The sequence below is a fragment of the uncultured Polaribacter sp. genome (assembly GCF_947503875.1).
Lineage (GTDB): Bacteria > Bacteroidota > Bacteroidia > Flavobacteriales > Flavobacteriaceae > Polaribacter.
In genome coordinates this window covers 115,343-173,013 of sequence record NZ_CANNFH010000004.1, presented here as the reverse complement: position 1 = coordinate 173,013, position 57,671 = coordinate 115,343, and the positions used below count along the sequence as shown (strand labels likewise).

54 protein-coding genes (2 of these 54 running past the window's edge) are annotated in these 57,671 nt (G+C 30.0%); 22 read left to right on the top strand and 32 right to left on the bottom strand.

Annotated elements, in window-relative coordinates; translation table 11 throughout:
- From Q0684_RS07810 to Q0684_RS07765, 10 genes are all read left to right on the top strand, one after another.
- Positions 1-561: the end of a choice-of-anchor B family protein gene (locus Q0684_RS07810; RefSeq protein ID WP_299014780.1), read on the top strand. 696 nt of this gene lie to the left of the window's left edge; the window shows 561 of its 1,257 coding nt (coding positions 697-1,257); its start codon lies off the left edge, out of view; the stop codon is at positions 559-561.
- A gap of 7 nt (positions 562-568) precedes the next feature.
- The gene (locus Q0684_RS07805; RefSeq protein WP_366140197.1) at positions 569-1,900 is read left to right on the top strand and encodes a hypothetical protein; all 1,332 of its coding nucleotides are present in this window, start codon (positions 569-571) and stop codon (positions 1,898-1,900) included.
- Between the two features lie 2 nt (positions 1,901-1,902).
- Positions 1,903-2,649, top strand: coding sequence for an MbnP family protein (locus Q0684_RS07800; protein WP_299014777.1), 747 nt, complete (start codon positions 1,903-1,905; stop codon positions 2,647-2,649).
- 163 nt (positions 2,650-2,812) lie between these two features.
- Positions 2,813-3,829: a cytochrome c peroxidase gene (locus Q0684_RS07795; RefSeq protein WP_299014774.1), complete on the top strand. Its 1,017-nt coding sequence runs from the start codon at positions 2,813-2,815 to the stop codon at positions 3,827-3,829.
- A 108-nt stretch (positions 3,830-3,937) separates the two neighbouring features.
- Positions 3,938-4,267, top strand: coding sequence for an iron-sulfur cluster assembly accessory protein (locus Q0684_RS07790; RefSeq protein ID WP_298762556.1), 330 nt, complete (start codon positions 3,938-3,940; stop codon positions 4,265-4,267).
- 54 nt (positions 4,268-4,321) lie between these two features.
- Positions 4,322-4,693 carry a four helix bundle protein gene (locus Q0684_RS07785; protein ID WP_299014771.1) on the top strand — a complete coding sequence of 124 codons (372 nt, stop codon included), beginning with the start codon at positions 4,322-4,324 and terminating at the stop codon, positions 4,691-4,693.
- A gap of 34 nt (positions 4,694-4,727) precedes the next feature.
- Positions 4,728-6,176 carry a Fe-S cluster assembly protein SufB gene (sufB, locus tag Q0684_RS07780; protein ID WP_299014768.1) on the top strand — a complete coding sequence of 483 codons (1,449 nt, stop codon included), beginning with the start codon at positions 4,728-4,730 and terminating at the stop codon, positions 6,174-6,176.
- A 157-nt stretch (positions 6,177-6,333) separates the two neighbouring features.
- Positions 6,334-7,083, top strand: coding sequence for a Fe-S cluster assembly ATPase SufC (gene sufC, locus Q0684_RS07775; RefSeq protein WP_299014765.1), 750 nt, complete (start codon positions 6,334-6,336; stop codon positions 7,081-7,083).
- 108 nt (positions 7,084-7,191) lie between these two features.
- Complete coding sequence (gene sufD, locus Q0684_RS07770) at positions 7,192-8,505, top strand: Fe-S cluster assembly protein SufD (protein WP_299014762.1); 1,314 nt, start codon at positions 7,192-7,194, stop codon at positions 8,503-8,505.
- A 509-nt stretch (positions 8,506-9,014) separates the two neighbouring features.
- Positions 9,015-9,665, top strand: a complete 651-nt coding sequence (locus Q0684_RS07765; RefSeq protein ID WP_299014759.1) for a peptidoglycan-binding domain-containing protein — start codon at positions 9,015-9,017, stop codon at positions 9,663-9,665.
- Between the two features lie 24 nt (positions 9,666-9,689).
- Here the strand turns inward: Q0684_RS07765 and Q0684_RS07760 are convergent, their stop codons facing one another.
- On the bottom strand, positions 9,690-11,009 hold the full coding sequence (locus Q0684_RS07760; protein WP_299014758.1) for a serine hydrolase: 1,320 nt from the start codon (positions 11,007-11,009) through the stop codon (positions 9,690-9,692).
- Between the two features lie 101 nt (positions 11,010-11,110).
- Here Q0684_RS07760 and Q0684_RS07755 point away from each other — a divergent pair, with 101 nt between their 5' ends.
- The gene (locus Q0684_RS07755; protein ID WP_299014756.1) at positions 11,111-12,325 is read left to right on the top strand and encodes a cysteine desulfurase; all 1,215 of its coding nucleotides are present in this window, start codon (positions 11,111-11,113) and stop codon (positions 12,323-12,325) included.
- A 73-nt stretch (positions 12,326-12,398) separates the two neighbouring features.
- On the opposite strand, the gene Q0684_RS07750 is transcribed toward Q0684_RS07755, so the two are convergent.
- Positions 12,399-13,880: a G-D-S-L family lipolytic protein gene (locus Q0684_RS07750; protein WP_299014753.1), complete on the bottom strand. Its 1,482-nt coding sequence runs from the start codon at positions 13,878-13,880 to the stop codon at positions 12,399-12,401.
- Between the two features lie 14 nt (positions 13,881-13,894).
- Positions 13,895-16,564, bottom strand: a complete 2,670-nt coding sequence (locus Q0684_RS07745) for a TonB-dependent receptor (protein ID WP_299014751.1) — start codon at positions 16,562-16,564, stop codon at positions 13,895-13,897.
- A 188-nt stretch (positions 16,565-16,752) separates the two neighbouring features.
- Between Q0684_RS07745 and Q0684_RS07740 the strand changes: the two genes are divergently transcribed.
- Positions 16,753-17,688 (top strand): bifunctional riboflavin kinase/FAD synthetase, encoded by a 936-nt coding sequence (locus tag Q0684_RS07740; protein ID WP_299014748.1) that lies wholly within the window; start codon positions 16,753-16,755, stop codon positions 17,686-17,688.
- A gap of 94 nt (positions 17,689-17,782) precedes the next feature.
- Here Q0684_RS07740 and Q0684_RS07735 read toward each other — a convergent pair whose 3' ends face one another.
- Positions 17,783-18,973, bottom strand: a complete 1,191-nt coding sequence (locus tag Q0684_RS07735) for a DUF1501 domain-containing protein (RefSeq protein ID WP_299014745.1) — start codon at positions 18,971-18,973, stop codon at positions 17,783-17,785.
- Between the two features lie 13 nt (positions 18,974-18,986).
- The gene (locus Q0684_RS07730; protein WP_299014742.1) at positions 18,987-20,360 is read right to left on the bottom strand and encodes a DUF1800 domain-containing protein; all 1,374 of its coding nucleotides are present in this window, start codon (positions 20,358-20,360) and stop codon (positions 18,987-18,989) included.
- A gap of 148 nt (positions 20,361-20,508) precedes the next feature.
- Here Q0684_RS07730 and Q0684_RS07725 point away from each other — a divergent pair, with 148 nt between their 5' ends.
- Positions 20,509-20,967: a (2Fe-2S)-binding protein gene (locus Q0684_RS07725; protein ID WP_299014739.1), complete on the top strand. Its 459-nt coding sequence runs from the start codon at positions 20,509-20,511 to the stop codon at positions 20,965-20,967.
- Between the two features lies 1 nt (position 20,968).
- A complete protein-coding gene (locus Q0684_RS07720; RefSeq protein ID WP_299014736.1) occupies positions 20,969-23,185 on the top strand; it encodes a molybdopterin cofactor-binding domain-containing protein in 2,217 nt (738 codons plus the stop codon).
- 208 nt (positions 23,186-23,393) lie between these two features.
- Here the strand turns inward: Q0684_RS07720 and Q0684_RS07715 are convergent, their stop codons facing one another.
- From Q0684_RS07715 to metG, 5 genes are all read right to left on the bottom strand, one after another.
- Complete coding sequence (locus Q0684_RS07715; RefSeq protein ID WP_299014733.1) at positions 23,394-24,083, bottom strand: OmpA family protein; 690 nt, start codon at positions 24,081-24,083, stop codon at positions 23,394-23,396.
- Positions 24,084-24,088: 5 nt separating this feature from the next.
- Complete coding sequence (locus tag Q0684_RS07710) at positions 24,089-24,547, bottom strand: lipocalin family protein (RefSeq protein ID WP_299014730.1); 459 nt, start codon at positions 24,545-24,547, stop codon at positions 24,089-24,091.
- Between the two features lie 326 nt (positions 24,548-24,873).
- Positions 24,874-25,776 (bottom strand): histone deacetylase, encoded by a 903-nt coding sequence (locus tag Q0684_RS07705; protein ID WP_299014728.1) that lies wholly within the window; start codon positions 25,774-25,776, stop codon positions 24,874-24,876.
- Between the two features lie 26 nt (positions 25,777-25,802).
- Positions 25,803-28,271, bottom strand: coding sequence for a hypothetical protein (locus Q0684_RS07700; protein ID WP_299014725.1), 2,469 nt, complete (start codon positions 28,269-28,271; stop codon positions 25,803-25,805).
- A 55-nt stretch (positions 28,272-28,326) separates the two neighbouring features.
- Positions 28,327-30,411 carry a methionine--tRNA ligase gene (gene metG / locus Q0684_RS07695; protein ID WP_299014722.1) on the bottom strand — a complete coding sequence of 695 codons (2,085 nt, stop codon included), beginning with the start codon at positions 30,409-30,411 and terminating at the stop codon, positions 28,327-28,329.
- Between the two features lie 135 nt (positions 30,412-30,546).
- Between metG and Q0684_RS07690 the strand changes: the two genes are divergently transcribed.
- Positions 30,547-31,170 carry a hypothetical protein gene (locus tag Q0684_RS07690; RefSeq protein ID WP_299014720.1) on the top strand — a complete coding sequence of 208 codons (624 nt, stop codon included), beginning with the start codon at positions 30,547-30,549 and terminating at the stop codon, positions 31,168-31,170.
- Positions 31,160-32,146, top strand: a complete 987-nt coding sequence (locus Q0684_RS07685) for an LD-carboxypeptidase (protein WP_299014718.1) — start codon at positions 31,160-31,162, stop codon at positions 32,144-32,146. The genes Q0684_RS07690 and Q0684_RS07685 overlap by 11 nt, the downstream gene beginning before the upstream one ends.
- Here the strand turns inward: Q0684_RS07685 and Q0684_RS07680 are convergent.
- From Q0684_RS07680 to Q0684_RS07670, 3 genes are all read right to left on the bottom strand, one after another.
- Positions 32,143-34,263 (bottom strand): serine hydrolase domain-containing protein, encoded by a 2,121-nt coding sequence (locus Q0684_RS07680; RefSeq protein ID WP_299014716.1) that lies wholly within the window; start codon positions 34,261-34,263, stop codon positions 32,143-32,145. The genes Q0684_RS07685 and Q0684_RS07680 overlap by 4 nt on opposite strands.
- Before the next feature lie 71 nt (positions 34,264-34,334).
- Positions 34,335-35,513, bottom strand: coding sequence for an AraC family transcriptional regulator (locus Q0684_RS07675; protein WP_299014713.1), 1,179 nt, complete (start codon positions 35,511-35,513; stop codon positions 34,335-34,337).
- 47 nt (positions 35,514-35,560) lie between these two features.
- Positions 35,561-36,244: a hypothetical protein gene (locus tag Q0684_RS07670; protein ID WP_299014710.1), complete on the bottom strand. Its 684-nt coding sequence runs from the start codon at positions 36,242-36,244 to the stop codon at positions 35,561-35,563.
- Positions 36,245-36,434: 190 nt separating this feature from the next.
- Here Q0684_RS07670 and Q0684_RS07665 point away from each other — a divergent pair, with 190 nt between their 5' ends.
- Positions 36,435-36,794, top strand: a complete 360-nt coding sequence (locus Q0684_RS07665) for a YraN family protein (RefSeq protein ID WP_299014707.1) — start codon at positions 36,435-36,437, stop codon at positions 36,792-36,794.
- A 35-nt stretch (positions 36,795-36,829) separates the two neighbouring features.
- Here the strand turns inward: Q0684_RS07665 and Q0684_RS07660 are convergent, their stop codons facing one another.
- Together Q0684_RS07660 and Q0684_RS07655 are read right to left on the bottom strand one after the other, a co-directional pair.
- Positions 36,830-38,197: a TlpA disulfide reductase family protein gene (locus tag Q0684_RS07660; protein ID WP_299014704.1), complete on the bottom strand. Its 1,368-nt coding sequence runs from the start codon at positions 38,195-38,197 to the stop codon at positions 36,830-36,832.
- A 170-nt stretch (positions 38,198-38,367) separates the two neighbouring features.
- A complete protein-coding gene (locus tag Q0684_RS07655) occupies positions 38,368-38,721 on the bottom strand; it encodes a hypothetical protein (protein ID WP_299014701.1) in 354 nt (117 codons plus the stop codon).
- 81 nt (positions 38,722-38,802) lie between these two features.
- On the opposite strand from Q0684_RS07655, the gene Q0684_RS07650 reads away from it, so the two are divergent.
- Entirely contained in the window at positions 38,803-39,327 is a 525-nt protein-coding gene (locus Q0684_RS07650) for a CvpA family protein (protein ID WP_299014698.1), read from the top strand.
- Positions 39,328-39,818: 491 nt separating this feature from the next.
- On the opposite strand, the gene Q0684_RS07645 is transcribed toward Q0684_RS07650, so the two are convergent.
- The 16 genes from Q0684_RS07645 to ssb all read right to left on the bottom strand — a co-directional run bounded on the left by Q0684_RS07645 (position 39,819) and on the right by ssb (position 55,614).
- Entirely contained in the window at positions 39,819-40,577 is a 759-nt protein-coding gene (locus tag Q0684_RS07645) for a tetratricopeptide repeat protein (RefSeq protein ID WP_299014695.1), read from the bottom strand.
- Between the two features lies 1 nt (position 40,578).
- A complete protein-coding gene (locus tag Q0684_RS07640) occupies positions 40,579-42,378 on the bottom strand; it encodes a BatD family protein (RefSeq protein WP_299014691.1) in 1,800 nt (599 codons plus the stop codon).
- A 106-nt stretch (positions 42,379-42,484) separates the two neighbouring features.
- Positions 42,485-43,309 (bottom strand): tetratricopeptide repeat protein, encoded by an 825-nt coding sequence (locus Q0684_RS07635; RefSeq protein ID WP_299014688.1) that lies wholly within the window; start codon positions 43,307-43,309, stop codon positions 42,485-42,487.
- A 12-nt stretch (positions 43,310-43,321) separates the two neighbouring features.
- Complete coding sequence (locus Q0684_RS07630) at positions 43,322-44,368, bottom strand: VWA domain-containing protein (RefSeq protein ID WP_299015543.1); 1,047 nt, start codon at positions 44,366-44,368, stop codon at positions 43,322-43,324.
- 126 nt (positions 44,369-44,494) lie between these two features.
- Positions 44,495-45,499 (bottom strand): VWA domain-containing protein, encoded by a 1,005-nt coding sequence (locus Q0684_RS07625; protein WP_299014685.1) that lies wholly within the window; start codon positions 45,497-45,499, stop codon positions 44,495-44,497.
- Positions 45,486-46,346, bottom strand: coding sequence for a BatD family protein (locus Q0684_RS07620; RefSeq protein WP_299014682.1), 861 nt, complete (start codon positions 46,344-46,346; stop codon positions 45,486-45,488). The genes Q0684_RS07625 and Q0684_RS07620 overlap by 14 nt, the downstream gene beginning before the upstream one ends.
- Before the next feature lie 234 nt (positions 46,347-46,580).
- Positions 46,581-47,450, bottom strand: a complete 870-nt coding sequence (locus Q0684_RS07615; RefSeq protein WP_299014679.1) for a DUF58 domain-containing protein — start codon at positions 47,448-47,450, stop codon at positions 46,581-46,583.
- 83 nt (positions 47,451-47,533) lie between these two features.
- Positions 47,534-48,523 carry a MoxR family ATPase gene (locus tag Q0684_RS07610; RefSeq protein WP_299014677.1) on the bottom strand — a complete coding sequence of 330 codons (990 nt, stop codon included), beginning with the start codon at positions 48,521-48,523 and terminating at the stop codon, positions 47,534-47,536.
- A 105-nt stretch (positions 48,524-48,628) separates the two neighbouring features.
- Positions 48,629-49,405 carry a UDP-2,3-diacylglucosamine diphosphatase gene (locus Q0684_RS07605; RefSeq protein ID WP_299014674.1) on the bottom strand — a complete coding sequence of 259 codons (777 nt, stop codon included), beginning with the start codon at positions 49,403-49,405 and terminating at the stop codon, positions 48,629-48,631.
- 152 nt (positions 49,406-49,557) lie between these two features.
- Positions 49,558-51,126: a S41 family peptidase gene (locus Q0684_RS07600; protein ID WP_299014671.1), complete on the bottom strand. Its 1,569-nt coding sequence runs from the start codon at positions 51,124-51,126 to the stop codon at positions 49,558-49,560.
- Positions 51,119-51,544, bottom strand: a complete 426-nt coding sequence (locus tag Q0684_RS07595; protein ID WP_299014668.1) for a dCMP deaminase family protein — start codon at positions 51,542-51,544, stop codon at positions 51,119-51,121. Before Q0684_RS07595 ends, Q0684_RS07600 begins: the two co-directional genes overlap by 8 nt.
- Before the next feature lie 93 nt (positions 51,545-51,637).
- Positions 51,638-52,219: a HupE/UreJ family protein gene (locus Q0684_RS07590; RefSeq protein WP_299014665.1), complete on the bottom strand. Its 582-nt coding sequence runs from the start codon at positions 52,217-52,219 to the stop codon at positions 51,638-51,640.
- Between the two features lie 412 nt (positions 52,220-52,631).
- Positions 52,632-53,384: an SDR family NAD(P)-dependent oxidoreductase gene (locus Q0684_RS07585; RefSeq protein ID WP_299014662.1), complete on the bottom strand. Its 753-nt coding sequence runs from the start codon at positions 53,382-53,384 to the stop codon at positions 52,632-52,634.
- Positions 53,385-53,594: 210 nt separating this feature from the next.
- On the bottom strand, positions 53,595-54,518 hold the full coding sequence (locus Q0684_RS07580; RefSeq protein ID WP_299014659.1) for a hypothetical protein: 924 nt from the start codon (positions 54,516-54,518) through the stop codon (positions 53,595-53,597).
- A gap of 169 nt (positions 54,519-54,687) precedes the next feature.
- A complete protein-coding gene (locus tag Q0684_RS07575) occupies positions 54,688-55,176 on the bottom strand; it encodes a hypothetical protein (RefSeq protein ID WP_299014654.1) in 489 nt (162 codons plus the stop codon).
- Positions 55,177-55,278: 102 nt separating this feature from the next.
- Positions 55,279-55,614, bottom strand: a complete 336-nt coding sequence (gene ssb / locus Q0684_RS07570) for a single-stranded DNA-binding protein (RefSeq protein ID WP_299014652.1) — start codon at positions 55,612-55,614, stop codon at positions 55,279-55,281.
- 166 nt (positions 55,615-55,780) lie between these two features.
- On the opposite strand from ssb, the gene Q0684_RS07565 reads away from it, so the two are divergent.
- The 4 genes from Q0684_RS07565 to Q0684_RS07550 are packed head-to-tail and all read left to right on the top strand — an operon-like array spanning position 55,781 to position 57,405.
- Positions 55,781-56,332, top strand: a complete 552-nt coding sequence (locus Q0684_RS07565; RefSeq protein ID WP_299014649.1) for an HNH endonuclease — start codon at positions 55,781-55,783, stop codon at positions 56,330-56,332.
- A 21-nt stretch (positions 56,333-56,353) separates the two neighbouring features.
- Positions 56,354-56,707 carry a hypothetical protein gene (locus Q0684_RS07560; protein WP_299014646.1) on the top strand — a complete coding sequence of 118 codons (354 nt, stop codon included), beginning with the start codon at positions 56,354-56,356 and terminating at the stop codon, positions 56,705-56,707.
- Positions 56,708-56,718: 11 nt separating this feature from the next.
- On the top strand, positions 56,719-57,225 hold the full coding sequence (locus tag Q0684_RS07555; RefSeq protein WP_299014643.1) for a hypothetical protein: 507 nt from the start codon (positions 56,719-56,721) through the stop codon (positions 57,223-57,225).
- 36 nt (positions 57,226-57,261) lie between these two features.
- Complete coding sequence (locus Q0684_RS07550; RefSeq protein WP_299014640.1) at positions 57,262-57,405, top strand: hypothetical protein; 144 nt, start codon at positions 57,262-57,264, stop codon at positions 57,403-57,405.
- 64 nt (positions 57,406-57,469) lie between these two features.
- Here the strand turns inward: Q0684_RS07550 and Q0684_RS07545 are convergent, their stop codons facing one another.
- Positions 57,470-57,671: the 3' end of a CBS domain-containing protein gene (locus tag Q0684_RS07545; RefSeq protein WP_299014637.1), read on the bottom strand. The gene runs 263 nt beyond the window's last position; the window shows 202 of its 465 coding nt (coding positions 264-465); its start codon lies beyond the right edge, outside the window — the gene reads right to left on this strand; it ends in the stop codon at positions 57,470-57,472.

The following is a 57,671-nucleotide window of genomic DNA, read 5'->3' as shown; positions in this document are numbered from 1 at the left end:
CAAGTTGTAACTTATAATGGCCCAGATACAGATTATGTGGGCAAAGAAATTTTAATAAGTAGTAATGAGACAGAAGTTATTCTTGTAGATGTTACAGATAAGGCAAATCCTGTACAAATCTCTACAATTACCTATCCAAATATTGGTTATACGCACCAAGGTTGGTTTACAGAAGATTTTAATTATTTTTTACTAGGAGATGAATTAGATGAACGCAATTTTGGTGGCAATACAAGAACTATTATTTTCGATTTTAAAGATTTAGATAACCCTAAGTTTCATTTCGATTATTTAGGGCCAACAGTGGCAATAGATCATAATGGTTATGTAAAAGAAAACCTTTTTTATCAGGCCAGTTATACAGCTGGCGTGCGTGTTATAGATATTACCAATATCGAAAACAAAGAAATTACAGAAGTTGGTTTTTTTGATACGCATCCAGAAAATAATAGCACTTTATTTAATGGTGCTTGGAATGTATATCCTTTTTTACCAAGTGGTAATATAATTGTAAGCGATATAGATCGTGGTTTATTTGTAATTAGAAAAAGTAAATCTTAAGGTAATTTTGAGAAATTTCTGCTATATATTATGCTTCCTTTTTTTATTCAGCTGCGCTAAAGACACTGAAGTATTTATTGATGAAAATCCAGTTGAAAACGAGGAAAAAATTTCAATCACCACTTTTGGTGGTAGTAAAAACGATGTTTTAAACACAGTTTACGCTACTAAAGATGGTGGCTATATTACAGCAGGTTATACACAGAGTAATAATGCAGATATTACCAATAAAGCAGATGAATCTTTTAATTTTTTAGTCTTAAAATTTTCTTCGGAAAATAATTTAGAATGGCAACAGAATTATGGAGGATCTAAAGATGATAGTGCTGCAAGTATTATACAAACCAAAGATGGCAATTATGTTGTTTTAGGGTCTACAAGCAGTTCAGATTTAGACGTAACTATAAATAATGGTGCCAACGATTTTTGGTTGATAAAAATTGATGCGCTTGGCAATTTATTATGGCAAAAGTCTTACGGCTTTTTAGGAGCAGATACAGGTACAAAAGTAATAGAAACAAATAGTGGAGGTTTATTAATAACTGGCGTTTTAGATGTATCTGCATCTAATGGACAAGGCAATGCAAAAACCAATGCAACCAAACATGCTGGTGGAGATTATTGGGCTATAAAAACAGATGCTTTTGGTAATGTAGAATGGAGTCGATTTTTTGGAGGCTCTTTTACAGATACACCATTAGGAATTGTAGAAACACCAGAAAATCAATATATAATTGCAGGCTCTTCAGATAGTAAAGATTTTAATATAAAAAATAACAAAGGCGCTTACGATTTTTGGATTATTAAAATATCGAATACAGGAGCATTAATTTGGGAAAAAAATTTTGGAGGTTCAGAAATAGATGAGGCCAGAGCAATTACAACAACTAATGATGGCAATTTTATAGTAGTTGGCGATACTAGAAGTACAGATAAAGACGTGCAAAATAATAATGGTGCTGCAGATATTTGGGTTGTAAAGTTTGCTACAAATGGCACAATAATTTGGCAAAAAACATTAGGAGGTACTAATTTTGATGTGGCAAGAGCCATTTTTAAAACCCAAGATAATGGCTTTTTAATAGCTGGTAGTTCTAGAAGTTTAGACAATAATTTTACAAATAATGGTCAAAATGATGCCCTACTTTTAAAAATAAATAATTCTGGAGAATTATTGTGGCAAAAAACAGTTGGCGGTTCTCAAATAGATTTTTTATACGGAATTACAGAATTAAATAACAACACAATTATTGCTGTTGGAGAGAGTAGTAGTTCAGATTTTGAAATACAAGAAAACAAAGGTTTTGCAGACGCATTACTAATAAAATTTAAAGAATAATAATGAAAAAAATAGTTTCACTTTTTTTAATAGTAATTCTCTTTTCGTCTTGCAAAGATGATGTAGAATGTTGCGTGAATCCAGGAGGTAGTGTAACGTTAAAATTCACTCATAATTGGAATGGTACACCAATTACAGAGGCAGATTTTAACCAATTAAAGTTTACAAACGCAAATGGAGATCAATTAAGTATAGAGAAGTTACGTTATGTAATTACGAACATAAATTTATTGGATACAAAAAATAGAAACTTAGTAGATCTTGGCCAAAACACAGGTTTATCGTTAACCATACCAAATCAAAAAGCCGATTTAATAAATCTAAAATTTAGATTTGGTTTTAAAGATGAAGACAATACAGATGGTATTTATCAAGATTTAAATACGGTAAATTTTAATGTACCTAATATGTTAGGTGGCGGTTACCATTATATGCAATTTGATGGTAAATTTGTAGCTGCAAATAACCAAGAAGCTGGTTTTAATTACCATGCAATTAGAGCTGTAAACAGAACAGACCCAAATAATTTAGTGTTTAAAGACACTTCTTTTGAAGTGGATTTAGGAGAAATTGAAATTATAAATGATACAACCATAGAAATTAAAATGAATGTTGCAGAGTGGTTTAAAAATCCAAATACTTGGAATTTAAACGAACTGAATACTGTTTTAATGCCAAATTTTGACGCACAAATTTTAATGAATGAAAATGGGCAATCTGTTTTTTCTTTAGGAGAAATTACACAATAACTATCAATTTGTCATTCCTGCGAAAGCAGAAATTTATAATGTATTCTATAAATTCAGAAAAATTTAAAAAGAAAAATATTTATAAAAAACATTGTTTATTATGCCATTAGATGGTAAAAAAATAAGAAACTACATATTTCTATTTATGTTTTTTCTTTTTCTGATGAATTGCGCATCAAAAGAAGAAGAAATATACACACCTATTGCCTATAATCTAAAAGTACCAGCATTATTTTCAGAAAAACTTATAGGGCCTTTAATTCCTGTAAATAACCCCTTAACAGAAGAAGGTGTTACTTTAGGTAAAAAGCTGTTTTTCGAAAAATTATTATCTAGAGATAATACACAATCTTGTGCAACTTGCCATAGTCCCAAAAAAGCATTTACAGATCAATTACAGTTTAGTTTGGGTATAAATAATAATTTAGGCACTAGAAATGCAATGCCATTATTTAATTTAGCATGGAATTTTAGTGAGCGTTTTTCTTGGGATGGTCAAGATTTTAGTTTAGAAAATCAGGCGTTTACACCAATTACCAATCCTATAGAAATGGATGCTAATTGGCAAGAAGTTACTGCAAAACTACAAAACCATCCAACCTATCCAGATTTGTTTTTACGTGCTTTTGGTACTGCAAAAATAGATTCCACTTTAGTGGTAAAAGCCATTGCACAATTTGAGAGAACCTTAATTTCTGCTAATTCTAAATTTGATAAATATTTGCGCGACGAAGCAACCTTAACATCCGCAGAAAAAAACGGTTTTACAATTTTTATGGAAGAAGAAAAAGGCGATTGTTTTCATTGTCATGGAAGCGAAAACAATCCACTTTGGACAGATAACGAGTTTCATAATAATGGTTTAGATCGTAATTTTACAGATTTAGGTTTGGGTGCTATTACAGGAGATCCTAGAGATAATGGTAAATTTAAAACACCATCTATTAGAAACTTAGCTTTTACAGCACCTTATATGCATGATGGTAGATTTGCTACTTTAGAAGAGGTTATCGAATTTTATTCAACAGGTTTGCAGCCCTCTTCAACCATAGACCCTTTAATGAAGCAAATAAACAGAGGAGGTGTAAATTTATCTACACAAGAAAAAGCGGACTTAAAAGCGTTTTTGCTAACCCTTTCTGATTTCGACTTTGTTAATAGTCCTGCTTTTCAAGAATAATCAATAAAACTAATAGTTGAATTGCAGTTGTTAATGAAAGTTTAACAGTTTTGTTTAACATATGTTATATCTTTGCATACAATTTAGATTCAATCTACCTAAAAAATTATGATAAAAGTTTCAGACACAGCTAAAAAGAAAGTCATTGAGTTAATGACAGACGATGGCTTTGACGCCACAACAGACTATGTAAGAGTTGGCGTAAAAAGTGGAGGGTGTTCAGGTTTATCTTACGATTTAACTTTTGATAATAAGAAATCTGAAGACGATAAAATATTTGAAGAAAATAATGTTAGGCTTATTGTAGATAAAAAGAGTTTTTTATACTTAGTAGGCACAACACTAGAATATTCTGGTGGTTTAAACGGTAAAGGTTTTGTATTTAATAACCCAAATGCAAATAGAACTTGTGGTTGTGGGGAGTCTTTTTCTTTGTAATGTTTGTAAAGTTTATAAAGTTATAAAGTAGAAGGTTAAAAAGTAAAAACGTTTATGGCAAAGTTTAATTCTTTTGAAGAAATTATTTCTTGGCAAAAGGCAAGAGAATTAAATGTTGAAATTTACAAAGTAACCAATTCAAATGATTTATTTGCTAAAGATTTTGGATTAAGAGATCAAATAAGAAGAGCGTCTGTATCAATTTCTTCTAATATAGCAGAAGGTTTTGAAAGGCAGACAACAAAAGAGTTTATAAGGTTTTTATACATTGCTAAAGCATCTGCAGGAGAAGTACGTTCTCAGTTATATTTAGCTTTTGATATAAATTATATAAGTGAAAATGAGTTTAATAATTTAAGGTTAAAAATAAACGAAGTTTCTAAGTTAATAAGTGGTTTGTTAAAACATCTCCACTCAACTTTATAAACTTTATAACTTTTTAACATTATAAACTAGTTTTATGAGTAAATATACAGAAGAACAGTTAGAAGAAGAATTAAAAACGCAAGAATATAAATACGGTTTTTATACAGATATAGAAAGTGATACGTTTCCTGTTGGTTTAAACGAAGACGTTGTTCGTGCAATTTCTAAAAAGAAAAACGAGCCAGAATGGATGACTGAATGGCGTTTAGAAGCTTTTAGAGTTTGGGAACAAATGGAAGAACCAGAATGGGCAAATGTGCATTATGAGAAACCAAAGTTTCAAGATATTGCATACTATTCTGCACCAAAGCAAAAGCCGAAATTAAATTCTTTAGATGAGGTAGATCCAGATTTATTAGAAACTTTTAAAAAGTTAGGAATTTCTATAGACGAGCAAAAGAAATTGGCAAACGTTGCTGTAGATATTGTAATGGATTCAGTTTCTGTAGCTACAACTTTTAAGAAAACGTTAGGAGAAAAAGGGATAATTTTTATGCCAATTTCAGAAGCAATTCAAGAACATCCAGAATTGGTAAAAAAATATTTAGGAACTGTTGTACCTACAAAAGACAACTTCTATGCAGCATTAAATTCGGCTGTTTTTTCTGATGGATCTTTCTGTTACATTCCAAAAGGCGTTAAATGTCCTATGGAATTATCTACCTACTTTAGAATTAACGAAGGAGGAACAGGTCAATTTGAAAGAACTTTAGTAGTTGCAGACAAAGGTAGTTATGTTTCTTATTTAGAAGGTTGTACAGCGCCAATGCGTGATGAGAATCAATTACACGCAGCAGTTGTAGAATTAATTGCTTTAGATGATGCAGAAATTAAATATTCTACTGTACAAAACTGGTATCCTGGTAATAAAGAAGGTAAAGGTGGAGTTTACAATTTTGTAACCAAAAGAGGTTTGTGTGAAAACAATGCTAAAATTTCTTGGACACAAGTAGAAACAGGTTCTGCAGTAACTTGGAAATATCCTTCTTGTATCTTAAAAGGAAACAATTCTGTTGGTGAGTTTTACTCAATTGCAGTAACCAACAATTTTCAGCAAGCAGATACAGGTACAAAAATGATTCACTTGGGTAAAAACACTAAGTCTACCATTATATCTAAAGGTATTTCTGCAGGAAAATCTCAAAATTCTTATAGAGGGTTGGTGCAGATAAATTCTAGAGCAGAAAATGCACGTAATTTCTCTCAATGTGATTCTTTATTAATGGGGAATGAATGTGGTGCACACACCTTTCCTTATATAGAAACCAAAAATAAATCGGCACAAATAGAACACGAAGCAACAACCAGTAAAATTGGTGAAGACCAATTGTTTTACTGTAATCAGCGTGGTATAGATACCGAAAAAGCAATTGCTTTAATTGTTAACGGTTTTAGTAAAGAAGTACTAAATAAGTTACCAATGGAATTTGCTGTAGAAGCACAAAAATTATTAGAAATTAGTTTAGAAGGTTCTGTAGGTTAGCAAGTTTTAAAAGTAAAAAAGTAGAAAGTTTTTAAAGTTTCTCTTTCTCCTTTTTAAATGCTGTAAGAATAAAAAAAAACAAATCAAATAATAATTTAGAAATATCAGAGTTGAACTTTTTAACTTTAAAAACTTTCAACTTTATAACTAACAGATCATGTTAAAAATAGAGAATTTAGAAGCAGAAATTGACGGAAAAGCAATTTTAAAAGGATTAAATATTGAAGTAAACGCTGGTGAAGTACACGCAATTATGGGGCCAAATGGTGCTGGTAAAAGTACGTTAGCCAATGTAATTGCTGGTAAAGAAGAGTATGAAGTTACTGGTGGTAATATAGAGTTAAATGGTGAAGATTTAAATGAATTGGCACCAGAAGAAAGAGCACATAATGGTGTTTTCTTATCGTTTCAATATCCTGTAGAAATTCCAGGAGTTTCTGTAACCAACTTTATAAAAACAGCTATTAACGAAACAAGAAAAGCAAAAGGTTTAGAAGACATGCCTGCAAAAGACATGTTAAAAATGATTCGTGAGAAATCTGAATTATTAGAAATCGATAGAAAATTTTTAGGACGTTCTTTAAATGAAGGTTTTTCTGGTGGAGAGAAAAAACGTAACGAAATTTTTCAAATGGCAATGTTAGAACCAAAATTAGCCATCTTAGATGAAACTGATTCTGGTTTAGATATAGATGCTTTGCGTATTGTTGCAAACGGTGTTAACAAATTAAAATCTAAAGACAATGCAGTAATTGTAATTACACACTACCAACGTTTGTTAGATTATATCGTTCCAGATTTTGTACACGTTTTACACGATGGTAAAATTGTAAAAACTGGCGATGCTTCTTTAGCTTTAGAACTAGAAGCAAAAGGATACGACTGGATTAAGCAAGAACTTGTTTAGTTAGAAAGTTTAAAAGTAAAAAAGTTTAAAAGTTGGATAAGTACTAAAGATTTTTGAGAAAAGAACTTTAGAAACTTTAAAAGCTTTGAACTTTAAAACTAAAGAAAAATGGAATTACAAGACAAATTATTATCATCATATATTGCATTTGAAGACAACGTAGATACAGATTCTAGTGTGCACGAAGTTAGATCCCAGGCTTTGCAAAATTTTGAGAAAGTAGGCTTCCCTACTAAAAAATTAGAAGCTTGGAAATACACCTCGTTAAACTCGGTTTTAAAGCAAGATTACAGTTTATTTCCTGCGAAGGTAGAAGCTATAGAGTTAGCAGATGTTAAGCAGTATTTTATTCATGAAATAGATTCTTATAAAGTAGTTTTTATTAATGGAAAATACAGTTCTTTCTTATCGCAAACCACACACGAGCATTATGACGTATGTTTAATGTCATCTGCATTAAGTAGTCCAAAGTATAAAGAGACTATAGATAAGTATTTTAATAAAGTGGCAAAGCAAGACAACTTAACGTCTTTAAACACGGCTTTTGCTACAGAAGGCGCTTATATTCATATACCTAAGAACACAGTAGTTAAAAAACCAATACAAATCATTAATTTTATTACAGGTGCAGAGGCTGCAACAATGGTGCAACCTAGAAACTTAATAATTGTTGGCGAAAATGCTCAAGTACAAATTATAGAGCGTCATCAAAGTTTAACTTCTAACGCGGTTTTATCTAACGTAGTTACAGAAGTTTTTGCAGACAAAGCGGCAAATGTAGACTATTATAAAATTCAGGATGATGAAATTTCTGCTTCTTTGGTAGACAATTCTTACATAGAACAAAAATCGAATTCTGTGGTTTCTGTGCATACCTTTTCTTTTGGAGGTAATATTACTAGAAACAATTTAAATTTTTATCAGAAAGGAGAACATATAGATTCTATTTTAAAAGGAATTACTATTACAGAAGGTAAACAGCATGTAGATCATCATACTTTAGTGCATCACATAGAACCAAATTGTGAGTCGCACCAAGATTATAAAGGTATTTATGATGAACGTTCTACAGCAGTTTTTAACGGAAAAGTAATTGTAGAAAAAGAAGCACAAAAAACAAATGCTTATCAGCAAAACAATAACGTTTTATTAAGTGATAAAGCAACAATTAACGCAAAACCACAACTAGAAATTTTTGCAGATGATGTAAAATGTTCTCATGGTTGTACTATTGGTCAGTTAGATGATGATGCATTATTTTACATGCAACAACGTGGTATACCAGAAAAGCAAGGTAAAGGTTTACTAATGTTTGCTTTTGCAAATACGGTTTTAGAAAGCGTAAAAATACCAGAAGTAAAACAACGTATTACCAAATTAATCGCTAATAAATTAGGTGTTAATATTGGGTTTGATTTATAGACATCTAAGATGTTTTTAGTATTTAAAAACCACGCTTTTTAGCGTGGTTTTTTGTTCTAATTAATGTGATTTATTGTATATTTAGTCTTGCAAGGTTTTTAATTTTGAATTATCAAATAACCATTAAAAATGAAACCAAACAAATAAAACAGTGTTACTAATTGCTTACGATATTTATACTATGTTAAAGCCAGAAACACAGGTTTCTATTGGTAACTTAGATTTTTTAGAACCTAAAATAAGACAGGCTACTAAATCACAATTGCAATTGGCGTAATTGCCTTAGCATTAGGTTTAATTAAAGGTAAAAAGTTAAGTTATATAATTAATTTATGGGTAAACCACTCAATTTAGACTGGTCTTTTCTTATATAGTTTCTTTATCAGTATTAAAAATGTAAAAGAGAATTTTGTTGTTTTTCCTTTGCAACAATTTAATAACAATATAGCTTTAAAAACTTTTAGTTATTTTTGTGCAAAATCAAAACTTTTCCATTAGATAGTTCTATTATGAAACAGCTAATTATTTTATTATTATTAATTATTGCTTTTATCATTGGTTTTTCCAAATACAACCAGTACAAAAGATATAATGCACCAAAAGTAAATTATAAAACGGATAAGAAATTAGATCTAGAATACCATAATCAAGAATTAGTTCTTAATTATAATAAGGCTGTAGAGGATCTTAATAGTTTTGTAATTATGCAATATACTGCTAATAGTATAGACGTTAGAACTCCAAAAAATGATGATGAGCAAACAAAATTAGCGATTGCTAAATATTCTGACAAATTAGCTACTATTAGGTATTATGAAAGTAAATTAGAAAAATCTGCTTTTTTAAAAAAGAATGGTTTGTCTAACCAAGAAATTAAATTTTTAGAAGAACAAGGTTTAGAATTAAAACACTACAAGAAAAACCAAGAAGTAAATAAAATTAAACAGATGTTTAATGCAGATAGAAAAATAGTTTATGGAGATAAAAGCCCACTAATTTATGAAGTACAAAAGAAATTAGTAGCTAATGGAATAGATGTTACAGTAGACGGTCTTTATAAAATACAAACTTTAAAAGGTATACAACTGTTTGAAAAGAACAATAACCTTTATCCTGATGGTTTTTTAGATATTTTAACTTTAGACGCTTTATTTAAATAAAATATTTTTACAAGTAATTTATTTTTAACTTTTCACTGCGTCTAAGATTCCCAATAAAAACACATTTTCATCAAACCAAGAAAGCCCAAAGCGCACAATTACCAACTCTTGTTCTGGTAAAATATACACGCGTTGCCCTTGGTAACCGTCTGCAAAGTACATGCTTTTAGGTACATCTTTAAATTGTTTTTCAGCATTCAACCAAAATTGTGCACCATAAGTTCCGTTAGAAGTTGGTGTTGGTTTGGTTACGTAATTTACCCAATTTTCGTTAAAAATTTGTTCGCCATTCCAATTGCCTTTATTCAAATAGAGCAAACCAAACTTTGCCCAATCTCTTGCAGTTGCCCAAGCATAAGAAGAGGCCACATAATTCCCGGCTAAATCTGCTTCAACAACCATAGAATTCATACCAATTTTATCGATAAAATTGGTGTACCAAAAATCTAAATAGGTTTGATGTGTAGTAAACTGCTTTCTTAAAATACCAGATAATAAATTACTTGTTCCTGAGGAATAGTTCCAACTTTTATTTGGTTTACCAACTAAAGGTTTGTTTTCTTGTATTTTAGTCATGTCTTTTTCTAAAAAAAGCATTTTTGTAGCATCAGAAATTTCGTTGTAATTTTCATCCCACTCTAAACCAGAGTTCATTTGTAGTAAATTGTGAATGGTAATTTCTTTTCTTTCATCATTTTGCCATGAAGCAATAGGTGCTTTATCAAAAACATTTAATTTGTTTTGATGTTGTAAAATCCCAAAAACAGTACTTGTAATACTTTTAGTCATAGACCAACCTAAAATTTTTGAATCTTTATCAAAACCATCTGCATATTTTTCGGCTATAATTTGGTCTTTATGCAAAACCAAAACAGCTCTTGTTTGTCGTTTTCCGAAAATAGAAGCTACCGTTTTATTTAATTTTTTATAATCTATGTTTTTTAAGATACTATCTTTTTGTGGTGCATTACCATAAGGAAATGGAGTTGTATTGTCTGGTTTTAGTCTTTTTGGTGAGAGATACTGAGCAGTTTCATCATTTTTATCTAGTATTAGCACAGTGCCCAATCCTTTTCTATATATTGCTTTTCGGGTTAATAAATTAAAAGCCGAAGAAATTGCTATTTTTTTTTCTTTATCTATTTGGTCTGAAGCTAAATTTACAGGCGAAAAATTATTATCTGTACTATCTGTAAAAGCGAGTGTTCTTCCTGCTAAAAAAACAGAAGAGGCCGTATTTTTTGCAGAGTAACCCGCCAAAATATTTAATTTTGGGTAATTGTAAACAATGGCAATAATAATTGTGGCTAAAAGTAAGAGTAGAATTCGTTTAAAGATTTTCATTACTTAGTGAGGTTTATAAGGTAAAAATAAGAAAATCATACTGAGTTTTAGTATCAGTTTAAGAAATCAACCTTTATCTTTGTTATCTAAATTGATTTTGTATGATTAATGTTGATAAAATTAGAGCCGATTTTCCAATCTTAAAAAGAGAAGTTCATGGTAAACCTTTGGTTTATTTTGATAATGCAGCTACTTCACAAACACCACAAGTAGTTATAGATGCTATAGTAGATTATTATAGCAATTATAACTCTAACATTCATAGAGGTGTGCATACTTTAAGTCAAGAAGCAACAGATAAATATGAGGAAGCGCGTTTAAAGGTTCAAAAACATTTTAATGCCAAAGAGGCTTATGAAATTATTTTAACCTCTGGTACAACTCATAGTATAAATATGGTTGCATCTGGTTTTGCATCTCTTTTACAAAAAGACGATGAAATAATTGTTTCTGCTTTAGAACATCATTCTAATATTGTGCCTTGGCAAATGCTTTGCGAGAAAACTGGTGCCATTTTAAAGGTAATACCAATGTTAGAAAATGGTTCTTTAGATATGAATGTTTATCACGATTTGGTAAACGAGAAGACAAAATTAGTTTTTTGTAATCATGTTTCTAATGCTTTGGGTACTGTAAATCCTATTGAAGAAATTATAGAAAAAGCGCACCAATTTAATGCGGCTGTTTTAATTGATGGGGCACAAGCAACACCACATATTAAACCAGATGTACAAGCATTAAATGTTGATTTTTATGTGGCATCTGCTCACAAATTATGTGGTCCAACAGGAGTTGGGTTATTATATGGCAAGCAAGAATGGTTAGAGAAATTGCCACCTTACCAAGGTGGAGGAGAAATGATTGCCACCGTTTCTTTTGAAAAAACAACCTATGCAGGTTTGCCTCATAAGTTTGAAGCAGGAACACCAAATATTTGTGGTGGTATTGCTTTTGGTGCTGCCTTAGATTATATGAATGCTGTAGGTTTTAATGAAATAGCTGCTTATGAAGCAGAGTTATTAGCCTACGGAACACAAGAACTATTAAAAATAGAAGGTTTAAAAATCTTTGGGAATACAGCTGAAAAAACTGCGGTAATTTCTTTTAATGTAGGTGATATTCACCCTTATGATATTGGTGCAATTTTAGATAAATTGGGTATTGCAGTTAGAACAGGTCATCATTGTGCACAGCCTATTATGGATTTTTACCAAATCCCTGGTACTGTAAGAGCATCTTTCTCATTTTACAACACCAAAGAAGAAATTGATGTATTAGTGGCAGGAGTTAAAAGAGCAGTTATGATGCTGTCTTAATATACAAATACGATTAAAATAAAAAGATTGCGCAAATGCGCAACCTTTTTATTTATAAAAAACTCTTTAAACTTTATCTTAAAGTAGGCGAGTAATTTGTTGGATAGTCATCCGCTTTAGCTAAACCATCTGTTGCTTGTCCAAAATTAGATCCATAAGTTGCATCTATAGCTTCTAAAAAGGCATTGGCCATTTTAGCATAACCTCTACTTGTTAAGTGTACACCATCTAAACTAATTAAACCACCAGTAACCAAGTCTGTGGTTAAAAAAGACTCATCAAAAGTTACACCACCTTGTGACGCTTCTACTAATATAGCATTTAAATCTACTAAGGCAATTCCTTTAGATGCTGCAATATTGGCAATAGAGGCATTGTAAGCATCTGTTGCTGTAGCAATTTCTTGTTGCTCTTGTGGTGTTAATACAAAAGTATCGCTTAAAGGAGTTGCAGTACCACCTCCATTTGGTAATAAGGAGGAAGCTGTGAGCAAAATTAAATCTTCTGCAGTTGCTTGTCTAAATTGGGGTATAGCTGCAAAAGCAGGATTTAAGGCTGCTAAATCTGTTAAATTTTCATCTACAATAACTACAGCATTTTGTCCAGCTGTAAAATTTATAGTACGCCTATTTACTTCTTCCTCTGTAAAAAGACCAGGTGCAAGTTGACTTAAAGCAGCAAAGGCTTGTTGCAAACCACCATTATATGCAGCATAGCCTGCATTTAATTGCGCAGCAGTTGCTTCATCTAAAGGCACTGCATTGTGCGCAACTGTTGTAAAGAAAGATAAGCTTGTAATGTTTGGTAAATTACCTATAGCACCTTTTGCACCATTTGCTGTTAAGCCATTTACAAGCATTGTTAGTGCAAAATCAAAAGTTGCTGTTGGCGTTATTGGGTTAGAACCATCTCCACCAGAAGTGGCAAATCCTAATATATCATTACCACCAACCTCAGATAATGTGAAAAAAGTTGGGTTTTGTTCTACTGCTAATTCTAACATAGATTTGTTAGGTGATGTTCCTGTTAAACGAATAGCATAAGGGTTTGCTGCCGCAGGAAAATTAGCCAAACTTCCATAACCTGGTGCAATCATATGAAAACTTTTTGCACCTGGTACTCCTAAGTTATTAAACGGTCCTGTTGGGTTGTTTAAAACAATATCTGTACTTACAGTTACCCCACCAATTACACTTTCTAAAGGTACTGGTCCAGATCCACCAAACACAAATCTAGGCTCTAATATTCTGTTTCCTCCTACTGCTAAACCACCAAAATTATCATTCATTAAAGGTTGGTTAAACGTAGTATTAAACTTTGTAGCTAATATATTGGGAAAAGAGTTTTCTTGACCAGCAATAAATAAGCCATTATCTGTAAAACCTGCTGTAAAAGAGGCTCCTACAGATACAAACCTAGAGAAATCTATCCCATTAGTATTTAAGGCTACAAATGGTGCTTCTGCCTCCGCTGGTAATGGATCAAAATCCGTGTTTTCACAAGATATTGAGCCCATAGCTAAGAGAAACAATGCTATATATTTATAATTTTTCATAAAGTGTTATATTTTTAATTGTTAATTGTCCAAGAAATGTAGTATTGAGAACCTATTGCACCAACACCAGGAGCACTTAAATACTCTTGACCTGTTAAATTTGCTCCACCAATTTTAAAGATCGATTTTAAAGAAGGTACTGCATAATTAATTTGTGCATCTAATACCACTCTTTCTCCAATCATAGCATCTACAAATGTAGATTCCCATAAAAATTCTGTTTGATATCTTGCGTTTACATTAAAGCCAAAGTTTTTAAATAAATCTGGCTTCCCAAATTGTAATTTTACTTTGTGTTCTGGAGTATTAAAACCTGCTTCAAAACTTGGGTCTGATGCTTGATCAAATTCAAATTTAGCATAAGTATAATTAAAACCTAAGTTAAAACCTTTTAAAATTTTTGTATTTACGCCAATTGTTGCTCCATAAGAATTAATGTTTGCATCTGTATTTGTATATACTTGTGTAACTTTAAAAGCATTATCTGTACCACGTGTTAACACATTTCTGTTGGCAATAAAATCTTCATATTGATTATAATAAGCACTTAAGTCTATAGTAACTTTAGATTCTCCTAAATTTACCAAACCTCTATAACCTGCTTCAAAAGCGGTAACTTTTTCTGGTTGTACTAAATCTACTTCTGCTGCAACTGTACCACCACTTTCTATGGTGAAAGAGTTTTCGTAAGCATCTCTAATAAGTAAAGATTGTGTATTACCACTAGCATCTAAATACTCTATTCTATTGTCTAAGTTATCTGGTGCAGAACCAACTAATATTGCATTACCTACATCTAAACCTATGTATTGGTCTTGTGTAGTTGGGTTTCTAAAACCTGTTTGAAAAGAAGCTCTAAAATTTTGATTTTTATTTTCTCCTGCTGCATAAGCTAAAGATACTCTTGGAGAAAAATTACCATCAAAATTTTGTGCTTTATCATAACGTAAAGAAGCTGTAACTTTTAAACGATCTTCTTCTAAAAAGCTTTTTTGTGCTTGTGTGTAAACACCATATTCATCATAATCTATTGGTCCATCTGCATCTGTAAATATACTACCAAAAGAATTTAAAGAGTACCTTCTGTAAGAACCACCAACTTGAATTTCTGCAAACTCAATTTGATCTTTAAAATTATAATTAGCATCAGAATGATATAACTTCGTTTCATCTCTAAATAATGCTCCTGTTAATAAATCAGGATCTGAAATTACTTTATTTAATGCGTTTTCAAATGCTGGAGTGCCAGGAATTAATCTGTTTCTATCTGCAAAAGCTCTTGCAGAAGCATGGCTAGAAGCATCTACACCAGGAACAGCGCCTAAATATGCAGCAGCATATTCTCCAAACCAATTTTGGTCTGAGCTCCACGCTCTATTTACGTTTAAGGCTGCAAAAAGCGTATTGAAAGAGTCACCTGCATTTTCGCTAGTTACATAACCTCTTACAAAAAAGTTATTTCCTTTAACTTCTAATTTATGCTGTTGTAAGAAAAAATTTTGAATGCTATATTTTTGACCACCTAAATACTGTGTTGTTCCAGTACCCAGCTTAGAATTCCAAATTATTTCTAAACGATCATCTCCAAAAGGTCTATAATTTAATGACCCTCCAAATTTCACACTTTCTACATCGTAGTCCATTAAATCTCTTTCTTCATAACCTGTTCTACTAACTCTACCAATAGCACCACCTAAATCTACAGCAGCAACATCCCCGTAAATGTTTACTCCATTAAAATTGTTATCTGTATTTCTATCTCCGGGTGCTAAGACAGCTCCTCTTAAACCTACAGTTGTATTTCTATAATCTGTAGCAAACCAATCTGTACCATTTAACACAGATAAAGTTGCTTTTGCCGCAAATTTATCTGAGAAAGCATAAGCCATTCTAATATTAAAATCTGTAAATTCATTGTTTCCACCTGCGTTTTGGCTAGTAACTCCTCCTTTTAAACCAACGCTAATTCCTTGGTCATCAAAAGGGCTTTTACTAGTCATAAACATAATACCATTAAATGCGTTTGCACCATATAAAGCAGATGCTGCACCAGGTAATAATTCAACTGTGTTTACATCTAATTCAGACATTCCCAATAAATTACCAATAGCAAAATTTAATGCTGGTGATGAATTGTCCATACCATCTACCAATTGCATAAAACGGGTATTGGCAAATGTTGCAAAACCTCTTGTATTTACAGACTTAAAAGTTAAACTGTTGGTGTTTACATCAACCCCTTTTAGGTTTTCTAAACCATCGTAAAAAGAAGGTGCAGAGGTGTTTTTAATTGCTCTAGCATCTAACCTCTCAATAGTTACCGGAGATTCCATAATACGTTCTGGCGTTCTAGATGCCGAAAGTACAATTTCATCTAAAGAAGTTTCGTTTTCCGTTAGTTTTACTGTGATTTTTTGTTTTTCTTTAGTAATCTGTACTTTTTCCATTTTATACCCTAAAACAGAGATTTCTAAGGTAAAAGGTGGCTTTTCACCTGTTTCTAATACAAAATTTCCATTAAAATCTGTAGTAGTTCCTACAGCTTTGTTTTCAATTTTAATATTGGCCCCAGGTAAAGTTTCTCCTGTTTTAACATCTGTAACTATACCTGTTACAGTGGTTTGTGCAACCATTGCAACGCTATTTAAAGCTATAAATGCGATTAATAAAATCTTTTTTATCATAATTTGAATTAATTTGTTAACTACATGCAAAGTACAATTTTTTTTGAATAATTTATAAATAGATGCTTTATTTTATGACTTTATCAAAAAAACAACCTAAAACTTGTATTTAGGCAATAGTAATTACTTTTGTTTTCATTCAAAAAAAAGCATTACTTATTGTACCTTTGTATAATAAAATTTCTTTTTTGAAAACATTCAATTCCATTGCAGATTTTTATGCTAAAGACCAAACTTTTGTTACTATTGGTACTTTTGATGGTGTGCATTTTGGACATCAAAAAATACTAGAGAAATTAGTTTTAGAGTCTAAAAAGGCAGATAAAAAATCGGTTTTACTTACCTTTTTTCCTCATCCTAGAATGGTATTACAAAAAGATGTTAAAATAGAGCTGATTAACACCATAAAAGAGCGTGAAAATTTATTGGAAAAAACAGGTTTAGATTATTTAATTATACACCCTTTTAGTGAAGAGTTTTCTAGAACAACTGCTTTAGAATTTGTGAGAGATACTTTAGTAAATAAATTAAACATCTCTAAACTAATTATTGGTTACGACCATCATTTTGGTAAAAACAGAGAAGGAAATATAGAACAGTTAACAGAATATAGCCATTTATATGATTTTACTGTAGAAGAAATTCATGCACAAGATATAGATGATGTTTCTGTAAGCTCTACAAAAATTAGGCGCGCATTGCACAGTGGCAATTTAAAGACTGCAAACAACTATTTAGGCTATTCTTTTACATTAAATGGCGTTGTTGTAAATGGTAAGAAATTAGGTGGCAAGATTGGTTTTCCTACAGCAAATATAAATGTGGAAGAAAGCTATAAACTAATACCAAAAACAGGGGTTTATGTTGTAAAATCTAGTATTAAAAATAAGACTATTTTTGGCATGATGAATATTGGTAGCAGACCAACCGTAAACGGAAATCATCAAACCATAGAAGTACATTTTTTTGATTTTAATGATGATTTATATGGCGAAAATTTAACCATACAGTTACTATATTTTTTGCGAGATGAGCATAAATACGATTCTGTAGATGATTTAATTGCGCAATTAAAAAAAGATGAAAAAACTGCCCGAGATTTTCTGCAAAATGAGGTTCCTTAAGTAATTACCGGTTTTTTATAAGCTACTTTTATCAACTTTAAAAATAAAACTTTGGTAAAACTGGCATATTCTTAAAGTTTTTAAACTTAAAAAATTAGATAAAATTCAAATTAGAAAACTTTTTGTTTAATATGGCTTTGTTATCTACTGCCAACCATTTGTCTAAAATAGTAGCATAAATTTCTCTAAAGTCTATTTCGTGTTTTAAATTACCATTTTTATCTAAATTACTTAAATCGGGTAATTTATTATAAAAACCTTGTTGTTTTAAATTTTGCCCCATTATAAACACGTTATTGGCTGTACCATGGTCTGTACCTCTAGAGTCGTTTTGTTTTACACGTCTGCCAAATTCTGAAAACGTAAGCACAAGTACATCTTTAAAAGTATTATTTTTTTGTAAATCATTTATAAAAACGGCCATACTTTCAGCATATGTTTTTAATAATCTGGTTTGTGTGTTTTGCTGATTTGCATGGGTATCAAAACCGGTTAAGCCCGCATAGAAGACTTGTGTTTCTAAACCGGAATTAATAAACTGAGAAATGGTTTTTAGTTGTTTACCAAAACTGTTTTTCGGGTAATTGTTAGCCGTTGTTTTTACCTTAGTTTTTTCAAAAATATATTTTGCAGAAGATTTTGCATCAATCATAGTATTGTACAAATACCCTAAATTATGCTCGTTTAAATGTGCATCTTTATTTGCAGTAATTACGTTTTTATAAAAAGGCTCTCGTAAAGAATTGTGCAAACTTTTAGCATCTGTTACAGCCAAACCATTTTTGGTTTTTCCTTTTAGCATTAAAGACAAAGCTTCATCTACCTCTATTGCTTTTGTTGGGTTTGCTTTGGTATAATCTAAATAACGACCTACCCAACCATTTTGTAAATATTGGTTGCTATCGCTTGCTGTTTGCCAAATATCTGTAGACCTAAAATGAGATAAGTTAGGGTTAGGATAACCAACATTATTAATTATATTTAAAAAACCATTGTCATATAAATTTTGCAAGGGTTGTAAACTTTTGTGTAAGCCAATATTGTCTGTAAGTTGTATGAGTTCGTTTTTTTGTAACGCAATATTTTGGCGTTTTTGGTAATAGATATCATTTCTAAAAGGCACAATAGTATTTAAACCATCATTACCACCTTTTAATTGAATAATTACTACTTTTTTATAACTACTGATTTCCTTAGGAATTTGCTCAAAAGTTTTTAAAAATTGTGGTACAAAAAACATACCCGATGCAAAAGTTGTCTGCTTTAAAAAATCTCTACGTTTCATATATTTTTTTGATTTAACAGAGTTGAAATTCAGGTAAAGACAGCAACTGAATGCAAAAATCTTTTTTTGGAATATGTAAATTTTCTTCTAATAATTCTGATGTTCCTTTATTTATGTTTGAACCTAAAACACTATAAATTAATGTTTTATTGTTTGTGCTTTTGAAGTTTTCTTCAAATGTTAACCAATCAGTTTGTGTTTTAATAAAGGTTTTTCTTTTTAATTTCTTATCTTTTTTAGGAAGCGTACTTTCTTCATCTCCTAAATCTGTATATGTAATTTCTGCATTATTTAATAAGATAGATGGCAAGCGCAAACGTTTTACTAAGGTGTTGCTATCAATCCAGCTTCTGCCAGTTTTAAAACCAGCAACATTGGGTGGTTTTAATAAAGTTTGCCCTAATAAACGTTGTACCAATAAAATTTGTTTAGGTTGTTCAAATTCAAAAGGCACAATTTTATGTATGCTTGCTAAAAAGTCTATGGGCGCTTTTATTTTTGAACCTATATTTTCTTCATTATAAAACCAATCTGATAACAAAACAAAACGCATTAAGTTTTCTATATTATAATCTTTATAAAAAACGTTGGCCATGGCTGTTATGTGTGCTTTATTACTTACTTCATTTACAAAATAATGGTATATTTTTTCTGAAATAAAAAGTGCGCATTGCTTTTGCTGTGTAATGATGTCTATTATATCATCTCCATTAAAATTACCGGTTTTACCAAAAAAGGTTTTATCATTAGTATCGTGTTGGTTTTCTCTAAGGATAAATTTTCCTCTAAAATTGTGATTATAACCTGTAAAAGCTCTAGCAGATTCTTTTATATCGGTTTCAGAATAATTGTTTTCACCTAAAGTAAACAACTCCATTAATTCTCTTGCAAAATTTTCATTCGGGCTTTTTTTCTTGTTCTGTTTGTTGTTTAAATAACCCAACATAGCAGCATCTTTAGAAACTTGTTTTGTAAAACTTACAAAGTTTCCAAAGGCATTTTTACGTAGTAAATTGTTATAGTTTTGTGTAAAAAGCACATTGTTTCTGCTATCGCAAACAAAATGATTTGCCCAAAAAAGCGTCATTTTTTCTCTAAAAACATCTGTAGGATTTAGAATTCTTTTTACCCAAGCTACAGAATATTCATTTACTTTTCTTCTGCTTTTCTTTCTAATTTCCTGTCTTTTTTCCTTGTTTTTTAAATCGCCAGGTTTTAATTCTTTTAAAAAAGATAAATCTACTTTAAGAAGTTTAGGTTGTTTTACATCAGCAAAAATTGAAGCCACAACTTCTTGCTTGCTTTTTGCAGCAAGCTGATTTAGTTGGTCTGGTAAAATACCAAAGCCAATTCTATTATATAAATGTTGTACGTGTGCTGATTTCATATTTTTTAGACTAAAACAAATGCGTTTGGTTTAATTTGTACTAAGAAACTTGTTAAAAACGTCATAAAAGGTAAGCATTTTTTTGTAATTGAAATGAAAACAGTCTTTTTTTTGTAAATTGACTCAATTAATTTAAAGTAAAAGACTTATGCCAAATTACACACTAAATGTAAACGGACAACAACGCCAAGTAACTGTAGATGAAGATACGCCTTTGTTATGGGTTTTAAGAGATGAGTTAGATTTAGTGGGTACAAAATTTGGTTGTGGTATTGCACAATGTGGTGCTTGCACTGTGCATATAGATGGTGTTGCAATGAGAAGTTGCCAAATGCAAGTTTCTATTTTAGATGGTACAAAAATTACAACAATAGAAGGTTTGTCTACAGATGGTAAACATCCTGTACAAGAAGCTTGGGAAACAATAGATGTACCACAATGTGGCTACTGCCAAGCAGGACAAATAATGACAGCTTCCGCTTTTTTAGCGGAAAATAAAAACCCTACTGAAGAAGAAATTAGAAATGCCATGCATGGTAATATTTGCAGATGCGCCGCTTACAATAGAATAGAAAAAGCAGTAAAATTAGCCTCTAAAAACTTATAATATGAAACTACATAAAAAAGATAACTTTAGCAGGAGAAACTTTTTAAAAACATCTGTTTTAGCAAGTGGTGGTATGTTAATTGGTTTTAACTTTCTTACGGCTTGCAAGCCAGAAGCTAAAATGCCAGTAGATATTGCCAATTTAAATTTTAACGATTTTAATGCGTATATAAAAATTTCTGAAGAAGGGTTTGTTACTATTTTTTCTCCAAATCCAGAAATTGGCCAAGGTGTAAAAACGTCTATGCCTATGATTATTGCAGAAGAGTTAGATGTTGCATGGCAAAATGTAACAGTTGCACAGGCAGATTTAGATACCAAAAACTTTAAAAGGCAAGTAGCTGGTGGTAGTCAATCTATTAGAAGTAGTTGGTCTGTTTTAAGAGAAGCAGGTGCCACAGCAAAACAAATGCTAATGCAAGCAGCAGCCAATAAGTGGCAAGTAGATATAAGTACTTTAAAAGTTGCTAACGGAATTATAACAAACAATAATGGAGATACTTTAGGTTATGGAGATGTAGTAAAAGAAGCTGCTTTATTAGAAGTACCAGAAAAAGTAACCTTAAAAGAGTTAAAAGATTTTACCATTATTGGTAAAGATGCTGTAAATGTAGATTTGCATAAAATAGTTACTGGCCAACCTTTGTATGGTTTAGATTATAAGGCAGAAGGTATGGTGTATGCCACTGTTTTAAGGCCACCTGCTTTTGGGCAAGAATTGGTTTCTTTTGATGCTACAGCAGCTAAAAAAGTAACTGGTGTTATAGATGTAATTACTATAGGAGAAAAAGTACGTGATTTTAAAAAATCGGGCGAAAAAAATTGGTCTTTCAATTTGTCTAGCTCAGATAAAGTGGTGGTAATTGCCAAAAATACTTGGGCTGCTATAAAAGGTAAAAAAGCAATTAAAGCAAAATGGAAAACGATTACTGCTTTAGAAAGTACAGAAAAGCATGAAGAAGTTTTAAATGGTATTTTAAATGATACAAAAGGTAAAGTTAGAAGAGAAGATGGTAATGTAGCAAAAGCATTTACCAATGCAGATAAGGTGATAGAAAAAACATACAGTGCTCCTTTTTTACCACACAATTGTATGGAACCCATGAATTTTTATGCAAATATTACCAAAGAAAAAGTACACTTGGTTGGGCCAATTCAAACGCCAGAAGCTGCAGCAAATGTTGTGGGTAAAATGTTTGGTTTTGCTCAAGATAAAATTCATTTAGAAATGACTAGAATGGGTGGTGGTTTTGGTAGACGTTTGTATGGCGATTTTGTTTTTGAAGTAGCGGAAATTGCAAATAAAATACAAAAACCTGTAAAATTAATCTCCACTAGAGAAGATGATATGACTACAGGAATTTACAGACCGTCTACAAAATACAAGATTTCAGCAGCTTTAAAAGATGGTAAAGTTTTAGGGTATCACTTAAAAGAGGCTTCAATAAATGGAAATATGTATGGTTCTATTGCACACTTTTTTCCTGCGGGTTGTATACCAAATTACAAAGTAGAAACTGGTAATTATAAGAGTAATGTTACAACTGGTGCTTGGAGAGCTCCTTACACTAATTTTTTAGCTTTTGCAGAGCAAACTTTTTTTGACGAATTGGCTACAGAATTAAATACAGATCCTATTCAGTTAAGATTAAATTTATTAGAAAATATAGATTCTAAAAAAGACAAAAGAATACAATATTCTGGCAAGCGAACAAAAGATGTTATAGAGTTGGTAAGAGAGAAAGGAAATTGGGGAAAAGTTGCTGCAGGAATCTACCAAGGTTTTGCCGCTTATTATAGCCACAATACACATGTAGCAGAAATTGCAGATATAGAAATTAAAAATGGTTTGCCTGTTATTAAAAAGGTAACGGTTGCTGTAGATTGTGGTATTGTTGTAAATCCAACAGGTGCAAAAAACCAAGTAGAAGGTGGTGTTTTAGACGGTATTGGCCACGCAATGTATGCTAATTTTTCTCTGAAAGACGGTAAGCCAACATATAAAAATTTTGATACTTATAGACTTATAAGAATGAATGAAACTCCAAAAGTTGAGGTTTATTTTGTAGAAAACAATTTAAAGCCAACAGGTTTGGGTGAGCCAGGTTTGCCACCTGCAGGTGGTGCTGTAGCGAATGCAATTAATGCAGCTTTAGGCAAGAGATTGTACAGCCAGCCATTTATAAAAGACTTGAAAAAACAAACAATTTTAGGATAAAAAAGTGGTTGTCCAGAAAATATTTTCATTTTATTATTTCTACTTTATAGAGAAATCTAATCTGCAGCAATTTAATTGAATAGATTTTTCGACTCCATTTCATTTCGCTCAAAATGATAAAATTACGTCACTTGAAAGAACAAAGAATTTTAGGATAAAAAAAAGCCGCTAAAAGCGGCTTTTTTTTTGAAAAGAAATTAAAGGGATTTTATTGTCCTGCTTCTTTTTTAGCTTGTTCAATCATATCTCCATTAGGTACAATGGCAATATTAACACGTCTGTTTTTAGCTCTGCCTTCTGGAGTAGCGTTATCAAATTTTGGTTGTGTTTCTCCATACCACATTGTTTCTAATCTACTTCCTAAAACACCATCGTTAATTAAATAATTTGTTACAGCTTTTGCTCTTTTTTCAGATAAAGTCATGTTGTAATCATCTCTACCAGAACTATCTGTGTGCCCTGCAACTAATATTTTTGTATCTGGAAATTCTTTAAAAACTTCTGTTAATTTATGTAACGTTTCTTTAGATTTCGCATTAATATTAGACTTGTTTGTGTCAAAATACACACCACTATTTTCATCAAAAGTTACAACGATTCCGTTATCTACTCTTTCTACAACAGCGCCTGGCATTTCTGTTTCAATCTTTTTTGCTTGGTCATCCATTTTTTTACCAATTAGTACACCTGCACCACCGCCAATAACACCGCCAATAACAGCGCCTAACTCACCGTTTTTGCCTTTAACGTTATTTCCTATAATTGCACCTAGTAATGCGCCCGCAGTTGCGCCAATTGCAGCACCTTTTTGTTTGTTATTTGCATTTTTTGTTGCCTCACAACTAGTAAAACTAAAAGTAAGACTTAAAGCTAATAGTAAAATGGTTACTTTTTTCATTTTAGTTATTGTTTAGTAAAGTTCATATTAATAATAAAAGGAACGCCGTTTATAGACAAACGTTGTTTACATTGCATTGTGTTTTCAGATAATTCTGTTAAATCTAACCTATAACCAATATTATCTTTATTGTTTTTTGGTTTTAAAAGAAAGTCAAAATAACCAGAAATTTTATCTACTTCTTGTACTACAAAAATAAACTCTCTTTCACCAGAATTACAGTCTGTATTATTTATAGTGTATATGCCAGTATTGTTATTTGGTACAAATTTCCAAGTACTACCTTCTAAACAATCTTTAGTAGTATCATTAAAAATAGTAACGTTATAATTACCGGTTTTACTGTAAACTATTTTATTTAAAACCCAATTTCCTTTGAGTGTTTTTTCTTTGATTTTTAGATTTTTGTTTGCTCCACAAGAAAATAGTGTCGCAATACATAGTAATACTAGTATTTTTTTCATTTTTGTTGATTTTAACGCCAATTAAGTATTGTACGCAAAAATTAAGCTGTACAAATTTAAATAAAAAAGAAAGCCATCAAAATAATTTATTGTTTTGATGACTTTACAAAGTAATAAGAACTAAATTGAATTGTATGCTTAAGAGGTCATTTTAGAACTTATTGAATATTTTACTGAATTATTGTTTCTATTTTAATCAAAGCTACTATTTATTCAGATTACAAAACAACAGTTTTAGACAAAAGGCATTTTTCTATAGTTCTATAACCACTTAATATAGACGAATGTAATTTTATAATTCGTTCACCTAAAAAACTTAAAATCTCTTAAAAGTAAATTTCTTGCACAAGTCTAAAGGTGTTCGCATGTGCCTCTACAATAGTTTTAATTTCTGGTGAATAACCACCACCCATAGAACACATAACTGGTATTTGTAAATTAAAACAGGTTTGTAAAACAAAACGATCTCTTTCTTTACAACCTTCTAAAGTTAGTGCTAGTTTGCCAAGTTTATCGGTTTCAATAACATCTACACCACATAAATAATAAATAAAATCTGGCTTTTCTTGTTGTATTAATTTTGGTAGTATATTTTTTAATAGTCTTAAATATTCTTCATCTTTTGTGTTATTTTCTAAGGCAATGTCTAAGTCTGAGATTTCTTTTTGAAACGGGTAATTACTTTTGCCGTGCATAGAAAACGTAAAAACTGTAGCGTCTTTTCTAAATATTTCTGCAGTCCCATTGCCTTGATGTACATCTAAATCTACAATTAAAATCTTTTTTGCTAATTTGTTATTTTGCAGATATTTTGCACCAATAGCTTGGTCATTTAACATGCAAAAAGCTTCGCCTCTGTTAGAAAATGCATGATGTGTGCCACCTGCAATATTCATTGCAATTCCGTTTTTTAATGCAAACTCACTTGCTTTTATTGTGCCATCTGCAATAATCATTTCGCGTTCAATTAAAACTTCAGATAAAGGAAAACCTATTTTACGCGCTGCTTTTTGGGTAAGTTTAATATTTAATAAATCAAAAAAGTATTCAGGATCATGAACTGTAAAAAAATGCTTGTTATTTGGAATTTCTGGTTCAAAAAAATTCTCCTCACTACAAGTGCCTTCGTGCAGTAATTGTTGAGGTAAAAGGTCATATTTTTCCATAGGAAAACGATGACCTTTTGGTAATTCATATTTATAAATTGGGTGGTATGCTATTTTAAGCATTTGCTATTATTTATTAACCAAAAAAATCACTTTACGTTTAAAGTTTTTATTTCTGAAACAAAATTATTATTTACAACACCTTCTATATATAAATTTACCAAACCTTTATATTTATTAGGAAATTTAAAGGTAACAAAACCATTGGTATCTATTTTTAAATTTGGGTACCAAGTGATTGCACCGTATTCTTTAAAAAAGGTTGTGGTATAGCTTACATAATTTGGCGTATAATATTTCTTAGGAGTACTAAAACTTAACGGAAAATTGTAAGTAGAAACATTATTTTTAGTTGTACTATTTTCTGATGCTCTTCTAACTGGATCTGTAACTATATTTATTACACCTGATGCTGTTCTACCATATTGCAGGCCTATTTGGTCTATTTCTACATAATCTACAATATCCATTCTAAAAAAACGTAAAATATCTATATCTGTAAGCCTTACACCATCTAAAATTACAATAGGTGGTCCAGCTTCAGGGCTACTAACTCTTTGGTTTGTTATTGTAAAAGTTCCTAAATTGCTACTTTGAGAAACATTAAAACCTTTTGTTCTTAAGTAGAGTTCTATGGTAGGGAATCTATCGCTTAGTTTATCGTCAAAAAACTCTATTCTACTAGAAGCTGAAGTGTTTGATAGTTTTTCTCTTCTCTTTTTTTCTAGGTTAGCTTTTATAACAACTTCATCTAACTCTTCAGTAGCGTTAAAATTACTGTATAATAAAGTTGCGTCTATTTTTTCTTTCTTAAAATCTGGTTTCTTAAAAGGTATTTGATAATTTAGTTGTTGTAAACTAGGCATAACTGCTGGTTTAAATTGCAAATATAGTTTAGGTTTAGCTGCAGTAGATTTACTATTTAATAGACTTATTTTATACTTTTCTTTATCTTCTGGATACAAATTAGAATGTGTAAACGTTTTATCTGCATCTGTTGTTGTAAAAATTTTTGTTTTGCTGTTTTTTAATGGTAATGCTAGATAATTAACGAAACCATCATTATTTATATTGGCAGTTATTTCTATACCTTTCTCAAATTTGTATGGATACTTTTTTTCTTTAAACACATTATACCAATTATAAGAACTCCAACCTTGCGTAATTAACAAATTGTCTAAATTATATGTTGTTTTTAAGTTTGGTTTGTTAAAATAATAAGCGGCATCTTCTACAAATCCTTTTACATAAGGTTCTAAGTATGTTTGAGATAAAATATTAGAATTAATGGAATACGCTTTGGTAAGTTTAGGTAAAATAGAAATACTTATGTTTTGTATATTTATAGAATCTTGTTTTCTACTAAATTTTAATTTTACAGAAACAGAATCTGTTTCTTGAGCTGCAATAATATCTTGCGTACTAATTCTTGGAATATGATTATAATTAAAATATAAACGTTCTAGTATAGGTTTTTTGGTCTCTAAATCAAAAACTGTAAAGATATTTATACCACTATAAAGCGTTTCGTTTTCAAAAATTTTATAAAATTCTGTTTTATTGCTAAATTGAAATTTAACCGTTTTTATCTTATCCCCATTATGTATTGCTAATAAATAGGATTTATTTTTTATGTTTTGTAAAGTGCTTTTATTGGTTTTAAAATGAAGTCCTACTTTACCTCTTAAAGGTTTTACAGAAAAAACAAAACCTTGAAAATCGATATCTGTAATCCTTTTAGATAATATTTTATCTTTGTTATTTACTAAAATTTTATATGATTTTCCTTTCTCTGGAAATAAAGGTATTTTGGCAATACCAAACTTATTTAGTGTAAAGCTAGTTACTAAATTCTCTAAATTATCTACTAATTTACCGCTTGCATTTTTTAGACCAAAGCCTAAATTATCTTTCACAATAATACCTAAATTATTGCTTAAATTATTAACCAAGTGTCCGCTTTCTGGTAAAACTTGTATGTTGTAATTGTTATTGACAACGTTTACCTTTTCTTCCTCTTCTGTATTTAAAACAGAAAAAGAGTGTTCGTAATAATTACGTTCATTAAAATTACGCATCCAATTTGTATACGCTCTAAACTTATAAACACCCGGTTTAAACAAACTATCTACTTTAAAGATATTGTGCGCAAAACCTTTTTTAACTAAAACAAGTTTGCTTTTAATAACCTTATTTTCTTCATCTAAGATGGAACAGTATAAGTTGGATGTTTCTACTAAAGTCTTTTTAGTACTTTTATTTAATATATATGCACTAAAACCAATGAACTCTTCTTTTATAAAAGAAGATTTATTTAAATGTAGGTAAGCAATTTCTCTTGGAGCTTGATTAAATTTATTATACGAATTAAAGATTAATTCTTCATTATCTTGCCCAGATAAAGTTGCTGATAAAAAGATAAAAAATAGGGTAATTTTAATTGTTCTTAAACTATCAATTTTTACTTTTTCTAGACTAAAAAGTTTCAGCGTTTTGGAATTTTGGGTTGTTAAAAGGATTAAAGAAAAAACATTTTTTTTTGGAGGAAAATTCATCATAGTTGTCAATTTTAACACAAATATCCAATAATTATGCCAAAATTCAATATTATTCTTAATTTATCTGTTGCCCATTTTTAACAACTTTTTCAGGCTCTATAAAAGCTAATTTTCCATCTGGTGTATCTGTCATTAAAATCATGCCTTGGCTTTCTACACCTCTTATTTTTCTTGGTGCTAAATTTACCAAAACAGAAACTTGTTGGCCAATAATATCTTCTGGCGCAAAACTTTCTGCAATACCAGAAACAATAGTTCTAGTATCTATACCAACATCCACTTTAAGCTTTAAAAGCTTTTTTGTTTTTGCAACTTTTTCAGCTTCTAAAATAGTACCAATTCTAATATCTAATTTTGTAAAATCTTCAAAATCTATGGTTTCTTTTTGAGGTTCTACCGTTTTTGCCTGTGCTGAAGAGGAAGCATTGGCAATTTTTGTGGCCTGTAATTTTTCTAATTGTGCTTCAATGGTTTTATCTTCAATCTTAGAAAATAATAATTCTGCTTTGTTTATTTGATGCCCTTCTTGTATTAAAACATCTTTTTGGGTTACGTCTTTCCAAGATAAAGATTCCTCCATTTCAGTTGGAATGACATTTAGATTTAAAATACTTTTTAATTTAGTTGAAGTAAAAGGAATAAACGGTTCTGAAACCACTGCTAAAGCCGCCGCAATTTGCAAAGCAACATACATTATGGTTTTGGTGCGTTCTTCATCTAACTTTATTACTTTCCAAGGTTCTTCATCTGCTAAATACTTGTTTCCAAGTCTTGCCAAATTCATTAATTCTTGGCTAGCTTCTCTAAAACGGTAACGTTCTATAGATTTTCCAATACTATTTGGAAATTCTTTTACAGCTGCCAAAACATCTTCATCTATCTCAGAAAAATCGCTTGGTGCAGGAATAATGCCTTCATAATATTTGTTGGTTAATACTACAACTCTGTTTATAAAATTACCAAAAATAGCTACCAATTCGCTATTATTTTTTGCTTGAAAATCTTTCCAAGTAAAATCATTGTCTTTACTTTCTGGTGCATTTGCAGTTAATGTATAACGCAAAACATCTTGCTGATTTGGAAATTCTTCTAAATACTCATGCAACCAAACTGCCCAGTTTTTAGAGGTTGATAACTTATTACCTTCTAAGTTTAAAAATTCGTTTGCAGGTACATTATCTGGTAAAATATAATCTCCGTGTGCTTTTAGCATGCTTGGAAAAATAATACAGTGAAAAACAATATTGTCTTTTCCTATAAAGTGTACCAATTTAGTATCATCTTTTTTCCAATAATCTTCCCAGTTTTTACCTTCTCTTGCTGCCCATTCTTTGGTTGAAGAAATGTAGCCAATTGGGGCATCAAACCAAACATATAAAACTTTACCTGCTGCATCTTTTACAGGTACAGGTATACCCCAATCTAAATCTCTGGTTACAGCTCTTGGTCTTAAACCGTCTTCTACCCAAGATTTTACTTGTCCGTAAACATTTGGTTTCCAATCTTTTTTATGACCCTCTAAAACCCATTCTCTTAAAAAAGCTTCGTGTTTATCTAAAGGTAAAAACCAATGTTTGGTTTCTTTTATGGTAGGCACATTTCCTGTAATTGCAGATTTAGGGTTTATTAAATCTGTTGCATTATGGCTGGTACCACAGCTTTCACATTGGTCGCCATAGCTTTCTTCAAAACCACATTTTGGGCAAGTACCCACTACAAATCTATCTGCTAAAAACTGATTTGCTTCAGCATCATATAATTGTTCAGAAACTTCTTCTACAAACTCGCCATCATTATACATTTTTGTAAAAAAGTCTGATGCTGTTTCATGATGAATTGGAGCAGAAGTTCTAGAATAGTTATCGAAAGAAATACCAAAATCTGTAAAAGATTTTTTAATAATGGTGTGGTATTTATCTATAATAACTTGCGGAGAAACACCTTCTTTTTTTGCACGCATTGGTATTGCTGCTCCATGTTCATCTGAACCAGAAATATAAGCAACATCATTACCTGTTAAACGCAAATAACGTGCGTAAATATCTGCTGGCACATATACACCTGCCAAATGCCCAATATGTATTGGCCCGTTTGTGTAAGGTAACGCTGCTGTAATTGTATATCTTTTTGGAGCACTCATAGTGTTTCTCTTAAATTTTTGTACTAATTATTGAAGTGCAAAAGTACAAAAAAGGGAGTTTTAAAACCGATTGAAATTAATACATTTACAAGAAATACATTGTTTTACTTTTAGAAAGCACAAATACTACTTATTTTGAAAAAGAAACTGTTAATATTTATTTTATTTTTGATTACAATTTCGTCAATAAAAGCGCAAGAAAAGCTTGACTCTTTAAATATAACAAATAACCCAATAGTTTTTGCAGACGTAAGTTTTGGCTATACAATTGGTTCTTTAAGAGGTTTAACAGGTGTATTCAGTTTAAATTATCAAAAGAAAAATAATCTTTTTACATTTAGACATTTAGAAATTGTAAAATTTGATGATATAGATTTCTTTTTTATTATTCCTGTTGATGTAGAAAGTAGAAGAATTAGAGAATATTCTATGTTATATGGAAAAAGGATTATTAAAGAGGGTACTTCTTATCATTTTTCTGGTGGTTTTTCTTACAATACCTATCAACAAAGAAAAAACAACAATATTATTGCAAGTGAATCTTTTGTAGGTTTTCCTTTAGAATTTGGTGTGAGTTGGTTTAAATCTAAAAAAGAAAGGTTTAGAATTTTATACGGCTTACTGCCCGTGGGCAAACCTACAAGTTTTGGACGCGCTTTTGGAATTAAATTACACGCAAATTTGGCTAAAAGATCTTATGTTGGTATAGGTTTAACTTTTGGTTTAGGATGGCATAAAATACATAAAAATGAAATATAATTTATTCGCGCTTTTAATTTTATTGAGTTTTTTAAATACAAACGCACAAGAAAAATTAACAACTCCACCGTATTTAAAAACAGGAGATACCATCGCAATTGTTGCACCTGCAGGAATTTTAAAAGGTAGAAAAGCAACTGTGCAAAAGGCAAAAAAACTGGCAGAAAGTTGGGGTTTACAAGTGGTTTTAGGTAAAAATATGTTCAATCAAAATAACCATTTTTCGGGTACTGATAGTGAGCGTTGTCAAGATTTTCAAGATGCTTTAGACAGCCCAAATATTAAAGCAATTTGGGCTGCAAGAGGTGGCTATGGTTCTGTTAGAATTTTAGATATGTTAGATTTTTCAAACTTTAAAAAGAATCCTAAATGGGTAATTGGCTATTCAGATATTACTGCGTTTCACAATCACATAAATAATTTAGGTTTTGAAACAATTCACGGAATGATGGCAACAAGTTTAGAGCAAAAACCAGAAGAAATTGTTGAAACAATTGCTAGTTTTAAAAAAACACTTTTTGGTAAAAACTTAAATTATAGCGTTGTAAATTCAAAATACAACAGGTCATTATCATCAACAAAAATTGAAGGACAATTAATAGGAGGTAATTTGGCAATTTTAACTTCAATGTTAGGTTCTAAAAGTCAGCTAAACACAGAGAATAAAATTTTATTTATTGAAGAAATTGGTGAGTATAAATATTCCATAGATAGAATGTTACAAAGTTTAAAACGTGCCAATTATTTTACAAAAGTAAATGCTGTTCTTGTTGGCGACATGTCTTCCATCAAAAAAAACTCTACAAAATGGGGAAGTAGTATTGAGCAATTAATTTTAGAGGTTATTCCTGCAGATATTCCTGTTTTGTTTGATTTTCCTGCAGGGCATGAGGCAGATAATCGAAGTTTAATTTTTGGGCGAAGTATTGACATTAAAATTAATACAAATAATTACACACTTGGTTTTAAAAATTAGTTTTTTACCACTTCTAAAATTGCATTAGAGATTTCTTTCCCATTCTTATCAATTGTAACAAACCAAACATTTGTGGCGCATTTTCTATTAAAAACGTTAGAATTTGAACTACATTCTTGTTTTGTACCTTTTATTAAATAGCCATTGTCTGTTTTTTCTGCTGAAAAACCGTATTCATTGTAAAAATCTCCATAGGTGTTTTGCCAAATTTTCTTTCCTTTTTTATCTGTCTTAATAATAAACATATCGTAATTTCCATCTCCATAAGAACTTGTAGAACCAGTAATTAAGTATCCGTTTTTAGTTTCTAAAACAGAGCTTGCCTTATCCCAACTTTTGCCTCCAAAACGTTTAAACCAAATTTCATTTCCTTTTATATCATTCTTGGTTAATAATATATCTGTAGTATTTCCTCTTTTAGAACCAATGGTTGTAACCTGAATTGAGCCATTTTCTATCTCTATTTTAGGCTCATATTTTAAATTTGTTTTCTTTATAAATCGAATGTTATTGGCTCTACCATAAGTTAATAATATCTCAGAAACTCTTTCAAATTTATCTCTTTTAATCTTTAAAAAATAATTGTTGGCTTGTAAGTAGTTCCTATTATAAATTTTAATAGTTGTCCAATTTTTACTGCTTGATAATTTAAATTGTAACTCCTTTTTTTTGTTCATTTTCAAATTAAAATCAACTTTAAGTTCTTTGTTATAATAATTTCCTAACAGCCCTTTTAAATCTTTAAATGAAGCAGATTTTGCTTCACTTTTAGTATACTGCATTGTTTTACCTGAAGCATAAAACTCTATCATTTTATCATGATAAAACTTAACTTTTAAACTTGTATTATTCTTAAAGTAAAAGTTATTTTTATCTTTAGAAACCATTTCAACAGTAAAATTCTTTTCCTTCCAAAATGTTTTTCCGTCTTTTTTTATAATTTCTACCATTTTATTTTCTAAAGGATACGTGTATTTTGCTAGAATAGATATAGGTTTACTAGAGGTTGTTTTTTTGTAAAAGAGAGCATTGTATTTTGGATTATTTGTTGTTTTTGGTAATAATATTTTTGCAATTTCTTTGGCAATTAAATTACTACTGATATTGCCATTATTACTCATAATAAAAATTGTAAGTTTTTCATTTGGAAACCTAAAAGTTTGAGAATGAAATCCGTAAGTTCCTCCTGCATGATGTACTGATGTTTTTCCTAAAACATCTTGTATTTCTAAACCAAAACCGTAGGTTTTAATTTCACTATTTGGAATTGTTTGTTGACTTTCTATTAATAAGACATTATTATTATTATATTTTGCATTTTGTATGGCCTTCTCAAATATTAATTGATCTTTTAAGGTAGTAAACAAAAAACCCTCTCCATTTGTTTTGGTAACTGTTGGAACTTCCGACCATTCTCCACTTCCCCAATCTGAATATGGATTTGCTCTGTTAGGAATTACACTCATATACTTTTCTACAAAAGAAGTTTCTTTCATTCCTAAATTTTCAAAAAAGATTTTAGAATACTCATTAAAAGTTTTTCCCGATATTTTTTCAATAATTTTAGTTAGTAAAATATAGTTTGTATTACTGTAGCTGTAATATGTACCAGGCTTAAAGCCTAATTTTTCTTGATTTTGAATTAATCTGAGAATATCGTCATTATCTAATCCAAATCTTTGCCACCAAACATTTCCTTCTAAATCCAATAACTCCACATAATCGCGTATACCACTAGTATGATTTAATAGATGTCTCACTTTAATTTCTTGAGCTACATTCTTATATATTTTTGGTAGAAATTTTCTAATATCGTCTTCTAAACTCAATTTTTCATTTAGTGTTAAGTTTAAAATCATTAAGGCTGTAAATTGTTTGGCCGTAGAAGCAATATTAGATCTTGTTTTTTTATTAAACTTTATTTTATGTTGAAGATTAGATAAACCTAAATAGTTCTCATAAATGATATTTCCTTTTTTTATAATTCCAACAGCAATTCCAGGGTGATTTTCTTTTACCTTAGCATTTAAAATCGAATCGATTTCTGAGAATTCAGGTTCTTGAGCAGATAATAACATTGCACAAAAAAGTATTATTATGTTAGTAAAAAGTTTCATGTAGATGTATTTATTTAAATACAAAGATGAAAAAGAATTCGAGTAGAAGCGCTTCAAATCTTGATTTGAGACTAATTTTTAGATATTTTTTGAAGATAATCTTTGGGTGATAATCCTGTGCTTTTTTTAAATGCTCTGTTAAATGTGGCTTTGCTGTTAAATCCGGCATCAAAAGCAATGCCTAATAAAGTTGTTGTTTTGTGTTTGCCTTCACTTAGTTTTTCTTTTACAGCTTCTATTCTATAATGATTTATAAAATCATTAAAATTCATATTAAATCCTGTGTTTATAACATTTGAAACTATTTTCGAGTTGGTTTCTAATTCATTTGCAAGATTTGCTAGGGTTAACTTTGGGTTTTCGTAAATTTTATGTTCTTGTATAAGCTGAATTATCTTATGTTTCCAAACTTCAATTTCTTTTTCATTTGAAGCTTGGTTTGCTATTTCCTTTTCGTTATCCAATTCAGAAAATACGTTTATATTTTCTGAATTTACATCATTTAAAAAAGACATTTTTACTGCATTTGCATAACCATTTATAGCTATATAAAGCACTACAAAAGAAAATACTATATAATACCAAAACTGACTACCAAATTCGCCCCATTCAGGATTTAAAAGAAATAATAAAACTCTTAAAATAATAATTGCTAAAAAAGCAATTAAAAAATTTTGTATCCAGTCAAATAAAATAGAATTGGCAAAACTTACTTTCTGAAAAACTAAATTTTTATATTTTGAGTAGTGTTGTAAACTTAAAATTAAATAAAAACTCATAGAAATAACGCCCATTATTTGATACCAATTTGCCAAATCTTTATCTCTACCATCTGCATAAAAGTAAAATTCATCTAAAATAACTTTATCAATAATAAAAATAATAACACTATAAATTAAATAAAGTAGTGCTGGTATAAAATGTAAAAACTCCTTTTTTGAGACCTTAAAAGAGATATTAAGTGAGCTTTTTGTATAAAAATAAATTACAGGCCCAATTAACAAAACCTGCATAAAAGGCACAAAAAATAAGATTTCTCTAGTTACTTTATGGGTATACCAATTTGCATAGCCCAACATATAGGGAGTAATATAAAGTGCACACAAAAATAATAAAAAACTTAACCATTTGCTGGCTTTATTGTTAAACAACATTCCTTTTCTTAATAGTAAAAAAGAGAACAAAAATCCATTAAAAAAGAAAATTAATAAAAGTGAGCTTTTTTGCCCAAAACTAAAAGGGAAATTCATTTTAAAACAATAAATATGTAATTAAAAAATCTTTGTTTGTACTAATATTAAAAACTAGGAATTAAATTACCTTCTATTTTATAGGGTTCAAAACGGGCAAATAGCTCTTCTGAATACCATTGCAATTCTCTAGTTTTTTTTACCATTTCTGCATGACTTGGGTTTTGGTATGCATAATTCATCATAGCATCTGCAGAACTCCATAAAGAAAATGTAGCTTGCATTAACAAAGGAAATTCACCAATTCCTTTAGAAAAAACCAACTCTTTATAAGAATCCATAGATTTGGATACAGATGGTACATATTTCCAGAATTTATGCGCTAATTGAGGTTTTATAGTGGCTCTTGTAATTACTGCTAATGGCTTGGTTTTATCGAACTTTACACTGCTTTTAAACGGATTTTGTTTGCTCCATTCTCCGTGACTTTTTACTGTTTTCATGTATACCAAGCTAAAATTGACTGCTTTTTTTTTGTATTGAAGCATAGCTTCAGATTTTGCAAAATTTTTGGCTTCTTCTTCAGTATTAAAAACAGTTACAAAACCGTATGTAGAAAAATCTGGTTTTATAGAAAATCCATTGCCACTTCCTGTGCCTAAAGGTTTAAAAAAAGTTAAACCTTCTACTTTTTTTTGCTGAATTGGAGGCATTCCCATTCTTGTAAAGGCTTGCCATTTATTAACAAAACCTGTATACTTAAAAAAGGCAATTAATGTAGTTTGAGACATATAACAAAAATAGAGAAACCAAATTTTTTAAAACTAAAATATTTGTTATAATTATTCTTTTAGAGTGCCTTATCTTTTCAATGGAAAAAAGGGAAAAAAATTTAGCTGTCCTTTATCTAATATTGCAGTTTTATTTGGCTGATTTAAAGCTAATAATTATTTAACTATTTTTACTAAAAAGAAAAAAGCTATGGCAAAACACAACGAATTAGGGAAAGAAGGAGAAAAAATTGCGGTAGAATATCTAGTAAAAACAGGCTACAAAATTTTAGAAACCAATTACAGATATATAAAAGCTGAGGTAGATATTATTGCACAAAAAGAGGCTGTTTTAGTTGCTGTTGAAGTAAAAACAAGAAGTTCTAATTACTTTGAAGACCCACAAGACGCTGTAAAAGCAAAAAAGATAAAATTATTAGTTTCTGCAATAGATTATTATGTTTCACAAAGAGATTTAGATGTAGAAGTACGCTTTGATATTATTGCAATTCTTCATCAGAAAAACAAAATAGAGATTGAACATTTAGAGGATGCCTTTCTCTATTTTTAATCTAAAAAATGTTCTCTAGATAATACAAGATGTAATTATTTTAAATTTTCTACTAGCTTTTTTAAGTCTTTTAGTTCTTCTGGTTTTGCAATAATTTTTTTGTTTTTATCTAGTAAAAAGTAAGATGGTGTTGCCATAATATTATAGGTTCTAGCTATTTTATTTTCCCACTTATTTAAGCCTAAAACATGGTGCCAATTGGGTAAGTTTACCTTCATACTATTCCATGCTAAGTTGTTTCTTTCCATAGCAAAAGCGATTACTTTTACTTTGGTGTTTTCTTGTAAATAGTTATATAATTCTGGTATTTCTTTTAAACAATGTGAGCAACCTGTGCTCCAGAATACTAAAATAAAATTTTCTGCACCTTTTAAAGTGCTTAAGTTTAACTTTTTACCGTTTTCTTTCCAAGAAAAATCAGGAGCTATTCTACCCACTTCAGAGGCAAATAGTGTCTTTTTTTCTTCAACAAAATCTTGGTTTTGTAAGCCTCTAGGAAGTTTGTCATAGTAATTTTCAAACAAAAAATCTATAATTTCTAAGTTTTTAGTAGCCTCAAACTCTTCAATTAAAAACACAATAGCTTCTTTTTTAAAGAGTATATCCTTTGTTTTACTAAACACCGTTTTTATAGAACTTTTATACAGTTCTTGTTGCTTTTCTTTATTATCTGAGTAATTTATGTAAAAAATATAATCGGCAATTCTATTTATTAAGAAAGAAGAATTGATAAGTGTTTTGTTAGAAAAATCCATATTGTCAAAAAATGTATTTGTTATATTAGACATATAGTTTTCTACGGTAGTTTTTAGCTCTTCAGGGTTTGCTCTTAATGTTGCTTTTACAAAAGGTTGTACATACATACCTTCTGTTTTTTCTAAATATTTTTGTTGAATTTTTTTAATACCAGCAAGTGTTTTTTTGTAGTTCTTACTTAAGCTTAAAGCAGGATTTTGAATAGCATTTATTTGTAAAGAATCTAATATTTGCTGTTTTGTAGTAATTTCATTTAAGTAATTTTTATAGATAATATTTTCTTCAGATTCAGAAAAAATAGCAGTTTGTTCTGGGTAATCTGGGTGAAAAGCAAAGCGTACATTTTCTTTATTAAAAATAAAATCTACAAAACCATTGCCTTCTGTTTTGTAACTAGTTCTATAATAGCCTTTGGGTGTGTTTTTTGGTAAGGTAAAAGTAAAAGTGCCTATTATTTGTTTTTTACCTTCAACTAAAAGGGTGTCTTTTCTTATAGTGGTATTTTTTACGAATTTTTGTTTGCCATTATCAATTCTATATAAAATTACCCAATCTGTGTTTAATGGGGTTGTTATTGTGGCATTAACTGTGTATTGTGCTTGTATAAAAGTAGTGGTAAAAACTAAAAAAATAAGTAATTTTTTCATTGGTATTTTCGTTTTTTAAATTCTTGTTATACTAATTTCAAGAAGTATACCAAAAATACTACTTATTGGTTAAATTAGGTATATGGCAACATAATATTCTATAAAACCTAATTTTTTATGAAACGAATCTTGCTTAAATTACTAAGAAAAGTAGGTGCTATTTAGTAGTTTTAGATAAATTTTAAGTTCTCAAAATAATTTACAATGGCTTCTTTCATTAAAATGGTTTGCTCGCCAGCTTTAAGATTTGGCAATGCAGTAAGTGTTTTATAATGTGGCCAACTGTCATCATCAAAATAATCAAATTCATAGTAGCCATAAGGTTCTAAAAGTTTGCAGATAGCAATATGCATTAGGTTTACTTTTTCATCTTTTTTAAAAGTTCTGTGCCCTTGCCCCAATTCTTGTACGCCAATTAAATAAATAATTCCATCAATATTCATTTCGTCTCCGTCTGCAAATTGATTGGTTAACTTTACTACCAATAAATCCCACTTTTCTTTTAATGCGCTTACTTTTGTCATGCCAATTGGTTTATAGTACAAAGATACGTTGTGTATTTTTAAGTCTTAAAAAAAATATGTAGGTTTGATAAATTTTTTTCTGTGAATATTTTTGACATCATTATAGCGGCTTTATTACTTTTTGGTTTTGTAAGAGGTATTATTAAAGGTCTTTTTGTAGAAGTAGCTTCTTTAGTGGCTTTAATTGGTGGGGTTTATGGCGCTATACATTTTTCTTTTTTTATTGGAGATTTTTTAAAAGAATCTGTTTCTTGGAGTAAAGAGTATATTTCTTTAGCAGCCTTTGCAGGTACTTTTGTGGTAATAATAGTTGCAATTGCTTTGGTAGGTAAAATGTTAACAAAACTAGCAGATTTTGCTTCTCTAGGTATTTTAAATAAAATTTTAGGTGGTGTTTTTGGTGCTTTAAAAATAGGTTTAATTTTAAGTGTAGTTTTTATTTTTTTTAGTAAAATGAATGATACTATTCCGTTTATTGAAAAAGAAACCTTAGAAGAATCAATTTTATATGCACCTGTAAAGAAAATTGCTCCTGCCATATTTCCTTCCATTATAAAAGATGATACTGATGAAAAAGAGCAGGAAAATACAGTGGTAAGTTTATAATTAAATATTTTAGTTTTTTACTAAAATAAATGTTTTAATACACTTAATTTATGTGTGCTTTTAAATGATTTATGGCATAATCTAGTACAATTTAATATCCGGATTATAATTATCAATTACATTTTTAAATTACCAAATTCAATTGTTTTTTTACTACGAAAAATTGTCTTTCGTAAGCTCTTCAATTATATTTTTTGCTCTGTTTTAATAAATACTTTATTAAGAAATCTCATGGCAGAAAGCGGTTTTCTGTGGTTATAACCTCAATTGGCTTTTTAACACGAAGTGATTCTAAAGCACCATTAGCAGCATTACTTGCTGCTATTGCATATTGTATAATATCTTTAGCATTTTCTTGTAAATTAGCAATAAAGAGTACCTTGTATTTCTTTCACATAGAGTATTTTGATTTAAATATACTTTGCGAATTCAGGTAAAATTATGTGTTATTTTTTTTATGATTAAAGTATCAAATGAAATTTCAATAAGCTTTACAACTCATTTAATTCTTTAATTTCAGAAGCAATAATCCAACCTTGTTTACCATCTGCAATTTTAATTTTTTTCCAATTATCAATAGCGTCTAAAACAATAACTTTAGTGCCTTCATGCAAAGTAAAAACTTCTTCTGAGTTTAAGGTAGGTGCGTTTCTAATTTCTGTTTTTTCGGCAAAAATAATTGCTTCTTTATTATTTTTAGCAAAGTTATATTGATTGTATGTTATAAAAACAGAAAAGATTAAAGCAATAAAACCAATACTACTTGCTGTAAAATATATTCTTTTAAGAGAAGGATTTTCAGCAAAGTAAAATAACAAAAATAGGAGTGAGGCTAAAAAAGACAATACCACGCAAACTACAGCCCATTGATTATAAGATAGTTTTTGCAGGTAATTTGCATTAAATTTTTGAAGCACAGTTTTAGGCACATCTTCTATATTATCTAATGCCAAACGTTTTGCGAATATTAAATTATTGCGCACATCTTCATTTAAAGGATTTAGTTTTAAAGCCTTTTCATAATAATAAATTGTTGGCCCTACTTTATTTAATTTGTAATAAGCATTTCCTAAATTATAATATAATTCAGACGATATTAACTCTTGTTTTTCAATAGCTTTATAGGTTTCTATGGCTTTTTCTAGTTCACCATTTTTATACAGTGTATTTGCAGTAACAAACAAACTATCTACATGCTGTCCTGTAACAGAATGTGCAATTATCAATAATAAAAACAATAATTTTTTCATTTTATAATTGTTTATCTAATTGAACAATAACTTCTTTAGCGCGTTCATATTCTGCTTTCATTTCTGTAGCAGTAAACGGTGTATAACGCGCAAAATCTGAGCTTTTTAAAACTTCTATAAATTTAGTTATCGTAGTAGTTTCTACATTTTTATCCGCCAACATTTCAGTAATTCTTTCTTTACTAATTTCTGAAGTTTCTATACCCAATTTTGCCTTTAAATAGTTGTGTAGTGCACGTTCTAAAGCTTCATAAAATTCATCTTTTTTGCCCAATTGTTTTTCGGCTTCCGATAAATATTTTTTTGCTAACCTATTTGCTTTTCTTAATTTATTACCAACAATATCGCTATTTCTAGCTTCATTTCTTTTGCCAATAATTATGCTTACAGGAATGGCTAATAATGGTAATAATAATAAAATATAAAACCAATTCGATTTAAAGAAATCTACAGTTTTAGCATCTTTAAAAGTTGTTTTGGTAGCAATATATCTAAAGTTTTTACCAGTAGCAACAACATCTCTTTTTCTAACACTATTGGTGTCTACAGTAACCAATTCCTTACCTTCTTGTACATCTACAAAGAAATCTTTTGTAGTAATTGTATTGTATTTTTTTTGCTTTGGATTAAAGTAAGAAAATGAAACACTAGGTATTTTATACTTTCCTTTAAACTGCGGTACAACTGTATATGTATCAGAAACATTCCCAGAAATACCAGTAGTATTTACATACACTTTTTCTTTTCTTTCTGGTTGATACATTTCTAATTCTACAGGCGTGGTAACTTTTGGCAATTCAAATAAATTTAAATTTCCTTTACCAGAAATGGCTACTTTAATTTGTGAAGTTTCATTTGCTTTTAAAACTTCTTTACTTAAAGCTACATCTAACTTAAAATTACCAACAGCACCATTAAAGTTTGCTGGTTTTCCCTCTACAGGTAAGCTTTTTGGCGATACTATTTTTTTGGCAGAAGCAAACTCTCTCCTAACATTTTTAGTAATTACATTCCCAAAAAAGTCTGCTCTTCCAGAAGGTACGCCTATTACAATATCCATTTTCATAGGATCTATAGAAAGTTTACCTGTTTTTGTTGGTATTAATAAGGCTTTTTGCAATACAATATACCTGTAATCTTCTCCATTATATTTCCCCATTTTTACTGGGTAATTGCTAATTTTTATGTCTTGATTCCAAAAGCCATTATACTTTGGTGCTTCTGTTACATTGGTATCATAAACGCTTACATTTTCGCTTACATACAATCTATATTCTACATAAACACCTTCGCCAACATAAGGTCTAGATTTAGAAATTTCTGCAACCAAATGTATGTTTTGTTGTGCTACATAATTAGGGTCATTGGGGTCTTTAGGAATTGCTACAGCATCTAAAACAATAACCTTTACAGGATCTGATTTTATAATTTTACCACCAATCTTTACAGAAGCACTACCAATAGTAAGTTCTCCTTTTCTTTTAGGTTGAATGATATATGTGTATGATTGTGAGAAAACTACTTTTCTACCACTTGGCGTAGATGTAATACTTTGGCTAACAGATTGACTTGGACCACCAACGATTCTAAAATTCTGAAAACTTGGTGGTGTAAAGTTCTCACCACCTTGTTTGTCTATAGAAATTACTACGCGTAAACGCTGGTTTACGCCCAATTTATTTTTACTGACTTTAGTTTTTATAGTAGCCTCTTGCCCTAAAACCAAAAATGGTAATAGAAATGCAAAAACTATAGCCCCTTTTAATTTCCCCAAAGGGGAAAAAAACTGATGCAAAAACATTGAAATATAATTTTTAATTCTAGTCAATTTTATCTTAGTTTGAGAACTATTGGTTTTAATGTTGAATCGTTTAACAGTTACACAAATAAACAATTACACAACATATTTACCAGTCTTTCTCTTGTTTTACTTTTTTACCTTTTGCTTTTTGAGCATTCATTTTCTTTTGGGTTTTTTTCTCCTCATTATTTAAGTTTTCTAATAACTGCTTAATTTGTTGTGGAGACATTTTACCCTTTTGTGGTTTTGGCTTTTGCTTGTCTTTATTTTCTTTATCTTTTTTAGGATCTTGTTTTTTATCCTTGTCTTTATCGCCTTTACCGTCTTTATCTTGGTCTTTTTTGTCCTTGTCTTTTTGGTCTTTGTTATCTTGGTTTTTGTCCTTTTTATCTTTGTCTTGATCTTTGTTATCCTGATCTTTTTTGTCTTTATTCTTGTCCTTATTTTTATCGTCTTTGTTTTGTTGATTTTGCTTATCCAACATTTTTTGAGCAACAGCTAGGTTATAACGCGTTTCATCGTCTTTAGGATTGTTACGTAAAGCATTTTTAAAAGCTTCTACTGCACCTGCATAATTTTTACCTTCCATGTGTGCATTGCCTAAATTATGATAGGCTTCTGCTTTGGTAAATTTATCGGTTGCTGTTTTTGCGGTTAATTCAAATTGCGGAATTGCCTCTTTAAAATTTTGATTTTGATACAATGCATTTCCTAAATTATAGGAAGCTTTATCATAATTAGAATTATTACCCAATGCTTTTTGATACGCCACAGATGCATCTGTAAATTGCTGTTTTTTATACAGCTCATTACCTTGTCTTAGCATTTTGCGTGCCGTTCTTTGTTGTGCAATAGTATCTTTTTGCGCTACAATTTCTTTTGATGAAAATAGCATTGCAACTACAATTAGTATGTATTTAAAAGCTTTCATAATTTTAATGATTTACTTTTTATTTTTCTCTTCGTTAAATAAATCTACTTTCTTTAACCATTTTGTTTTTTTATCAAACAAGAAAACATCTATTAATAAAAATACCAAACCAATAGCGACAAACCATTGAAATTGGTCTTTATAATCTGAAAATTGCTTGGTTTCAAATTCGTTTTTCTCTGCATTGGCAATAATTTCTGCAATTTCTTTTACAGGATTTTCAGTAACATTACCATCTAAATAATTACCATCTGCAGCATCTGCAATACCTTGTAATATTTCTGGTTTACGTTGGGTAATTACAGTTTCTCCTTTATTGTCTTTTTTGTAGCCAATTCTATTGCCATTTAAACGCATTGGTATTGGGCCACCTCTTTCTGTACCTACACCAACTGTATAAATTTTAACGCCTTCGTTTGCTAAATTTTGTGCTACTTGTTTGGTTTCTTCTTGATGGTCTTCACCATCGGAAATAATAATTAAAAAACGATTGGTTTGCTCGTCATTATTATAAAAAGTTTTAGCCAATTCTAAAGCGCCATTAATATCTGTTCCTTGGCTAGAAACCATATCTGGATTCGCATTTGCTAAAAACATATTTGCTGCACCATGATCTGTGGTTATAGGTAAAAGCGGATACGAATTACCAGCATACACAATAATACCAACTCTATCTGAACCTAATCTATTTATAATTTTAGAAATTATTTGCTTCGATTTTTCTAATCTGTTTGGGGCAATGTCTTCTGCCAACATACTTTTAGAAACATCCAAAGCAAAAACAACATCTACACCTTCTCTTTTAACCGTTTTTAGTTTGGTTCCCATTTTAGGGTTGGTTAATCCAATCACTAAAAAGGCAATACCTAAAAGTAAAAAAACAAGCTTTAAACTATTTTTAAATGTTGATGCATTTGGTGCTAATTTTTTTAATAATTCTGCATCAGAAAATTTCTTCTGTGTTCTTCTTTTCCACCAAAAAACCAACAAGAAAACAACAATCATTGCAGGAATAATTGCTAATAGGTAAAAATAAATTGGTTCTTCTATTCTGTACATTGTTTCCCATCTTAATCTTCCCAAAGGGAAGAAACTCATACTCTTACTTTAATGCTCTTTATTATAATGTCACATCGAGTTAATTTGATTTTTCATCAAATTTGAATCGAGATGTTTGTATGCTTTTTATATAAAACTTTTAAATATTGTATTTCTCAACAAAAACTCTATCAATAAAAAACCTAAACCTAATAAAACGAAAATTCTAAATTTTTCTTGATAATTGTAATATTTAAATTCTTCTATTTTTGTTTTTTCAAGCTTATCAATTTCATCATAAATCTCTTGTAAAGATTCGTTATTTGTTGCTCTAAAATATTGTCCTTCTGTTTCTGAAGCAATATCTTTTAGCAGTTTTTCATCAATTTCTACTTTTTGTCTTCTAAAATTTAATTTTCCTGTTCTTGGATCTCTACTCCAAGGAAAATCTGCCATTCCATTTGTCCCAATTCCAATAGTATATACTTTAATTTCTAACTCTTTGGCTAATTCTGTTGCTGTTCTTGGGTCTATATTTCCTGAATTATTTACACCATCTGTTAGTAAAATAATTACCTTACTTTTTGCCTTGCTTTCTTTTAATCTATTTACTCCAGAACCTAAGCCCATTCCAATTGCTGTACCGCCTTCTAATTGGCCCCATTTCAATTCAGAAATTGTACGTTTTACAATGCCTTTATCGCTTGTAATTGGAGTTTGTGTAAAACTTTCTCCTGCATAAACTACAATACCAATTCTATCATTTGGTCTTCTATCTACAAAATTAACGGCTACTTTTTTAAGTGCTTCTAAACGGTTTGGTTTTAAATCTCTAGCCAACATACTTGCAGAAACATCTATTGCCATAACAATATCTATACCTCTATTGGTTTTTGTTTTTTTGCTTACAGAAACATTCCTTGGTCTTGCTAAAGCAACAATTATAGCTGCTAAAGCGAACAATCTTAACAAGTATAAAATTGGTTTTAATTTGGCTACAATAGAGGTTGTTTTAAACCCCTTAACACTTGGCATAGTTAAAACAGCACTGTCTTTTTTACGCATAAAAAAGTGCCAAATTGCTAACAATGGAATCAAAATTAGCAACCACAGAAACTCAGGACTATAAAATTCGAAATTACTCCAGTTCATCCTCTTCTTTTTCTTCGATTATTGGTTTTGGCTTTAAATTGCCAATAATATGTTCTGCATCTTTTCTATCATCTTCAATCTCAATTGCCATTGGTTTAGACTTTGCAAACTTTACTAAATCTGCTTCCCTTAATAGACTTTTTAATCTATCTAAAGTTTCTTGAGAAGTAGTAATAGTTTCTGCGTGTTTAAAATCGCGTAGCATTTCTAAAATATTATCTGTAGTATTTTCTAGAGCAGGCACATTTAACTCTCTTTCTATATAACCACGAACAATTTCTGTAAGTTCAGAGTAATATTCTTTAATTTTATTGTTTTGCCATAATAGTTTTTCATCCAATTCATTTAAGCGAATAATGGCTTCTTCATAAGGTGGTAAAGTTCTGTAAGTTGGTGCCTCAACTTCTTCCTTTCTTTTTCTAATTACAAACCAATAAATCCAGAATGCAATAATGGCTAAAATTGCTAATGCTATATAAATGTAGATTTTATAATCATCAAAAGTATAGGGTTCACTTTTAATAGTTTTGATAGGAAATTTTTTAACTTTTGTAGTATCTACAGCAACTGTAGCTACATTTACCAAAAGAGAATCTGTTAAATATGCTTGATTTTTTACAAATATTTGTTGTTGAGGTATGTAAAATGCACCACTATCAAAACCTGTTAAAATATATTTCTGAATTAAACTATTTTTAATAGTATCCACTTGTGTAGAATCTACTATCTCTAAACCTTTTAAAATTAGTTTTGGGATGATTACATTCTGTGTTTCATCAACACTAATTTTTAAATTGAATTGCTCTCCAATTCTAATATTGGTAGTATCAATTTTGGCTTCAACCATTGGTTTTTGGGCGAAGGCAGTCAAAAAACAGAATACAAAAACAAAAAACAAAAAGCCTCTCACCTCAATCCTCTCTCCAAAAGAGAGAGGACGTTTGGCCTGTGTTTTTGTTGCTATTTTTTGAAACTCTTTATGTTTATTTCTAATTTTCAACTTTTATAAAATTCTTTTATTTACAATTATTTTTTTTACATCTGAGTGTTTCTTCCCTTTGGGAAGATTAAGAAGGGCTCTTTACCTTCCTTTATGCTTAAAATAACCTAATAATTTTTTTACATAATTTTCATCTACTCTGGTGTTTACACTTCCTGCACCGCTTCTTTTAAACATATCTACATAATAATTGTTTAAACGAAGTGCATTGGTTTTGTAACTTTTTCTTACCGATTTAGAACTTGTATTTACCAAATTAACAACACCAGATTCAGCATCTAACATAGGTACTACACCCAAATTAGGAATTTCTTCATCATGTTTGTCATAAATTCTAATACCTGTTAAATCGTGTTTTTTAGCTGCTATTTTTAATGTTTTTTCATAATCATCATCCATAAAATCAGACAACATAAACACAATAGCTCGTTTTTTCATTACACTCGATAAAAATTTAAGTGCTTCAGAAATATTTGTTTTTTTACTTTTTGGTTTAAATTCTATTAATTCTCTAATAATTCTTAAAACATGGCTTTTTCCTTTTTTCGGCGGAATAAAAAGTTCTATATCATCAGAAAATAAAATTAAACCTACTTTATCATTATTTTGAGTTGCAGAAAAGGCCAGTGTTGCCGCAATTTCTGTAACGGTATCTTTTTTAAATTGATTGGAAGTCCCAAAGTGTTCTGAGCCAGATACGTCTACCAAAAGCATCATGGTAAGCTCTCTTTCTTCTTCAAAAACTTTAATATAAGGTTCGTTATAACGTGCAGTAACATTCCAATCTATGGCTCTAACATCATCTCCAAATTGGTATTGGCGCACTTCAGAAAAAGTCATACCACGCCCTTTAAAAGACGAGTGATATTCGCCTCCAAAAATATGATCAGACAAACGTCTTGTCTTAATTTCTATTTTTCGAACTTTTTTGAGTATTTCTTTAGTCTGCAACGTGTAATGGTTTAATTGTTTAAAGGTGTAATTGTGGGTTCTGTGTAATTGTAAACATTTAAACAATTACACGATTACACATTTTAAGGTACTTCAACCTCATTAATTATAGAGTTAATAATGTCTACAGAGGTTACATTTTCAGCTTCAGCTTCATAAGTAATACCAATTCTGTGGCGTAAAACATCTGTAACTACAGCCCTTACATCTTCTGGAATTACATAACCTCTTCTTTTAATGAAGGCATAACATTTTGCTGCTTTTGCTAAATTGATGCTTCCACGAGGAGAGGCTCCAAAACTAATTAAATCTTTAAGGTTTGCTAAGTTGTACTTTTCTGGATAACGTGTTGCAAAAATAATATCTAAAATGTATTTTTCTATTTTCTCATCCATATAAACCTCACTTGCAACTTGCCTTGCTTTTATAATTTGGTCTACAGAAATAACCGGATTTACAGTTGCAAAACCACCTGTTAAATTCTGACGCATAATTACTTGTTCATCTTGTAAACGTGGGTAATCTATAACCACTTTTAACATAAAACGGTCTACTTGTGCTTCTGGCAAAGGGTAAGTACCTTCTTGTTCTACAGGGTTTTGGGTTGCCATTACTAAGAAAGGCTCGTCTAACTTAAAAGTTTCGTCTCCAATAGTAATTTGGCGCTCTTGCATGGCTTCTAACAGAGCAGATTGTACTTTTGCAGGTGCTCTGTTAATCTCATCTGCTAATACAAAATTTGCAAAAATGGGTCCTTTTTTAATTTCGAAGTTGTTTTGTTTCATGTTATAAATCATGGTTCCAACAACATCTGCAGGTAATAAATCTGGTGTAAACTGCACTCTACTAAAGCTTGCTTGTACTGCCTTAGATAAAGTGTTAATAGCCAAGGTTTTTGCCAAACCAGGTACACCTTCTAACAAAATATGTCCGTTTCCTAACAAACCAATTAACAGACTTTCTATCATTTGCTTTTGCCCAACAATAACCTTGTTCATTTCTAAGGTTAAAATATCTATAAACGCGCTTTCTCTCTCGATTTTTTCGTTTATTGCTCTTACATCTACATCCATTATATATTGTATTAGATTTACTTTTCGATTGAAAACAAATCTACAATTTAAACATACTGGAGTTTGTTAAAAGTAGGTTAAAGATTTTGTAAGTTTTTGTTGATTTTAAAGGGAATTCTTATCGAATTTTAACAATTTTAATTCATTTTTGTTAACCTCTAAATAAGTGAAATAAGTAATCCAATCGCCTAAGTTAATATAGGTTGAATTTTCTTGTAATTTAATTTCTAAAGGCAAGTGTCTGTGCCCAAATACAAAGTAATCTGAGTGATTTTGAGTGAGTTTCTTTTTACAATATTGCACCAACCATTCGTTTTCTTCACCTAAGAATTTGGCATCTTCATCTCCAGAAATCATTTTGTTTTTTACAGACATGTATTGCCCTAGTTTTACACCTAAATCTGGGTGAAACCAGCGAAACATCCACTTGAAAAGTGGAAAGGTAAACACTTTTTTCATGCGTTTATAACCTTTGTCTCCAGGACCTAAACCATCTCCATGACCAATAAAAAACTTTTTATTGTTGATTAAAAATTCTTGTGGTTTATGATACACAGGAATGTTTAATTCTTTTTCGAAATAATCATTCATCCATAAATCGTGATTACCAACAAAAAAATAAATGGGAATTCCGCTATCTTTTATTTCTGCTAACTTCCCTAAAACTCTTACGAAACCTTTAGGAACAACGGTTTTATATTCGAACCAAAAATCGAATAAATCGCCTAGCAAAAAAATCGCTTCTGCATCTTTTTTAATTTCGTTTAACCATTTAACAAACTTTTGTTCTCTAGGAAAACTTGCAGCTGCAGTGGGTGCACCCAAATGTTGATCTGAAGCAAAATAAACTTTTTTGTTTGCTGATGTAGTTATAGAAATCATTAGAACAAAGAAAAGCTTTTAAATTTTATTTACCAATAGTTAGTTTTTGGATGTTTGTTTTCTTCTTAAGACGCAAAGTTTTTTGTGATTTTATAAATCAAAACCCTTCAGGTTTTAAAACCTGAAGGGCGTGTTTAAATTGGCATCTTATTTTATTGTTCTTGCTCTAACTCTAAAACTTTTTGCAACATTTTATCTTCTTGATGAATAATTCTATAAAAACCAATATCATCAAATAGGGCATTGGCAATAGACGCTTTAAAATAATGTTGTATGTTTTTCTTAGTTCTAACGCTAGGTGTTGCTTGGTCTTTTATGCTGGTTAGGTATTGATCAAAAATTTCTTCATCGGTATCAAAATCTTTAATAAATGCATCTAAAGACCAATTTTGAAGTTTTTTACGATTGTTATCTACATAATTAAAAGCAAAATCATTTATGGTATTAAAGTAAAAACTTGGCATATAAGCAGTGGTATCTACAGCTACAAAAACATCTGGTATTATGCCACCACCACCGTAAACTATTTTTCCTTTTGGTGTTTTAAATTGCAGAGAGTCTATTACTTTAATACTGTCTTTACTCATTAACTCGCCACTTTTAAAGCGTTTATCATAATCTCTATAATAATTTTTGTTGCCATTGCCACTGTATGGTTTTTGTATAGATCTGCCAGTTGGTGTATAATATCTTGCAGTGGTTAAACGTACTGCAGAACCATCGCCCAAAGGCATTTCTATTTGTACCAAACCTTTACCAAAAGAGCGCCTGCCTATAATTGTGCCTTTGTCATTATCTTGCAATGCACCTGCTAAAATTTCTGATGCTGAAGCAGAATTTTCATCAATTAAAACATACAAACCTCCTTTTTCAAAATCTCCTTTTTGTGTGGCAAAAGATTTATCTATTTCGTCTTTATTGTTTTTGGTGAACACAATTAATTTATCGTCTTCTAAAAATTCATCAATAATACTGTTGGCAATATCTATAAAACCACCGCCATTACCGCGCAGATCTAAAACCAAATCTGTCATGCTATTGTCTATTAAATTATTTAAAGATGCTTTAAACTCTTTGTAGGTGTTTCTTGCAAAACGATCTAATTTTATATATCCAACAGAATCGTTTAACATGTAAGCTAAATCTACACTTTTTATGTTTACGTTTCCTCTGGTAACTTCTACATTAAATAAAGAATCGTTACTTTTTCTATAGATTTGTAAATTTACTTTTGTGTTTGGTTTACCTTTTAGGTATTTGGGTATGTTACCAATAAACATTTGTTTGCCATAAAGGGTATCTTTATCTGCCATTAAAATACGGTCTCCTGCCTTAATACCTGCTTTTATACTTGGGCCACCTTTAATAGGCTGTATTACAGTAATGGAGTCTAAAATCATGCGAAATTGCACACCAATTCCTACAAATTTACCTTGCATATTTTCTTGTACTGCTTGTAAATTTTCTTTTGGTATGTATACAGAATGCGGATCTAACTCGCCCAACATTTGTGTTATTGCACCGTCTAAAAGCGAGTCTGTAGAAACTTTGTCTACATAATCTCTTTCTATAAAATTAATAAGTCTTCTAATCTTTTTTTCTTGTGCAGAGCCTTTAGAAAAAGAAAGCACATTGCTTGAGCTTTTGCTAAAAGACATGCCTATTAATATACCAAAGACAACGGCTATAGAAAGATAAAGAGGAAGGTTTTTTTTATTCATATGGTAAGTGCGTAACTGCTACGTTTGCTTTTTTTAAAAAATCGATTCCAGAAAGGTCTTTGTATGCATTTGCATAAACCACCCTTTTGATACCTGCTTGATGTATTAATTTACTGCATTGTGTGCAGGGTGAAAGTGTAATGTATAAGGTTGCATTTTTAGCAGATTGTGTAGAGCTGGCTACTTTTAAAATAGCATTGGCTTCTGCATGCAAAACTTCCCATTTTGTTATGTTGTTTTCATCTTCGCAACAATTATCAAAGCCTGTTGGTGTGCCATTAAAACCATCAGAGATAATCATTCTATCTTTAACAATTAAAGCACCTACTTGTTTGCGTTTACAATGCGATAATTTACCCCATTCTAAAGCCATTTTTAAGTAAGCTTTATCATATTTCAATTGCTTTTTTTCTGTCATAAAGCAAAATTAAAAAGATTACTAAGATTGTAACGTTAATAAATAGACAAAATTCTTATTTAGAAGGTGTCTTGATATTAGTAGTTTAATGTGTTACCAAAATACTCTATCTAACATCATTTGTATAGCAAAACCGATAACTATAGAAGAGGTGACCAAGATCCAATCTCTACGTGCCACTCTAAAAAAGTTTTGTAAAAGTGTACCTATAATTAAAATTCCTAGTACAATTATTATTTGTGCAGCCTCTATACCCAATGCAAATTCTAAAAGAGGCAATAATTTATCCTCTTCTTTACCAATCATCATTTTAAAATAATTAGAAAATCCTAAACCGTGTATTAACCCAAAAAATAGTGCAAAAACTAGGTTTGTATTTTCTTTTCCGTAAGATGATTTTTTAGCTGTAAAAACATTAATTACTCCTGTAATAAATATGGTTAATGGTATTAAAAATTCTATTAATTGCATGCTAATATTAATAATACCATATGCAGCTAAAGCTAAAGTTACAGAATGCCCAATAGTAAATAAAGTTACTAGCCAAAATACTTTCTTAAACTGATTAAAACTAAAAACTACGGCAAGTACAATTAAAAATAAAATATGATCATAGGCTTTAATATCTAAAACATGATATAAACCCATTTTAAAGTATAACAGAAATTCGTCCATTTTTTTATTGATTTAGAGGAGTTTCAAAGATATTAAAAAAAAAAATTGAATAGCGTTTCTTTAGAGCAACTTTATGTGCTTTTTTAGTAGCTATAAGTAAGAAATAAATGCGCGGTTCTATGCTTATTGTATTAATTAGTGTAAGTTAATTGTTGTTTGGTATAGTAGTGCTCTATTTTTAATTCGAATTTTGTTGCTGATTAAATATAGATTCTTTAGTTAACATTTTTTGGTAATGCTGAATTGAAACTTTTGTCCACAATAAAATTTCTATAAATAGTTGCACTATAAAAAAGGTACTATCTGTTTTTTGCATTAAAATTAAAAATGTTTTTGTGTTTTGGGTAAAAGGTTTATTACGTCAATCTCTCCAGGATTTTTAACCAATTATATTTTAAATTTTACGTACATTTTAATTTTTATTTAAAATAGTAGCACTTGCTTGCGCTGTTGGATATACTACTAAATCTTCTATATTTACATGATAAGGTCTGGTAACTACAAAATAAATAATGTCTGCAATATCATCCGCCTGTAAGGCTTTATAACCTGTGTATACATTTTTAGCTTTTTGGATATCTCCTTTAAAACGAACTTCAGAAAACTCGGTTTCTACAGCACCAGGATGTATAGCAGCAACACGAATATTGTGCTTATTTAAATCGATTCGCATTGCTTTGTTTAAGGCATTTACTGCATGTTTAGAGGCGCAATATACATTGCCATTTGGGTACACTTCTTTACCAGCAATAGAACCAATGTTTACAATAAAACCGTTATTTCTATTCGTCATTTGTGGAATAATTGCTTTAGAAACGTATAATAAACCTTTTACATTAATATCTAACATGGCATCCCAATCATCTATATTTCCATCTTGTATGGTAGATAAGCCGTGTGCGTTACCTGCGTTATTAATTAAAATATCTATTTGCTTAAAATTTTCTGGTAATGATGAAATTGCATTTTCTACTGCTTTTCTATTGGCAACATCAAACGTGAGTGTGGTAACCTCTGTAAGTTTACCCAATGTTGTTTTTAGTTCTTGTAAACGTTCTATTCTTCTACCGCAAAGAATTAAACGAATGTTGTTTTTTGCAAAAATTTCTGCTGTGGCTTTGCCAATACCAGATGTTGCTCCTGTTATAAATGCTGTTGGTTTCATACAAATAATGTGCTTAAATTTTATTAAGAATTGGTAAATATGATTTTTATAATGCTTGCCTTTATTCTTATTATAGTTATAAAAATAATAAAAGTAAGTGTGAATTGGTAAAATTAGGGTAAAGAAAAAACCGTCCTCCTCAGGACGGTTTCTCTTTCAATTGATTACCAAGCGGTAATCAACCAAAAATCAACTAACCAAACTTTATTTTTAATTCTTTTTAATTTTTGTTCTTCTTTCTATCTTAGTACGTTTTCTATTATTATTCCTTACAGATTCTTTAGATTTTTTTTCAATTTTATTTCCTTTTCTAAATTCTATGAATCCGTTTCCATCAAATTCGTAAGTAGTTTCAGAGTTTATATTAAACAAACTTATCTTCCCATCATTTAAAACGCTCAATTCAAATTCTTCTATATCTCCACCATCATAATTTAATGTTAAGATTTTTAAGTTTTCAAAGCCTACGATATCAAATATTTCATAGCCACCAACGTAACTCCAACTTATTATATCAATTCTTGTGCCAAAGTTATCTTGAGAACTGTAAAAGGTTGTTATATTTTCTGGTGTAAACTGTAAGTAGTTTTCTACATCAAAAGCATTTGGTACTCCTCCAATAGTTGCTGTTTTTTCCCAAGCAACATACTCTTGTAAAAAGTATTCTATGTTTTCATAAAACAGTCTATCATAATTAAAGGTGTTTATTTGATATCCTATTAAAAAATAGGTTACGTTATTTCTGTAATTGTATAAACTAATTTCATTGTTAGAAATTATGGTAACTTCAAAATCGTTTGCACCGTCTAAATCGTGGTTGGTTTCTAATAAACCATTAAAAGTATTGTAGGTACCTACATCTATACCCAAACCATTACCAGTTAAACCAATGTCTGCAATATTGTTATTCGCATATAAAATACCATCTAAAAAAGATAACGTAAAAGCTTTAGATACGTAAGGTATATCTCTATTACCAATAGTTCTATGATAATCTATATACCATAAATCATAGCCAGAAACCACTTCTTCTAAAGAAATTTGATTTTCTATAAAATTGTTTTGATTAACAGTACAAGAGCTAAAAAGAGCACTTGCAATAATAATAGCAAAAAGTAATTTTAAAGTTTTCATAAGCTGTAATTTTAAGGTTGCAGCATAAATATTTCAAATTGTATGCCAAAAAAATAAACCACTTCGTAAGAAATGGTTTGTTACTTGATTATTAATGTTTTAGGCTTAATAAAAGAACTTTTTTTAAAAAAAAATGAAGTTGTTTTTTTACAACTAAATTGTATGGTAATTACTTTTTATTTGCCGACGGAAAAAACTTAGGTTGCACCTTTTTTATATTTTCTAGTTTAAAGTAAACGGTTTTATTTCCTTTCTTATAGGTTAAAACAGCTTCGTTTTCTTTTAAATCGAATGGAAACTTAGTTATTAAAGGAGGTGTATTTTTTAATTCTTTAGTTGGATCTGCATCTAAAATTAAATCTCTTTTTACACTTTTTGAATTAGTAAAATGACCAATTAAATGCATAGCATTTTCTTTTTCTGTGACTTCTATTTTGGTTATTTTCTTTTGAAAATAAACGGAATCAAAAGCAATATCTTTTGCATTTTTTAAATGCATTACTAATTTAATACCGCCCACTCCTGGTTGTCCACCAGACCAATTATTGTAAACTGCTTTGGTAACTTTAAATGATGGGTTTTTTATGAATTTGGTGCTTGTGCATTGCGTAAAACCAAATAATAAGGTCAAAATAGATAGAATTTTCATTGATTTCATTTGTTTAATTTTTCTAAAATCTTTTCAAGTTTTATGCCAAGATAAAATAAAATCCACTCTTTTGGAGTGGATTTTACCTTTTTCATAACAAATTCTCCCTATTTATTTATTGCCCATAAGCAATAATTCATTCGCCATAATTTCAGTAAGGTATCTTTTTTCACCAGTTTTAGTTTCGTAAGAGCGGTTGGTTAGTTTGCCTTCTATGGCAATTTCTTGCCCTTTATTTACATAATTTTCTACTACTTTTACCAAGCCACCTGTTATAACAATGTTGTGCCAATACGCACGTTCTACTTTATTGCCTGCTTTGTCTTTGTAACTATCATCTGTGGCCATAGAAAATTTAGCCATTTTGTTACCATCTTTAAAGGTAATAATTTCTGGTTCCTGTCCCAATCTACCAATTAACTGTACTTTGTTTCTTAACGTATTCATAAGATAAGTGTTTTTATAAATCAAACGTCATTAGTTCTGTTTGACACTGCAAAGATGTAACTGTAAATAACTTTTATTCGGTTGTAAAGCAATTACTTTCGGTTGTAAATGTTTGTAGTCGTTTGTAAACGGATAATTTACTATCTTTACATTCTAAATTTATCGCATGAAATCTTACAGAAGTGAACAATGGAAGCTATTTGAAAAAGAAGACTATAATACTGTAAAAGAAAAAATTTATATTTCTAATTATGGAAGGGTAAAAAAGGAGTTAGAAGATAATAAGTATAAACAAGTAAATCTTAGCAAAATAAATAATTTTGAGGTATTTACTTATCCAAAAATTAACTCTCAAAAAAGAGGTAAGGCTTATATACATAAAGTGGTAGGCTTGTTATTTTTAGAAAAACAAGAACATCATAAATTTGTGATACATAAAAACCATGATTTAGAAGATAATTATGTAGAAAATTTACAATGGGTAGATAGAAAAGAACTCTCTCAACATCAAATTACAAACCCAAAAAGAATTGCAAAATTTGGTATTAAACCAGGAGCAAAATTAACAGAGGCCAGAGTTAGAGTAATAAAGAAAAAGTTATTAGACCCAAATAGAAGAACAAGATTAAGAATTATTGCGAGTCAGTTTGGAGTAACTACCCAACAATTAAGAAGAATAAAATCTGGTGAAAATTGGAAAGAAGTAGAAATTAAATAATAGTAATATTATACCTCAGCTATGGAAAATAAAAAATGTTTGGAGTGCAATGAAACTGTAAAAGGACGAATTGACAAAAAATTCTGTGGAGATTATTGCAGAAATGCGTACAATAACCGTGTAAGTAAAGGCAGCAAAAACTTAATTAGAAACATTAATAATAGACTGCGTAAGAATTATAAAATCTTATCTGAATTAAATATTTCTGGTAAAACAAAAGTAACCAGAACAAAGCTGTATGATAAAGGTTTTGATTTTAATTTTTTCACATCTATTTATACTACTAAAACAGGTAATACCTATTTTTATATTTACGATCAAGGGTATTTGGCTCTAGAAAATGAAACTTTTTTATTAATTAGAAAAGAACTGTAATTTTTAAATACATGAGCAGTACCACCATAATAATTTTATTGGCCTTGGTAGGATTTACTATTGTTTTTTTAGCCTCTTATTTTGATAATAAACAACGTATTATTAGAACACTTAAAAAATTACCCAATAAACCCAGAAGTGGTTTAAAAACCAATCAATTTGTAAAAGTAACGGGTACAGCGAGGCAAATAGATGAAGTTTTAATAGCGCCTTATAGTAAAAGAAAATGTGTTTTTTATAACATAAAAATAGAACAAGAGAAAAGATCTGGAAAAAATAAATACTGGAGTACAATTGTTGATGAAGAAAAAATACAAGATTTTTTTATTGAGCAAAATGGAGAATATGTACTGGTTAAACCACAACAAAATCCCAAAAATTACAAGAGTTATATGGTAAAAGATAAAAAAACAAGCTCAGGTATTTTTAATGCACCTACACCAGAATTTTTAGCGGTTTTAGAAAAATACAATGTAAAAACAAAAGGTTTTTTTGGTGAAAATAAACAAATACGTTAGGCTGAAGGAATTATAGAAATTGGTGAAGAACTTACGGTGGCTGGTATTGGCAAATATCAAAATTTAAAAGAACCTATAAAAGGGTATTCCTACTCTAAAATAGCTGCTTTAGAAAGTACAATAGACCAAAAGTTAATTATTACAGATTTGCCCGGTGTTAAATCTAGATCTAAAAAGTAGTGCTTACATTTCTATTTTTAAGAGCAGTATATCTTACCCAATTACAAGCATTTTTTAATAGCTATTACCAAGTATTTCCCTTAACATTTATAGCTGCTTTTAAAACATCTTTCTGACTTAATTGCCCAATTAATTTACCATTTTCTAGCACAGGAAAACGTCTTCTTCTAGAAGAAATAAATTTAAAAGCGGCATCAAATATATTCATATTTTTATCTATGGTATCTACATCTGTAACCATATATTTACCTACTGTATTATTGGTG

Coding starts and splice junctions, on each gene's coding strand:
- Q0684_RS07625 (WP_299014685.1), bottom strand. CDS start 45,499: ATGAACTGGAGTAATTTCGAATTTTATAGTCCTGAGTTTCTGTGGTTG.
- Q0684_RS07630 (WP_299015543.1), bottom strand. CDS start 44,368: ATGTACAGAATAGAAGAACCAATTTATTTTTACCTATTAGCAATTATT.
- Q0684_RS07660 (WP_299014704.1), bottom strand. CDS start 38,197: ATGAAAAAATTACTTATTTTTTTAGTTTTTACCACTACTTTTATACAA.
- Q0684_RS07750 (WP_299014753.1), bottom strand. CDS start 13,880: ATGAAAAATTATAAATATATAGCATTGTTTCTCTTAGCTATGGGCTCA.
- sufD (WP_299014762.1), top strand. CDS start 7,192: ATGGAATTACAAGACAAATTATTATCATCATATATTGCATTTGAAGAC.
- Q0684_RS07565 (WP_299014649.1), top strand. CDS start 55,781: ATGAAATCTTACAGAAGTGAACAATGGAAGCTATTTGAAAAAGAAGAC.
- Q0684_RS07685 (WP_299014718.1), top strand. CDS start 31,160: ATGAAATATAATTTATTCGCGCTTTTAATTTTATTGAGTTTTTTAAAT.
- Q0684_RS07735 (WP_299014745.1), bottom strand. CDS start 18,973: ATGAAACGTAGAGATTTTTTAAAGCAGACAACTTTTGCATCGGGTATG.
- Q0684_RS07790 (WP_298762556.1), top strand. CDS start 3,938: ATGATAAAAGTTTCAGACACAGCTAAAAAGAAAGTCATTGAGTTAATG.
- Q0684_RS07605 (WP_299014674.1), bottom strand. CDS start 49,405: ATGATTTCTATAACTACATCAGCAAACAAAAAAGTTTATTTTGCTTCA.
- Q0684_RS07800 (WP_299014777.1), top strand. CDS start 1,903: ATGAAAAAAATAGTTTCACTTTTTTTAATAGTAATTCTCTTTTCGTCT.
- Q0684_RS07725 (WP_299014739.1), top strand. CDS start 20,509: ATGCCAAATTACACACTAAATGTAAACGGACAACAACGCCAAGTAACT.
- Q0684_RS07720 (WP_299014736.1), top strand. CDS start 20,969: ATGAAACTACATAAAAAAGATAACTTTAGCAGGAGAAACTTTTTAAAA.
- Q0684_RS07575 (WP_299014654.1), bottom strand. CDS start 55,176: ATGAAATCAATGAAAATTCTATCTATTTTGACCTTATTATTTGGTTTT.
- Q0684_RS07635 (WP_299014688.1), bottom strand. CDS start 43,309: ATGAAAGCTTTTAAATACATACTAATTGTAGTTGCAATGCTATTTTCA.
- Q0684_RS07560 (WP_299014646.1), top strand. CDS start 56,354: ATGGAAAATAAAAAATGTTTGGAGTGCAATGAAACTGTAAAAGGACGA.
- Q0684_RS07555 (WP_299014643.1), top strand. CDS start 56,719: ATGAGCAGTACCACCATAATAATTTTATTGGCCTTGGTAGGATTTACT.
- Q0684_RS07665 (WP_299014707.1), top strand. CDS start 36,435: ATGGCAAAACACAACGAATTAGGGAAAGAAGGAGAAAAAATTGCGGTA.
- Q0684_RS07670 (WP_299014710.1), bottom strand. CDS start 36,244: ATGTCTCAAACTACATTAATTGCCTTTTTTAAGTATACAGGTTTTGTT.
- Q0684_RS07590 (WP_299014665.1), bottom strand. CDS start 52,219: ATGGACGAATTTCTGTTATACTTTAAAATGGGTTTATATCATGTTTTA.
- Q0684_RS07745 (WP_299014751.1), bottom strand. CDS start 16,564: ATGATAAAAAAGATTTTATTAATCGCATTTATAGCTTTAAATAGCGTT.
- Q0684_RS07795 (WP_299014774.1), top strand. CDS start 2,813: ATGAATTGCGCATCAAAAGAAGAAGAAATATACACACCTATTGCCTAT.
- Q0684_RS07585 (WP_299014662.1), bottom strand. CDS start 53,384: ATGAAACCAACAGCATTTATAACAGGAGCAACATCTGGTATTGGCAAA.
- Q0684_RS07620 (WP_299014682.1), bottom strand. CDS start 46,346: ATGGTTGAAGCCAAAATTGATACTACCAATATTAGAATTGGAGAGCAA.
- Q0684_RS07680 (WP_299014716.1), bottom strand. CDS start 34,263: ATGAAACTTTTTACTAACATAATAATACTTTTTTGTGCAATGTTATTA.
- Q0684_RS07645 (WP_299014695.1), bottom strand. CDS start 40,577: ATGAAAAAATTATTGTTTTTATTATTGATAATTGCACATTCTGTTACA.
- Q0684_RS07600 (WP_299014671.1), bottom strand. CDS start 51,126: ATGAATAAAAAAAACCTTCCTCTTTATCTTTCTATAGCCGTTGTCTTT.
- Q0684_RS07715 (WP_299014733.1), bottom strand. CDS start 24,083: ATGAAAAAAGTAACCATTTTACTATTAGCTTTAAGTCTTACTTTTAGT.
- Q0684_RS07730 (WP_299014742.1), bottom strand. CDS start 20,360: ATGAAATCAGCACACGTACAACATTTATATAATAGAATTGGCTTTGGT.
- sufC (WP_299014765.1), top strand. CDS start 6,334: ATGTTAAAAATAGAGAATTTAGAAGCAGAAATTGACGGAAAAGCAATT.
- ssb (WP_299014652.1), bottom strand. CDS start 55,614: ATGAATACGTTAAGAAACAAAGTACAGTTAATTGGTAGATTGGGACAG.
- Q0684_RS07785 (WP_299014771.1), top strand. CDS start 4,322: ATGGCAAAGTTTAATTCTTTTGAAGAAATTATTTCTTGGCAAAAGGCA.
- Q0684_RS07700 (WP_299014725.1), bottom strand. CDS start 28,271: ATGATGAATTTTCCTCCAAAAAAAAATGTTTTTTCTTTAATCCTTTTA.
- Q0684_RS07705 (WP_299014728.1), bottom strand. CDS start 25,776: ATGCTTAAAATAGCATACCACCCAATTTATAAATATGAATTACCAAAA.
- Q0684_RS07760 (WP_299014758.1), bottom strand. CDS start 11,009: ATGAAAATCTTTAAACGAATTCTACTCTTACTTTTAGCCACAATTATT.
- Q0684_RS07675 (WP_299014713.1), bottom strand. CDS start 35,513: ATGAATTTCCCTTTTAGTTTTGGGCAAAAAAGCTCACTTTTATTAATT.
- metG (WP_299014722.1), bottom strand. CDS start 30,411: ATGAGTGCTCCAAAAAGATATACAATTACAGCAGCGTTACCTTACACA.
- Q0684_RS07610 (WP_299014677.1), bottom strand. CDS start 48,523: ATGGATGTAGATGTAAGAGCAATAAACGAAAAAATCGAGAGAGAAAGC.
- Q0684_RS07655 (WP_299014701.1), bottom strand. CDS start 38,721: ATGACAAAAGTAAGCGCATTAAAAGAAAAGTGGGATTTATTGGTAGTA.
- Q0684_RS07765 (WP_299014759.1), top strand. CDS start 9,015: ATGAAACAGCTAATTATTTTATTATTATTAATTATTGCTTTTATCATT.
- Q0684_RS07755 (WP_299014756.1), top strand. CDS start 11,111: ATGATTAATGTTGATAAAATTAGAGCCGATTTTCCAATCTTAAAAAGA.
- Q0684_RS07640 (WP_299014691.1), bottom strand. CDS start 42,378: ATGTTTTTGCATCAGTTTTTTTCCCCTTTGGGGAAATTAAAAGGGGCT.
- sufB (WP_299014768.1), top strand. CDS start 4,728: ATGAGTAAATATACAGAAGAACAGTTAGAAGAAGAATTAAAAACGCAA.
- Q0684_RS07595 (WP_299014668.1), bottom strand. CDS start 51,544: ATGACAGAAAAAAAGCAATTGAAATATGATAAAGCTTACTTAAAAATG.
- Q0684_RS07580 (WP_299014659.1), bottom strand. CDS start 54,518: ATGAAAACTTTAAAATTACTTTTTGCTATTATTATTGCAAGTGCTCTT.
- Q0684_RS07710 (WP_299014730.1), bottom strand. CDS start 24,547: ATGAAAAAAATACTAGTATTACTATGTATTGCGACACTATTTTCTTGT.